The sequence below is a fragment of the Curvibacter lanceolatus ATCC 14669 genome (assembly GCF_000381265.1).
In the GTDB taxonomy this organism is placed as follows: domain Bacteria; phylum Pseudomonadota; class Gammaproteobacteria; order Burkholderiales; family Burkholderiaceae_C; genus Curvibacter; species Curvibacter lanceolatus.
Window position 1 is genome coordinate 114,953 of record NZ_KB906261.1, and the last position, 55,356, is coordinate 170,308.

Genomic DNA, 55,356 nt, shown 5'->3' on the forward strand with positions numbered 1-55,356 from the left:
GAGCCCAGATAGGCTTCTTGCACGCGCTGATTGGCGCGCACGGCTTCAGGGGTGTCAAAGGCGATCACCTCGCCATACACCACCACGGCGATCTTGTCGGCCAGGCCGAACACCACCCCCATGTCGTGCTCCACGGTCAGCAGGGTCTTGCCCACCGTCACCTCACGGATCAGGCTGATGAAGCGCTTGGTCTCGCTGCGGCTCATGCCGGCCGTGGGCTCGTCGAGCAGGATCACGTTGGCGCCGCCGCCGATGGTGATGCCGATCTCCAGGGCGCGCTGCTCGGCGTAGGTGAGGTTCATGGCCAGCACGTCACGCTTCTTGTCGAGGTGAATCTGGCGCATCAGTTCCTCGGCGCGCTCGTTGGCGTCGTGCAGGCCCGACAGAAAGCGCAGGAAGGTGTACTTGTAGCCCAGGCTCCAGAGCACCCCGCAGCGCAGGTTCTCGAACACGCTCAGCTTGGGGAAGATGTTCGTGATCTGGAAGCTGCGCGACAGGCCGCGGCGGTTGATCTCATAAGGCGGCAGCCCGTTGATGCGCTGCCCGTTGAGCACCACATCACCACTGGTGGGGGCAAAGCGGCCGCTGATGAGGTTGAACAGGGTGGACTTGCCGGCCCCGTTCGGCCCGATGATGGCCACCCGCTCGCCGTGGGCCACCTTGAGGTTGGCACCACGGATGATTTCGGAGCGACCGAAGCTCTTGCGCAGGTCGTTGAGCTCCAAGGCGTATTCAGAAGTGGCGGTCATGGCTCAGTGGGCCTCCGTGCGCTTGATTTCTTTTTCGATTTCTTCCTGGATGTGGTGCCAGCGGGCCACAAAGCGGCGCCGCACCAGCTCGAACAGACCCAGGCCCACGGCCAGCACGGCCCCGGCGCACAACCAGCTGGCGGTGGCTTCGGCATTCACGCGCAGGTGCAGGAACTCCATCTCGGGGCCCAGGGCCGCGTTGAGCTGCAGGTGGTAGAGCATCTCGATCATCGAAGCCGCCCCCAACACCACCACCAAGCCAGTCAGGGCCATGCCCAGGTAGCAGCTCAGCAGGGGTTTGAGTCGGCCGAATCGGGCCAGGCGCACGTTCAGCATCACCAGGCTGGCAATGCCGCCGGGCGCATACATCACCATGAACAGGAACACCAGCCCCAGGTACAGCAGCCAGGCCTTGCTCAGCTCGGACAGCAGCACCGAGGCGAACACCAGCAACACCGCGCCGATGATGGGCCCGAAGAAGAAGGTGGCCCCGCCCAGGAAGGTGAACAGCAGATAGCCGCCCGACCGGATCACGCTGAGGCTGTCGGCCCCGGTGACGATCTCGAAGTTGATGGTGGCCAGACCGCCGCCCACGCCGGCAAAGAAGCCCGCGATGATGAAGGCGAAGTAGCGCACGCGCTGGGTGTTGTAGCCGATGAACTCGACCCGCTCGGGGTTGTCGCGCACCGCGTTCAGGATGCGCCCCAGCGGGGTGCCCGTGAAGGCGAACATCGCTGCCGTGCAGACAAAGCAGTAGAACGCGATCAGGTAGTAGACCTGGATCTGCGGCCCGAAGCTGATGCCCATGAAGCTCTGGCCATACACCCGGTTGGTGGTGATGCCGCCTTCGCCGCCAAAGAAGTCGGGCAGCATCAGGGCCATGGAGGCCACCAGCTCACCCACGCCCATGGTGATCATGGCGAAGGTGGTGCCCGATTTCTTGGTGGTCACCCAGCCGAGCAAGGCGGCAAAACCCATGCCTGCCAAGCCGCCCACGATGGGGATCAGCGACACCGGGATGCTCATGCCCTTGCCGGCCATGTTCATGGCGTGGATGGCAATGAACGAACCCAGCCCGGTGTAGACCGCGTGGCCGAAGCTCAGCATGCCGCCTTGGCCGAGCAGCATGTTGTAGCTCAGGCAGATGATGATCAGGTAGCCGATCTGCGACAGCATGGTCAGCGCCAGGCTGCTCTTGAACAGCAGCGGGGCCACGATCAGAGCCAGCGCGAACAGCGCCCAGATCACGATGCGCCCCAGGTTCAGGGGCTTGAAGCCGTAGCTTTGGATGTTGTTGGAGCTCATGGATCAATCCTCCCGTTTGCCCAGCAGGCCCTTGGGCCGGAAGATCAGCATCAGCACCAGCAGCAGGTAGGGCAGGATGGGCGCCACTTGCGAGATGGTGAGCTTGAGCACGGAATACAGGGCCGAGCTTTCGCTGACCTGCACGCCCAGGCCGGCCAGCGCGGTGAGCATCGAATAGTCCAGCGCCACCGCAAAGGTCTGCAGCACGCCGATCAGCAGCGAGGCTAGGAAGGCCCCCGCCAGCGAGCCCATGCCGCCCACCACCACCACCACGAAGATGATGGAGCCCACCGAGCCGGCCATGGCCGGTTCGGTGACATAGGTGTTGCCGCCGATCACGCCCGCCAGCCCGGCCAGGGCCGCACCGCCGCCGAACACCAGCATGAAGACACGTGGCACGTTGTGGCCCAGGGCCTCGGCCATCTCGGGATGGGTCAGTGCGGCCTGGATCACCAGCCCGATGCGGGTGCGGGTCAGCAGCAGCCAGACCGAGGCCAGCATCAGCAGCGCCACCAGCATGATGAAGCTGCGTGACTTGGGGAACTGGGTGCCGTACAGGGTGAACAGCGGGCCCTGCAGCTGCTCAGGCAGGCCATAAGGCACGGTGGAGCGGCCCCAGACCAGTTGCACCACTTCGAGGATCAGGTAGGACAGGCCGAAGGTGACCAGCAGTTCAGGCACGTGACCGAACTTGTGCACCCGGCGCAGGCTGTAACGCTCGAACAGCGAGCCCAGCGCGCCCACGGCGAGCGGCGCCACGAACAGCGCCGGCCAGAAGCCGATGGCCTTCGAGATGGTGTAGGCGAAGTACGCCCCCAGCATGTAGAAGCTCGTGTGGGCGAAGTTCAGAACGCCCATCATGCTGAAAATGAGCGTCAGCCCAGAGCTCAGCATGAACAGCAGCAGCCCGTAGCTGATGCCGTTGAGCATGGAGATGGTGAAAAACTCAAGATTCATTGAAAGTCTTTTGCATCAGGGTCAAAAAAAAGGCCCGAGCGGCGTCGGGCCTCGCAAGATCTAAGAACGTGTTAACGATCTCCCATGGGCCCATGCGAGATCGTCAACACGTTCTGGGCCTCAGGGTCGCTTCATTTCACACGATGTGGGCGTGCTGGCCACATAGGGTTCGTAGAACTTCAGGGGCACCAGGGTGTAGCCGGTGTTTTCAGGCGAGTAAGGGTACTTTCCGCCGGCCTTCTCCCAGCGGGTGATGTAGAGGCCCTGCTGCAGTTGGTGGTCGGTCTTGCGCAGTTCGACCTCGCCGTTGAAGCTCTTGAACTTCATGCCTTCCAGGGTGGCGGCCACCTTGACCGGGTCGGTCGACTTGGATTTGGCAAAGGCCTCGGTGAGGGCCACGAACACGGTGTAGATGTCGGTGGTGTAAAGGTCGTCGTTGAACTTGGCCTTGAACTGGTCAGCCAGCTTCTGGATCTCGCCGCCCATGTTGTAGTGGGCGTAGCTCACCTGGTAGATCTTGCCGGCCGAGGCGGCGCCCATCGCGGTCGGCGTGCCCGAGGTGACCGCGTAGTAGGTCAGGAACTTGACGTTGTTCAGGCCCGAATCGTTGGCGGCCTTGATCAGCAAGGCCAGGTCGGAGCCCCAGTTGCCGGTGATCACGGTGTCGGCGCCCGACTGCTTGATCTTGGCGATGTAGGGCGAGAAATCACGCACCTGGGCCAGCGGGTGCAGGTCGTCGCCGACGATCTGGATGTCGGGGCGCTTGCGGCTCAGGTTGGCCTTGGCGAACTTCGAGACCTGTTGGCCGTGCGAGTAGTTCTGGTTGATCAGGTACACCTTCTTGATGTCGGCCTGGTCCTTCATCCAGGTGGTCAGGGCCTCCATCTTCATCGAGGTGTCGGCATCAAAGCGGTACTGCCAGTAGCTGCACTTGCTGTTGGTCAGGTCGGGGTCGACCGCTGCGTAGTTGAGGTACAGCACCTCTTTGCCCGGGTTGCGGGCATTGTGCTTTTCCAGCGCATCGATGATGGCCAGGGCCGGGCCCGAGCCGTTGCCCTGGGTCACATAGCGGGCACCCTGGTCGATGGCCGAGCGCAGGGCGCTGGTGGTTTCCTGGGGGCTGAGCTTGTTGTCGATGCCGATGATCTCGAACTTCACGCCGGCTGCATTCTTCTTGTTGAACTCTTCGGCCAGGAACTGAAAGCTCTTGAGCTGGTTGGTGCCCACGGCTGCCATCAGGCCCGACAGGGGATCAAGCCAGGCGATCTTGACGGTTTCACCCTGTTGGGCAAAGGCGCCGCCGGCCAGGGCCAGCAGGGTCGAGGCCACCACGGTCTTCATCACGAATTTCATGCTTTGTCTCCGTTCTGTTTGGAATGTTTTCAGCGTAATGTCTTTGTGCAGTGCAGCGCTCAGGGAATGCCCCTAGCATCTATCACGCAGGCGACTGAACCATTCGGCCAGCCACCTGCGCCGCTCAAATAGCCCCTCTCACAGGCCGGGCAATTTGTAGCCTTTGAGCTGGTCGCGCAGCCGGGTTTTCAGCATCTTGCCGGTGGCACCGATGGGGATGGCCTCGACAAAAATGACGTCGTCCGGGATCTGCCATTTCGCCGTCTTGCCCTCGTAGAAGGCCAGCAATTCCTCGCGCGTCACCTCGGCGCCGGGCTTCTTGACCACGGCCACCACCGGGCGCTCGTCCCACTTGGGGTGGGGCATGCCGATGCAGGCCGCCATGGCGATGGCCGGGTGGCCCATGGCGATGTTCTCGATGTCGATCGAGCTGATCCATTCACCGCCCGACTTGATCACGTCCTTGCTGCGGTCGGTGATCTGCATGAAACCATCGGCATCGATGGTGGCCACGTCGCCCGTGGGGAACCAGCCCCGGCCCTGCTTGTCCTTGATCAGCGGGCTGGCGCCTTCGCTGCGGTAGTACTCGCCCAAAATCCAGGGCCCCTTGACCAGCAGGTCGCCATAGGCGCGGCCGTCCCAGGGCAGCTCTTCGCCATCCCCGTCGACAATCTTCATGTCGACCCCGAAGATCGCTCGCCCCTGCTTCATGCGGATCTTCATCTGCTCGTCCTTGGGCAAGCCCAGGTGCTTGTTTTTGAGCGTGCACAGCGTGCCCAGGGGCGACATCTCGGTCATGCCCCAGGCGTGCAGCACTTCCACACCGTACGCGTCCTGGAAGGCGTTGATCATGGCCGGCGGGCAGGCCGAGCCGCCGATCACGGTGCGGTTGAGCTTGCTGAAGCGCAGGCCGCCGGGCTTCATGTGGCCCAACAGCATCTGCCACACCGTGGGCACGCCCGCGGCAAAGGTGACGCCCTCGGCCTCGATCAGTTCGTAGACCGACTTGCCGTCCAGCGCCGGGCCCGGGAACACCAGCTTGCAACCGGTGAGGGCCGCCGAATACGGCAGCCCCCAGGCATTCACGTGGAACATGGGCACCACGGGCAACACTGAATCACGGGCCGACAGGCACATCACATCAGGCAGCGAGGCCGCGTAGGCGTGCAGCACGCTGGAGCGGTGGCTGTACAGGGCCGCCTTGGGGTTGCCGGTGGTGCCGCTGGTGTAGCACATGCTCGAGGCGGTGTTCTCGTCGAACTCGGGCCAGTGGTAGTCGCTGCTCTGGGCGCCGATCCAGGCCTCGTAGCTGACCAGGCCGGGCACGCCAGTGTCGGCGGGCAGCTTGTCGGCATCGCACAGCGCCACCCACAGCTTGATGCCGGGGCAGCGGGCATGCACGGCCTGCACCAGGGGCAGGAAGGTGGTGTCGAAGCACATCACCTGGTCGTCGGCATGGTTGATGATCCAGGCGATCTGGTCGGGGTGCAGGCGGGGGTTGACCGTGTGCAGCACGCGGCCCGAGCCGCTCACGCCGTAGTACAGCTCCAGGTGGCGGTAACCGTTCCAGGCCAGGGTGGCCACGCGGTCACTGAACTGCAGGCCCAGCTTTTCGACCGCATTGGCCACCTGGCGCGAGCGCGTCGCAAGGTCCTTGTAGGTGTAGCGGTGGATGTCACCCTCGACCCGGCGCGACACGATTTCGCCATCGCCATGGTGGCGATCCGCGAACTCGAGCAGGGTGGAAATCAAGAGGGGTTGGCTCTGCATGAGACCGAGCATGTTGGCTCCTTAAGTTGCTTCTATCGTTCAAGTTAAACCATCGGGACTGCGCACTGTTGACATGAGTCAACGCTGGCACCAGTGCCATTCACAGCCACCTCAGAATGATTCTGGCACTGCCATGGCGGCCCACCGTGCACGCATGTCCCTTCGGTTACTGCGCGCACTGTCAGGCCACACCGCCGCGGGCACAAACCGTGTCGTGCCATTGACAGGCCGCTAGGGCAAACCCGAATGACGGCACGACAAATCCACCGGTCCCCATAGGGCCCACAATTGCGCCATGCTTCACGGTATCGACCTCATGGCCCGGCAGTTTCTGGCCGCCCAACCCTGGTATGACGGCCTGCCCACGGCCGAGCAGGAGGCGCTGCAGGCCTCCATCCACACCTTTCTGGCGCGCAAGGGCGAGGTGCTGCTGCCGCAGGGGGAGCGGGTCAATGGCTGGTATGCCGTGCTGTCGGGGCTGGTGTTGCTGGAAAGCGAGTCGCAGGGCCAGCGCCGCTCGGCTTTCATCGGCATGCCCGACGGCGAGTGGTTTGGCGAAGGCTCGGCGCTCAAGAACGAGCCGCGGCGCTACAACGTGGTGGCCCTGCGCGACACCTGGCTGCTGTGCCTGCCGCAAGAGCGTTTTCAGCACCTGCACGCCACCAGCCTGGGCTTCAACCAGTACCTGGCCCAGCACCTGAACATGCGCCTGGGCCAGGCCATGACCCTGATCGAAACCGGCCGCATGCGCAGCCCGGAGTACCGGGTGGCCTTGCACCTGAGCCGCCTGTTCTGGCGCAGCACCCGCCAGCTGTACGTCACCCAGGAGGAATTGGGCAAGCTGGTCGGCCTATCGCGCCAGACCGTGAACCGGGTGCTGCGCGAGCTGGCCACGCGCGGCATCATCGCCATGGACCATGGGCGGGTGCTGATCCGCTGCGACGCGGCCCTGGGGCGCTATCTGGCCGGTGCAGAGGACATTGCAGACACGTCCGCCCTGCCCCCGCAGCCCACGGTTTGAGCCATGCCCCTGCAACGCACAGGCGTTTGCCCCTGCAGGACAATGCTGCGATGACCGACTCAGCCTCTGTGACCGCCTCGGCGGACACCGCCCACGACTGGTCCAGCCGCTTCACCGCCCTGGGCTCCGCCTTCTTCACCCACCTGAACCCCAGCCCCCTGCCCGCACCGGTGTGGGTGGGGCGCAGCGAAGCCGCCGCCCGCAGCCTGGGCCTGCCCCCCAGCTGGCTGGATTCGGACGAGGCCCTGCAGGTGCTCACCGGCAACCAGTTGCTCGATGGCATGAAGCCGCTGGCCAGCGTCTACAGCGGCCACCAGTTCGGCGTCTGGGCCGGGCAGCTGGGCGACGGCCGCGCCATCCTGCTGGGCCAGACCCCCTCGGGCGACGAGTTGCAGCTCAAGGGCAGCGGCCGCACGCCCTACTCCCGCATGGGCGACGGGCGGGCCGTGCTGCGCTCCAGCATCCGTGAATTCCTGTGCAGCGAGGCCATGCACGGCCTGGGCATCCCCACCTCGCGCGCCCTGAGCGTGACCGGCTCGCCCGCCCCGGTGCGGCGCGAAACCATCGAAACCGCCGCCGTGGTGGCCCGCACGGCGCCCAGCTTCATCCGGTTCGGCCATTTCGAGCACTTTGCGGCCCGCGATGACCAGATCGCCCTGCGCAGCCTGGCCGACCACGTCATCGACCGTTTCATGCCCGAATGCCGCGAGCACCCCCGCTGGCCCGGCAAGCCCTACGCCGCCCTCCTGGAGCAGGTGAGCGAACGCACGGCCCGCCTGATGGCGCAGTGGCAGTCGGTGGGCTTTTGCCACGGTGTGATGAATACCGACAACATGAGCATCCTGGGCCTGACCATCGACTACGGGCCCTTCCAGTTCCTGGACACCTTCGACCCCGAGCACATCTGCAACCACAGCGACAGCCAGGGCCGTTACGCGCACCAGCGCCAACCCAACATCGCCTACTGGAACCTGTTTTGCCTGGCCCAGGCCCTGCTGCCGCTGATCGGCGAGCAGGACGAGGCCTTGGCGGCGCTTGAATCGTACAAAACGGTGTTCCCGGCCGCCTTCGAGGCCCGGCTGCGCGACAAGCTGGGCTGGCACCAGGCCCAACCGGGTGACGGCGAACGCATCGACGCGACGCTGCGCCTGCTGGCCCAGCAGCGCATCGACTTCACGATCTTCTGGCGGCGCCTGAGCGGAGCCGCCGCCAGCGCCGACTACGCACCGGTGCGTGATCTGTTCCTGGACCGGCGCGCCTTTGACGACTGGCTGCCGGGCTACCTGGCACGGGCCCAGGCCGAAGGGGGTGCCCCCGATGCGGCCCTGATGCTGCGCAGCAACCCCAAGTTCGTGCTGCGCAACCACCTGGGCCAGCAAGCCATCGACCGGGCGCAGGCGGGCGACATGTCCGAGGTGAGCACCTTGCTGCGCCTGCTGGAGCGCCCGTTTGACGAACACCCCGGCCACGAGGCCTATGCCGACTTCCCGCCCGATTGGGCTTCTTCCATCTCCATCAGCTGTTCATCATGACCCTCATCCAAAAAACCGATGCCGAATGGCAGGCCGAGCTGGCCGCCAAGGGTGCCGAACCGGGCGCCTTCCAGATCACCCGCCGGGCGGCCACGGAACGGCCCTTCACGGGCAAGTACGAGAGCCACTGGGCCCCCGGCACCTACCACTGCATGTGCTGTGGCCAGAAGCTGTTCGACTCGGATACCAAGTTCGACGCGGGCTGCGGCTGGCCCAGCTTCTGGCAGTCGGCCCTGCCCGGCGCCATCCGTGAAATCGTGGACCGCAGCCACGGCATGGTCCGCACCGAGACAGTTTGTGCACAATGCGGGGCTCACCTGGGCCATGTCTTTGAAGACGGCCCGGCCCCGACCGGTCTGAGGTATTGCATGAACTCGGCCTCGCTCAACTTCGAACCCAAAGCATGAAGCTGCTTCTCGACTTTTTCCCGATCCTGCTGTTTTTTGCAGCTTTCAAGTTCGCTGGCATCTATGCGGCCACGGCCATCGCCATCGTGGCCACCGTCCTGCAGATCGGCTACCTGCGCTACAAGACCGGCAAGGTCGAACCCATGCAGTGGATCAGCCTGGGCGTGATCGTGCTGTTCGGTGGCGCCACGCTGATCTCGCACAACGACACCTTCATCAAGTGGAAGCCCACCGTTCTGTACTGGCTGATGGGCTCGGCCCTGCTGATCGGGCAGTTGGTGTTCAAGAAGAACCTGCTCAAAAGCCTGATGGGTGCCCAGATGGACCTGCCCGAAGACGCCTGGCGCCTCACACAATGGAGCTGGGTGGGCTTTTTCGCCGTGATGGGTTGCCTGAACCTGTGGGTGGCCTTCAACTATGACACCGACACCTGGGTCAATTTCAAGCTGTTCGGCGGCATGGGCCTGATGTTTGTGTTTGTGATCGCGCAAGCCCTGGTGCTGTCGCGCTACATGAAGACCGACGACGCCAAGGACCCCTCATGACCGAACAGGCCGTCACCGCCCAGGCCATTGCCGACACCTTGCGTGTGGCCTTGCAGACCCACACCCTCGAAGTACTGGATGAAAGCGCAGCCCATGCCGGCCATGCGGGCGCCAACGGCAGCGGCTCCGGCACCCATTTCAGGGTGCGCATCGGCTCGCCTTTGTTTACGGGCCGTTCACGCGTGGCCCAGCACAGGCTTGTGTATGATTCGCTGCGAGTTTTCATGGACCAGGGCCTGCATGCTCTGGCCATCGAAGTGCTTTAAACGCCTTATTTGCTTTAACGCCCACCAGGCTTGTCTATCCATCAGGCCCCAAGGCCCCAACATCTCCGGATTTTCTGAGGAACAAGGATGAAGAAACTGTCTCTGGGCAGCATTGCTGCTGCTGCCATTGCCGTCACGCTGGCCCTACCGGTCTCGGCACAAAACATTGCCATCGTGAATGGCAAGGCAGTGCCCAAGGCCCGCGCTGAAGCCCTGGCCCAGCAAGTGGCCCGCTCCGGCCGCCCGGTCACCCCTGAACTGGAAGGCCAGATCAAGGACGAAGTGATTGCCCGCGAAATCTTCATGCAGGAAGCCCAGAAGCTGGGGCTGGACGCCACCGAAGACTTCAAGACCCAACTCGAGCTGGCCCGCCAGACCATCCTGATCCGCGAACTGTTCGCAGACTTCCAGAAGAAGAACCCCGTCACCGACGAGGAAATCAAGGCGGAATACGACAAGTTCGCCGCGGCCAACGGTGGCAAGGAATACAAGGCCCGCCACATCCTGGTCGAGAAGGAAAGCGAAGCCAAGGACATCATCGCCCGCCTGAAGAAGGGTGCCAAGTTCGAAGACATCGCCAAGAAGCAATCCAAGGACCCGGGTTCGGGCGCCAAGGGTGGCGACCTCGACTGGGCCAACCCCGGCAGCTACGTGAAGGAATTCACCGAAGCCCTGGTCAAGCTCAACAAGGGCCAGACCACCGACACCCCGGTGCAAAGCCAGTTCGGCTGGCACGTGATCCGCCTGGACGACGTGCGCCAGGCTCAACTGCCCAAGCTGGACGAAGTCAAGCCGCAGATCGCCCAGCAACTGCAGCAGCAACGCCTGGCCAAGTTCCAGGAAGACCTGCGCGCCAAGGCCAAGGTCGAGTAAGACCCCGGTCGCCCTCCCCAAAAAAGCGGCTCAGGCCGCTTTTTTGTTGCCCGTTCGTGCCTTGATCACTGGCCAAAGGCCCAGCGCCAGGCCATCAGCGCGCCCAGCAGCACGGGCTGGTGCAGCATGTACCAACTCAGGCTGATGCGGCCCAAGGGGGCCAGCCGACGCCCCCACAGCGGCAGGGGCCGGGTCAGCCAGGCAGGTTGCACCCGCATCAGCCATTGGCCGGCCGCCAGGCCCCACCACATCACGCCCAGCCAGGGCAGCACCGGCACATAGTCTTCCGTCACCGGCTTGTGGCCGATCAGGCCCAGCCAGTTGAAGGCGGGCCCATCGAGCACCGACAAGGCAGGCCAGGCCTGGTGCAGCATCGGCGCGGCCCAGGCCGCTGCCAGGGCCAGGGCGCCGGCGGGCCACAGCCAGCGCCCCCAGCCGGCGCTGAGCCGGGCCAGGATCAGCATCACGGCCAGGCCGTGCAGCACGCCGAAGTAGATGAAGCTGTTGGGAAACATCAGGTACGAACCCGCGCTGACCGCCAGGGCGCAGCCCGCCACCTGGGCCCAGCGCCGCCAGAACCGGGGCCAGCCCTGCCCCTGGGCCAGGGCCACCGATTGCCCCAGGCCGGCGCACAGCAGGAACAGGCTGACGATCAGGGTGCGCTGCACGGTCCAGAACGGGTCCTGAAAGAAGTTCTGGTGCAGCCAGCCCAGGTGGTTGAGGTCGAAGCAGAAGTGATAGGCCGTCATCCACAGCATGGCCAGCGCCCGCAGGGCGTCAATTGAGTCGAAACGTGCCGAAATCTTGCTCATGTGCCCGAGTGTAGAGGGGTGGATGCGGGCTCCCGTGCGGCACAAGCCGTGCGGGCCCGCTAAAATCCGCCCTCCTCCTGTCCAGCCTGACCGGCCGCCGCCGGTGCGCCCACCCCATGTCTTTGCTCAACCACCAAATCGAGCTTCTGGCCCCGGCACGCGATGCCGAGATCGGCATCGAAGCCATCAACCATGGCGCCGACGCCGTCTACATCGGTGGCCCCGGTTTTGGTGCCCGGGCCTCGGCCGGCAACGACATCCGTGACATCGAACGCCTGTGCAAGCATGCCCACCGCTTTGGCAGCCGCATCTTCATCACGCTCAACACCATCTTGCGCGATGACGAGCTGGAGCCTGCGCGCCAGATGGCCTGGGATGTCTACAACGCCGGTGCCGACGTGCTGATCGTGCAGGACATGGGCCTGCTGGAGATCGACCTGCCCCCGATCCAGCTGCACGCCAGCACCCAGACCGACATCCGCAGTGTGGAGAAGGCGCGCTTCATGCAGGACGTGGGCTTTTCGCAGATCGTGCTGGCCCGCGAGCTGACGCTGGAGCAGATCCGCGACATCCACCAGGGCCTGGACCCGAACCGCTGCCAGCTGGAGTTTTTTGTGCACGGCGCCCTGTGCGTGGCCTACAGCGGCCAGTGCTACATCAGCCATGCCCACACCGGGCGCAGCGCCAACCGGGGCGACTGCTCGCAGGCCTGCCGCCTGCCCTACCAGGTGACCGACAGCCAGGGCCGCTTTGTGGCGCACGACAAGCATGTGCTGTCGATGAAGGACAACAACCAGTCCGACAACCTGGAGGCCTTGATCGACGCCGGCGTGCGCAGCTTCAAGATCGAGGGCCGGTACAAGGACATGGCCTATGTGAAGAACATCACCGCGCACTACCGGCGCCTGATCGACGAGGTGATCGAGTCGCGTGAAGGCTCTTATGACCCGGCGCGCCCGCCGCTGGCCCGAGCCTCCAGCGGGCGCACCCGCTTCACCTTCACCCCCGACCCCAACCAGAACTTCAACCGCGAGTTCACCGACTACTTCGTCAACGGCCGCCAGGACGACATCGGCGCCTTCGACACCCCCAAGAACCCCGGCCAGGCCATCGGCTGGGTGACCCAGGTGGGCCCCAACTGGATCGAACTGGAAACCAGCAGCCCCGCCACGGTGCTGCACAACGGCGACGGCCTGTGCTACTACGACCTGCAAAAAGAGCTGGTCGGTGTGGCCATCAACCGGGCCGAGCCGGCCTCGGCCGGCAAGGTGGGGCATTGGCGTGTCTTCCCCAAAGACCCCATGGAGGGTTTCAAGGACCTGCGCCGCGGCACTGAGATCAACCGCAACCGCGACATGGACTGGGTGCGCCTGCTGGAGAAGAAGTCCAGCGAACGCCGCATCGGGGTCTGGGCCGCCCTGCAAGACACCCCAGACGGCTTCGAGCTGCAACTCACCGATGAGGATGGTCACCAGGGCAGCGCCCGGCTGCAGCACCCGCATGAGCCGGCCCGCGACGCGCAGCGCAACGAGGCCAGCCTGCGCGAGCACCTGGGCAAGTTCGGCGCCACGGTGTTCGAGCCCATCGACGTGAGCGTGGCCTTGAGCCAGCCCTGGTTTGTGCCAGCCTCGGTGCTCAACCCCCTGCGCCGCGACGCCATTGCGGCCCTGGAGGCCGCCCGCGCCGCCGCCTACCAGCGCCCCCAGCGGGGCCAGGCGGTGCAGCCACCGGTGAACTACCCCGAAGACACCCTCAGCTACCTGGCCAATGTCTTCAACGACCGGGCCCGGGCCTTTTACGCGCGGCACGGCGTGAAGGTGATCGCCGCCGCCTACGAGAGCCATGAAGAGGAAGGCGAGGTGTCGCTGATGATCACCAAGCACTGCGTGCGCTTCTCGATGAGCCTGTGCCCCAAGCAGGCCAAGGGCGTGACCGGCGTGCAGGGCACGGTGCGGGCCGAGCCCCTCACCCTGATCAACGGCAAAGAGAAACTCACCCTGCGCTTTGACTGCAAACCCTGCGAGATGCACGTGGTGGGCAAGATCAAACGCTCGGTGCTGAACCAGGCCAAGGCCGAGCCGCTGACCTTCTACCGCACGCGGCCCGAAGCCAAGCCCCTGCACTGAGCCCGCTCGGGCGCCGGCAAATCCTGACCTGCGTCAAGAGAGGCCGCCACGAAGCCCCCCACCCGGGGCCATGGACATCCAGTTGTCTGCTGCCAGAGGTATATTGATTTCGCAGGGTTGCCGCACCGTGGCAGCCGGTTGTTGAAAGGAATCCTCATGCACATCCTCGTGCCCATCGACGGAACCGATTTGTCTCTGGACGCCGTCCGCTTTGCCATTCGAATGGCCCACGACGGCCTGCAGGCCCATCTGCTGCTGGCCAATGTGCAATCCCCGGCGACCTTGTACGAACTGGTCAAGGCACCCAACCCCGAGGTGATCGAGCAGATCAGCACCGCCGCCGGCAGCCATGCCCTGGAAAAGGCCCAGGCCTTGCTGCATGCGGCCGGTGTGCCCCACCACACCGAGGTGGTGACCGGCGACCCGGTGCCGGCCCTGCTCGATCTGATCGAGCTCAAGCGCTGCGCCATGGTGGTGATGGGCGGGCATGGCAAGAGCCTGCTGCGCACCGTGCTGGAGGGTTCGGTGTCGCACGACCTGCTGCAGGCTTCGCCCGTGCCGGTGCTGATCGTCAAGCCCCCACAGGAAGACTGAGACCGCCACGCGGCCTTCAGTCGCCCTGCTGCAAGGCCTGCAGGCCCGCGTCGTCCAGCAGCCGGTAGCGCCGCCCGAGCCGGTCCAGGGGCTCGAGAATGCCATCGCGGACCAGGGCGCTGACCTCGCGGCTGACCGTCTCCAGCTTCAAGTCCAGCATGGCGCCCATGTCTTCGCGCCGGAACAGCAGCACCTCGTCAGGCTGCTCAACGGACTGCATTTTGCGCACCAAGTGGCTGACACGCTGGCGGGCCGAGCCGAAATTGAGTTCGGCCAACCAATCGTCCGCCGCTTTCAGGGCCCCTTGCCATTTGCCCATCAGGGCACCATGCAGGCGTGGGCTGTGGGTGGCCAGGCCTTGCAAGACCGTCAGCGGTATCCGGCACACAAGCACATCCGAGAGCGCCACGGCTTCGCTGTCGTAACGGCGTGTTACCAAGGCTTCCAGACCGGCGACATCGCCGGGCCGCACCACACGCACGATGCGCTGGCGCCCGTCGGCCGTGAGGCGAACCAGTTTCAACAGCCCTTTGCGCAGGGTGAGAACGCCCTGGGCACCCTGCCCCTCCGAATACAAGGACTCACCCGCCTTGTATTCGAGGTCATCGATCGGGGCATGGATCTGAGCGAAGTCGCGCTCATCGAGTTCGGCAAACAGTGCCATGTCGCGCACGGCGCAGGCACGGCAGTCGGAGGTGCCACGCCAGGCGGATTCGGTTTTGATGGGGATCATGGGCAGCACGCGCGAAAAATGCGTCGTCAAGCCCTGGATTGTCGCAGTTGAACCGCCCGACACAGGCATTGTGTGGCGGGCGACTTCATCCAGCCCGTGTAGCCTGGCCAAAGGCCAGGGGTTCAATGCTGGGGATCGGCGCTCCGGCTGCCGTGAATCAACTGCAGCCTGCGCGTTGCGTCAGCCGCATGGACCGGGTTGTCCATCGCGGATTGCTGAGGGGCCCACAAACCCTGCTCGGCCTGGCAGGCCTTCAGTTCCTGGCGGGTCACGGCGGCCAGCGCAAAACCGGCGACCAGCGCCAGGATGCTGATCGGGGTGAGCGCGGACGCACTTTGGTTGCTGAGGCCCATCGCATGGCCAGCCAAGTGGCCCCAGGCAGCCGCCAAGCCCAATACGATCAGAACACGTGCAATCTGCCATTGACGGTGGGCTTGGCTGGATCGCAAGGGTGGAACAATTTGTTTCATATTTTCTCCCTTGCGCGGATGATAAATCGAAACCGGCAACATCCATCCACCCCGGATGCCAATTGCAGCTTTGATCTCAGCCGTTGCGGCCTGCGAACAACAGACTCAACCGTGGCCTTCATCCCGCGGACGGCTGCGTTGCTGCTTCACCAGCCCACGCTGGTTTTTCTCCTGCAAGCGCCGAAGCCGTGAGCCCCGGGTGGGCTTGGTCGGGCGCCGTGTTTTGGGGGGAACAGCCACCGAGTCGATCAGTGCCTGCAAACGCTGCAGGGCCTCCAGGCGGTTCTGCTCCTGGCTGCGCTGGGTCTGGGCCTTGATCACCACCACCCCTTCGGCAGTGATGCGGTGGTCGCGCAGCCCCAGCAGCCGCTCCTTCAGATCGTCGGGCAGGGACGCATCCGGAATGCTGTAGCGCAGGTGCACCGCGCTGGACACCTTGTTGACGTTCTGCCCCCCCGCGCCCTGGGCCCGGATGGCTGTGAACTCCACCTCGTCTTCGCGCACCAGCGAGCCCGGGGCTGGCTGGACCGGGCCTGGGGTGTCGTCTTCTGCGCCCACGTTCGCGCCCACGCTCAGCGCGGTCGGTACAGCTTGAACAGCTGCTCAGGCCCGACGCTGAAGTAATCGGCCGGGCCACCGCCGCGCAGCACGGGGCCGGCTGCGGCGGTGTCAAAGACGCCGTCGCGCAGCAGCCTGCGTTCGATGTGCACCGCCACCACCTCGCCCAGCACCAGCCAGGTGGGCACGGCCTCATGGGCGGCGGTCTGGAGCTGGATCAGCTGGGTCAGGCGGCATTCGAAGTTGACCGGGCTTTCACCCACGCGCGGGGGCTTCACGATGCGCGAGGGCAGCGGCGTCAGCCCGGTGAGTTCGAACTCGCTGACCTCGGGCGGCACCGCGGCGCAGCTCTGGTTCATGGGCTCGACCAGCGGCCGGTTCACCAGGTTCCAGACAAATTCGCCGGTCTGCTCGATGTTGCGCACCGTGTCCTTGTAGCCAATGCTGGCAAAGCCCACGATGGGCGGCACGTAATTGAAGGCGTTGAAAAAGCTGTAAGGCGCCAGGTTCAGCGCCCCGTCTGCCGAGCAGGTGGAGATCCAGCCGATGGGGCGCGGCCCCACGATGGCGTTGAAAGGGTCGTGCGGCAGGCCATGGCCCTGGGCCGGTTCGTAAACATGGCGGTCTTCAGTCATGGCGGTCTTTCGTGCAAGGTGTCAGAGACGGGGCCCAGGCATCAAGCCGGCTGGAACTGCAGCGCCTTGTACTCCAGGAACTCCTCGAAGCCGTAGATGCCGTTCTCACGCCCATTGCCCGATTGCTTGTAACCCCCGAACGGGGCCTGGGGGTTGAAAGGCCCCCCGTTGATGTCGATCTGCCCGGTGCGGATGCGCCGGGCCACGGCCACGGCATGGGCTTCGTCAGCACTCCAGACGCCGCCGCCCAGGCCATAGAGGGTGTCGTTGGCAATGCGGATGGCTTCTTCTTCATCGCGGTAGGTGATGATGACCAGCACCGGGCCGAAGATCTCCTCACGGGCCAGGGTGTCCTCAGGCTTCACCCGCAGGATGGTGGGTTGAACGAAATACCCCTTGTCGAAGGCTGGCCGTTCCGGCCCGCCGGCCACCAGTTCAGCCCCCTCGCGCAGGCCTTGCTCGATGAAGCCCAGCACCCGGTCGCGCTGGGCCGCGCTGATCAAAGGGCCCAGCTTGCTGGCTTCGTCCAGGCTGGGGCCGATGGCAAAACGGGCGATCGCCGCCTGGGCCAGCGCCTTGACCTCGTCGTAACGGTCTTCGGGTACCAGCAGCCGGGTGTGGGCCGAGCAGGTCTGGCCGCTGTTGAGCAGGCAGGCCGACACGCTGCCCTTGATGGCGGCCGGAAAATCGGCATCGGGCAGCACCACGCTGGCCGACTTGCCCCCCAGCTCCAGCGCCACGCGCTTGACGCTGTGGGCCGCCAGCTCGGCCACCCGCTTGCCGGCCCGGGTGGAGCCGGTGAAGCTCACCATGTCGACCTCAGGGTGGCTGGCCAGCACCTCGCCCACCACCGGGCCGGCACCGTTCACCAGGTTGAACACCCCGGGCGGGAAGCCCGCCTCATGGAGGATCTCGGCCAGAATCATGGCGTTCACGGGGGCAATTTCGCTGGGCTTGAGCACCACCGTGCAGCCGGCCGCCAGGGCCGCCGCCACCTTGAGCGTGATCTGGTTGAGCGGGAAGTTCCAGGGCGTGATACAGGCCACCACGCCGATGGGCTCGCGCAGCACGCGCGAGTTGCCCACCTGCTGCTCCCACGCGAAACCCCGGGCCACCTTGGCGAAATGGCCCCAGCCCCAGGTGGGGCCGCCCACCTGGATGGCACGGGCCAGCTTGAGCGGCATGCCCACTTCGCGGGCGATGGTCAGGGCCAGTTCGTCGGTGCGGGCCTTGAGGCCGGCAGACACCTTGTCGAGCAGCGCAGCCCGGGTCTCCACCGGCGTGGCAGACCAGGCCTCAAACGCCGCACGGGCCGCAAGCACCGCATTGGCGGCCTCATCGGCGTCGCCTGCGGGCACGCAGGCAAACACCTCTTCGGTGCTGGAGTCGTGCACGGGAAAGCGGTCGGCGCTGTGCGCGGCCACCCATTGGCCGTTGATGTAATGCGATGCGTAGTTCTTCAACCTGGTCTCCTTGGCGCAGGACAGGCCCTGCAGCGAGCGGCGATTATGCAGCGCCCTGCCCGACCCGGTCGGTCGCCCTTGTCACCGAGGTGCTGGCCGGGCCTGGTGACCCGATTTCAGCGCAGGTGGCCCCAGAACAGCAGGGCGTCGCGCTCGTCCACCGACAGTGACACGGGTGCCCCCACCGGCAGCAACACCTTGGTGGGCACATGACCGTGCGGCAGGCCGGTCAGAACCGGCACCTTGAGCTGGCTGCGCAGCCATTGCACCACCGAGTCCAGCTTGAAGCCCTTGTCGTGGGCGGTGAGCTTGTATTCGTTGAACTGGCCCAGCACGATGGCCTTCTGACGGGCCAGCAGGCCGGCGTGCAGCCACTGCGTGAGCAAGCGCTCCAGGCGATAAGGGTGTTCGCCGATGTCCTCGAAGAACAGCACCCCGCCCTTGATGTCAGGCAGGTAGGGGGTGCCGATCAGGCTGGACAGCACCGCCAGGTTGCCGCCCCACAGCGTGCCCTGCTTGACCGTGAAGGGCTTTTGCACCGGCGCCGCGGCTGCGGCGGCCGTGCCCTTGCGCGGGCGTGGCAGCTCCCAGCCGGCACCCTCGCCATGGCCGCTGAACAGGTCGTCCAGGCAGGCCAGCATGATGTCGTCGGGCTCTTCTTCGGTGCCCAGATCGGCCCCCAGGGCCGGCCCGGCCCAGGTGATGGCGCCCGTCTTGGCCAGAACGGCGTTCTGGAAGGCGGTGAAATCGCTGATACCGACAAACTCGGTGCCACGCTCGATGGCCTTGGCGATCGCTTTGTAGGGCAGCTGGGGCAGCAGACGCGTCAAGCCATAGCCGCCGCGCGAGATCAGAGCGATGTCGGCCCCGCTGGCGGCCGCCCGGCTGATGGCGGCCAGGCGGGTTTCGTCATCGCCGGCGAAGCGGGTGTGGCTGGCCAGCGCGTCGGGGTCGATCTCCACCTCATGCCCCATGGCACGCAGCCGGGCCACACCACGGCGGAAGGCCGCCTTGTCGCGCACCGCGCTCGAAGGCGAGAAGATGTAGATGTGCTTGGGGCCGTGGTCGTGGCCGCAGGCGGCGTGGTCGTGATCGTCGTGGTCTGACAAAGTGCTTGTCCGCCGGCTGGGGGCCGCGGCTCCGTGGTTGGGCGGTGGCCTGCAGCCACCGGGGTTCATGGCCTGAAGTATTCCACAGCCCGGCGGGCCACCGGCTCGCCGTGCTCTTGGACGAAATGCCCGGCCTCGGGCAGCACCCAGGGCTCCGGGCAGTCACGTATCTGTTGGCGCAGGCGCTGCATCACCGGCAGGCCCAGCACCGGGTCGGCCGCCCCCACCACCAGCAGGCTGCGGCCTGCCCATTGTTGCTGCCAGAAATCGCGCGCCTGGCGCGACAAGGCGGCCCCGGCGGAGTCCGGGTGCTCGGGCACCATGGGCGGAAAGGCCTGCAGCGCGGCGCGGTGGCCACGATCGGGAAACGGGGCGTTGTAAGCCGCGCACTCCGCTGCGCTGAGGCTGGGCACGGCACGCGCCATCAGGCGCCCCACATCGAACAAGGGCTTGCTGCGGCACATCTCGCGCCAGGCCAAAAAGCCTTTGGAAAGGGGCTCTTCGCCAGTGGCCAGCAGCGTGTTCATGGCCAGCAGACCCTGGTAGCGCTCGGGCTCGGCCATGGGCAGGGTCAAGCCCAGGATGCCGCCCCAGTCCTGCACCACCAGCACCACGCGTTGCAAATCCAGGCGCTGCACCAGCTCCAGCAGCACCTGCCGATGCCATTCGAAGCCGTGGGCCGCCGGCTTCTTGGGCTTGTCGCTGCGCCCAAAGCCCGGCATGTCGGGGGCCACCACGCGGTGGCCGGCCGCCAGCCACACGGGCAGCATGTGGCGGTACAGGTAGCTCCAGCCCGGGTTGCCATGCAGGCACAGCCAGGTGATGGGCGCCTGCACCGGCCCTTCGTCGAGGTAATGCAGGCGCAGGCCGGCCAGGGCGGGCAGATCGCTCAGGTAACGGGGTGCCCAGGGGTAGCCCGGCAGCTCGGCAAAGGCGCTGTCGGGTGTGCGCACGGCATCGTCGCGCAAGGGGTGGGCGGCCTTGGCCTGCTCGCGCTGGGCCGTGCGCCGGGCCTGAAAGAAATGCTGCAGCGCCACACTGCAATCGTGTTCGGCCACGCCGCCCTGCACCGTGGTCTGGTGGTTGAGCCGGGCCTGGGCAAACAGGTTGAGCACCGAGCCGGCCGCCCCGGTCTTGGGTTCGGCCGCACCGAACACCACGCGGGCCAGGCGGGCCTGCAGCAAGGCCCCGCTGCACATGGCGCAGGGCTCCAGCGTGACGTACAGACTGCAGCCGTCGAGCCGGTAATTGCCCAGGGCTGCACCGGCCTCGCGCAGCGCCACGATCTCGGCGTGGGCACTGGGGTCGTGGCGGGCAATGGTCTGGTTGTGGCCCCGGCCGATCACCCGCCCGTCCTTGACCACCACCGCGCCCACCGGCACCTCGCCGGCGGCCGCGGCCAGCCGGGCCTCGGCCAGGGCCAGTTGCATGAAGGCGTGGTCGATGGCGGACTGTGGGTCAGGCAGCACCGGGTCGATGGTGGTGGTCGTGGTGGTCGTCATGGGGCGCTCAAGGCTCCTCCGGCATGGGCCGGGGCTTTTGCATCAGGGCGTCGACCGCTTCCTTGGTCTGCTGGGGCAACTGGTTCAGGGGCACAGCTGCCGGTGGGGCCCCGGCTGCACCGGGCAGCGCTGGCCGCACCAAGGGGGGCGTGGCCACGGCTGTGCCCAGTTGCCGCTTCACCAGCAGGCCCGTGATGACCAGGGCCAGCACCAATCCGATCAAACCGATTCCACCGCGCATCACACACCCTCCTGTGGGACCAGGCCCAGACGTTGCATCCAATCGGCCAGCCCCCGCGCGCCGTCGTTGTCCGCGCTGCGGTAGGCCTGAACCATGGCGGCATGCGATTCGGGCCGGTGCTGGTTGAGCTTGAGCTTGCACTGCAACGCCTCAATGCTGAGCTCAAAGGCCACGATGCCGCGCAGCATGCCCTGGCGCCAATCGGCCTCCAGCCCATGCCATTGCGCGGCGTAGGCCGGCTCATGATCGGCAATCAGCTGCTTGAGCAAGGCGTCTTTGGCCTCGGGCTCGTCCAGCAGCCGGGCCTGCACGGTGGCGTGCACGGCCAGGTAGTTCCAGGTGGGCACCCGGGCCAGATCGGGGTAAACGGCAGGCGACAGGTAGGCCTGCGGCCCCATGAAGGTGACCACCGCGCGCGGGCGCTGCTGCAGGTAGCGCCAATGCGGGTTGGCCCGGGCACAGTGGCCCAGCAACAGCGCATCACCCTCTGCATCACCCCCTGCCCCGCCCTCGGCCACCAGATGCAGCGGCAGATGGGTGACATAGGGCAGGCCGTCATCGTCGTTCGAGATCAGACTGGCCAGCGGGTGCTCGCGCATCAGCGCACGGGCCAGCGCCGGGTCCGAACTGGCGAATTGCGGGGGCAGGTACATGAGAAGAACCTCTTGGCGTCAGAGCGTGACAAGTGCGCTATTGTGAAACTGATTTCGCCCTTCTCATGCCCTGGAGCCGCGTCAAGCCATGTCAAACCCCGACAAGCCACATCAGGCCATCACTGCGCCGGCTGCGCGCTGCCCCCCAGGGCAAGGTACAGGGTGACCTGGTTCTTGAGCTGCGACAGCTGGTTCTGTGCCCAGGCGGTCTCGGCGGTGCGCCGGGTTTCCTGGGCATCGAGCCACAGGCTCAGGGCCACCGAGCCCTGGCGGTAGCGCACCTCGTACAACTGCTCGCTGCGCCGGCTGGCCGCCAGCGAGCCGGCCAACAGCTCCCCTTGCTGGGCCAGGGCGCTGCGGGTGCCCAGCGCGTTCTCGACATCGCCCAGGGCCGAGTAAAGCGTCTGGCGGTAGCTGACGACCGCACTCTCGTACTGGGTGCGGGCGATGGCGTTGTTCAGCTTCATCATGTTGACCTGCAGAAACGGCAGGCTCACGCCCGCGCCCAGCAAGGCATAGGGGTTGGACAGCACCTGCCCCAGGGCCAGGCTGCTGCTGCCCAGGGCCCCGGTGAGGGTGAGCGCCGGGTAGTAGCTGGCGGCCACGGCATCGGCGCTGGCCAGGGTCTCACGCAGGCGCAGTTCGGCCGCACGCAGGTCGGGGCGGCGGGCCAGCAGCTGCGCCGGCAGGCCGGGCGCCACCTCGGGCATGGCCTGCAACGGCAGGCGCTGCGGCTCGGCACCCAGCCAGGGCTGGAGTGCGGTGTCGCCCGGAGCCACATCGAACAGCAGGGCCAGGGTGGTGCGGGCGCTCAGGCGCTGCTGTTGCAGGTCGGCCAGGGTGGCGCGCTGGCTCAGCACCGTGCGTTCGGCCTCGCTGGCCTCCAGGGCCGACACCGCACCAGCCCGGTATTGGGCCTGCACCAGGTCGCGGGTTTTCTCGGCATAGGCCACGCTTTGCTCGCCGGTGCCGATGCGCTGGTTCAGGTAGGCCAGTTGCCAGTAGGCCTGCAGCACGCTGCCGATCAGGCTCAGGCGGGTGGCCTGGCGGTCCTGCTCGGTGGCGAGCGACTCCCAGCGCGACACATCGCTCAGGCTGCCCAGGCGGTTCCACAGGTCGGCCTCGTAGCTCACCGAAACGCTGGCCCCGCTGCTGCGGGTGCTGGCCCCGCCTTCCAGCGGCTTCTGGGCCTGGGTGCTGACACTGCCGCTGAGGGTGGGCCAGCGGTTGCGTTCGGCCAGTTCGGCCTGCAGGCGCGCCTTGCGCACCTTGAGGGCGGCCACGGCCAGGTCGTTGTTGCGGCTCAGGGCCGCCTCGACCAGAGCGCTGAGTTGCGGGTCGCCAAAGGCACCCCACCAGGCGTCGGGCACATCGGCAGGAGCCGTCACCACCGCGCCCTTGTTCGACCAGGTGCCGGGCACCGCCAGCTGCGGGGCCTGGTAGGGGGTGCGCACCGAGGTGCAGGCCCCGAGCGACAAGGCCAGCGCGCACGCCAGGGCCAGTGCCGGTGGGCGCCCGGGTCGACGCTGGCCTGGTGTCATTGGCTTTGAAATAGAAAAGTCCATCATGAAGTTGTGACGCCATAGCGCCTTGTGTCCGGGGGCGTCCATCTCGGTTCCGTGCGGGGTCAATCTCGGGCCAGGGCCTCGACAGGGTTGAGACGGGCCGCGCTGCGCGCCGGCAGGAAGCCGAACACCACCCCGATCAAGGTGGAGCACAAAAAGGCCGCCCCCATCGCCGAGGTGGAAAACGCCAGCGTGAAATTGTTGCTGAAGTGCTTGAACAGGGCCCCGAAGCCCAGGGCCAGTGAAATGCCCAGCACGCCGCCCAGCAGGCAGACCAGCACCGCCTCGATCAGGAACTGTTGCTGGATGTCGCTTTGCCGGGCCCCCACCGCCATGCGCACGCCGATCTCGCCGGTGCGCTCGGTGACGCTCACCAGCATGATGTTCATCACACCGATGCCGCCCACCACCAGCGAGATGACCGCGATCGACGACACCAGCAGCGTGAGCGTGCGGGTGGTGCTTTCGATGGTCTGGCGGATGCTGTCGGTGTTGAGCACATAGAAGTCCACCCGCCCGTGGCGGCGCTCCATCAACTGGTTGATGCCCTGTTCGGCCGCCGCCATCGAGGTGCTGTCGTCCACCCGCACCGTGATGCTGCGCAGGTAGCCCTGGCCGATCAGGCGACGCATGGCCGTGGTGTAGGGCACAAAGACGTTGAGGGTCTCCATGCTGGGGCCGAAGCCCCCGTCCTTCTTGGCCGTCACGCCCACCACATAGACCGGCATGCTGCCCAGCAACAGCACCTGCCCCACCGGGTTGGTGTTGGGGAACAGCTTTTTGCGCGCGTTCTCATCGATCACGGCCACCTGCGCATAGGCCTGCACGGCGGCATCGCTGAAGGCCGTGCCGCCCGCCATTTGAAGGCCTTTGACGCGGAAATACTGCTCGCCCACACCCGTGACCTGCACCGAAGCATCGATGTTGGCGTAGCGCGCCGTGACCGAGGCCTGCACATTGGGGGTGACGCTGTCGACATAGCTCTGCTCTTTGAGCGCATCGGCATCCGCCGGGCTCAGGGTCTGGATGCGGGCCGCGCGCGGGTCGCCAAAGCCCGTGCCCGAGTACACGTCGATGGTGTTGGTGCCGATGGAGCTGATGTTGGCCAGCACCTTCTGGCGCGAGCCCTCGCCCAAGGCCACCACCGACACCACCGAGGCAATGCCGATGATGATGCCCAGCATGGTCAGCAGGGTGCGCAGGCGGTGGGCATTCATGGCCAGCAAGGCCATGCGGAAGGCCTCGCCCAGGCGATCGGCCCAGGCTCCGAAAGCGGCCCAGACGCCTTGGCGCACGTGTTGGGCCGGGCTCAGCATCTGGGCGACGGGGTCCTTGCCCGCGGCCTCTGGGGCCTCGGAGGCCCCGTGGGTGGGCGTGTTCGGGCGGTCGGACACGACCTCGCCATCGCGCAGCTCGACGATGCGCTGGGCGTGGCTGGCCACCTGCATGTCGTGCGTGACCAGGATGATGGTGTGGCCCAGCGCATGCAGTTCGGCCAGGATCTTCATCACCTCGGCGCCCGACTGCGTGTCCAGCGCGCCGGTGGGCTCGTCGGCCAGGATGACGCTGCCGCCATTCATCAGCGCGCGGGCGATCGACACCCGCTGTTGCTGGCCACCCGACAGCTTGCCCGGCACGTGCGAGGTGCGCCCGGCCAGGCCCAGCCGCTCCAGCAGGGCGAGAGCACGGGCCCGGCGCTCACGGGCGCCCGAGCCGGCGTAGATGGCGGGCACCTCCACGTTGCCGGCGGCCGACAGGTCGCCCAACAGGTGGTAGCGCTGGAAGATGAAGCCGAAATGCTCGCGCCGCAGCGCAGCCAGCTCATCGGCGTGCAGGCTGCCCACTTCGCGGCCGTTGATCTGGTAGCTGCCTCGGCTGGGCTGGTCCAGGCAGCCGATCAGGTTCATCAGTGTGGACTTGCCGGAGCCCGACTGGCCCACGATGGCGATCATCTCGCCCGCAGCCACATCGAGCCGGATGTCTTTCAGCACGGCCAGCGGGCTGTCACCGACCTGGAACTCGCGCCACACGCCCTGCAATGACAGCAGGGGCTGTGGGGAGGCTGAAGCCGAGGCAGAGACTGCGCTGCCCGGTGTTGGGTGCGCGCTCATGTCAGAACCCACCGGGTGGCGGGCGCATGCTGCGCTGCTCGCCTGTGGCCGAAGGGGCCCCGGCGGCGCTGCCCAGCACCACCTTTTCGCCCTCCGTCAGGCCGTCCAGGATCTCCACCGTGACATTGTTGTTGATGCCCACATGCACCGTGCGAGCCTGCACCTGCCCATCGCCGCCCAGCACGCTGACCCGGTAGCTGCCGTCGCGCTGGCGGGCGCTGAGCGCGCCCACGGGCACGGTCAGGGCGTTCTTGGCCTGGCCGCGCACGATGTAGACCATGGCGGTCATCGAGATGCGCAGCTTGTTGTCGGGGTTGGGCACGTCGAACAGGCCGTTGTAGTAGATGGCCGTGGCGCTGCTGGTGGAGGTGCTGCTGGAACTGCTGCTCGAAGAGCTGCTGGTGGTCGAGGTGCTGATGCTGTCGGTGGCCGGCTCGATGGTGCGCAAGGTGGCGTCGTAGCGCTTCTGGGGTTCGCCCAGGATGGTGAAATACACCCGCTGGCCCGGCTTGACGGAGGTGACATCGGCCTCGGAGATCGAGGCCTTGACGGTCATGGTGTCGACCTTGGCCACGATGATGATGGTGGGGGTGGACTGGTTGGCGTTGACGGTGGTGCCCTCTTCCGTCACCAGGGCCACCACCTGCCCGTCGATGGGCGACACGATGCGGGTGTAGCCCAGGTTGACGCGAGCGGTGTCCACGGCCACCTTGGCCTGGTCCACCTGGGCGCGCAGCGCCTCCACGCTGGCCCGGCTGGTCTTTTCAGTGGCCAGCGCGGCCTCCAGGTCGGCTTGCGAGCTGGCCTCCGAGGCGCGCATCTGCTGCTGCCGCTTCAAGGCCAGTTCGGCCTGTGTCAGGGTGGCCTCGGCCGAGCGCAACTGCGCCTGCACATTGGCCAGGGCCGCCTCGTTGTTGCGCAAGGTGTTCTGCTGGGTGAGCGAGTCGATCTCGGCCACCAGGTCGCCCTTGTGAACGACGTCACCCAAGGCCACTTTCAGCGACTTGACCTGGCCCGACACCTGGGCGCCCACGCTGACCTGCTTGAAGGCCTTGAGCGTGCCGTTGGCCAGCACGGTGTCTTCGATGTCGGCCCGGGCGACCGGGGCCGTGATGTAGGCGGGGGCAGGTGGCGGCGCGAAAAAGGTCTTCTTGCCCACCACCAGGGCGATGGCCAATACCCCGACCGCGATCCCTGGGCGGATCAGGCGTTTGAATTCAAAGTTCATGAAAAATCTGAGGCTTGCAAGCCACACAGTTTGCCAGCCCGGCATGACACCACGGCTTGCGCATCGTCACAGGAAGGTAAAGCGAGTGCCCTGAGTCTCTCCCCAGCATGGCTCCGTCACAACCCGAACAGGGCCCGCAGTGCGGCATCGTCCAGCCCGTCGACCGCCACCCGCTTGGTGCGCCCGCTGGTGCCCAGCTCGATGGTGACGGCCGATTTGGACACCCCGCAGCGCTGGGCCACAAAAGCGATCAGCGCCTTGTTGGCCTCGCCGTCCACCGGCGGCGCCTTGAGCTGGATCTTGGGCTTGCCGTCATGGGTGCCCATCAGCTGGGTTTGTTTGGCGCCGGGTTGGCAGTAGAGAACGATCTTGGCCATGCAGATTGGAAGCAAACGGCCCGGATGGGCCTGGCAGCATCATAGAGGGCGTGCTGCGGCCACCCGCAGCACGGTGGCCTGCCCGCCGCCGGGGCATTGCAGATTCAGTAAGATGCCCAGCCGCAAGGGCCTCACCCATGAAGGCCCACAGCGCAGCCATGTCCCCCACCCCTCCATTTCCGATCCGCACCGAATGCCCGCCCGGCGCCTGCGTCTGCGGGCGCGACGACCTGCTGCAGAACCCCAGCGGCGACCTGCGCGTGCTGCTTCTGACCCGCGAGGAGGAAAAGCGCCTGCTGCAGCGGCTGGAAAACCTGGGCAGCCTCAGCGATCTGCGCCGCATCGAGGAGCGCCTGGAGCAGCAGCTCGGCATCCGCCTGACCATCAGCACCAGCCCCAACGAAGTGCGCACCCTGCGCGGCATCACCATCCTGGTCCACGAGCAGCCCGGCCTGTGCAAGAAAACCCGCCAGGCCATCCCCGCCGCCATCAAGAAAAGCCTGGAGCAGCGGCCTGAGATTGCGTTCGAGTTGCTGGATGAGGGGGGATTGTTTGGGGCGGGGTGATACGGCCACCTTGCAAAACGCCCTCCCCCAAACACAGAAAGCCCGCGTTCAAGCGGGCTTTCTGGTTTCTGGTCATGGGCTGCGTGCTATGACCTAGGCAGGATCACTCCCACTCGATCGTCGCTGGCGGCTTGGAGCTCACGTCGTAGGTGACGCGGTTGATGCCGCGCACCTCGTTGATGATGCGGCTGGAGACCTTCTTGAGCAGCGCGTAGGGCAGCTCGGCCCAGTCGGCGGTCATGAAGTCGCTGGTCTGTACGGCACGCAGGGCTACCACGTAGTCGTAGGTGCGGCCGTCGCCCATCACGCCCACGCTCTTGACCGGCAGGAAGACGGTGAAGGCCTGGCTGGTCAGGTCGTACCAGGTCTTGCCGGTGGCCTCGTCGCGGAAGTTGCGCAGCTCTTCGATGAAGATCGCGTCGGCGCGGCGCAGCAGGTCGGCGTATTCCTTCTTGACCTCGCCCAGGATGCGCACCCCCAGGCCGGGGCCCGGGAAGGGGTGGCGGTAGACCATGTCGTGGGGCAGGCCCAGGGCCACGCCCAGTTCACGCACTTCGTCCTTGAACAGCTCGCGCAGGGGCTCGAGCAGTTTCAGGCCCAATTGCTCGGGCAGGCCACCCACGTTGTGGTGGCTCTTGATGGTGACGGCCTTCTTGCTCTTGGCACCGCCCGACTCGATCACGTCGGGGTAGATGGTGCCCTGGGCCAGGAAGGTGGCGCCCTTGTGGCCGCCATTGCCGGCCTTGAGCTTGGCGGCTTCGGATTTGAAGACCTCGACAAACTCGCGGCCGATGATCTTGCGCTTGGCTTCGGGCTCGCTGACGCCGGCCAGTTGCCCCAGGAACAGGTCGGAGGCATCCACGCGGATCACCTTGGCGTGGAGCTTGCCTTCAAACATCTCCATCACCATGTCGCCCTCGTTCAGGCGCAGCAGACCGTGGTCGACGAACACACAGGTCAGTTGGTCGCCGATGGCGCGGTGGATCAGCGCGGCAGCCACGCTGGAGTCCACACCGCCCGACAGGCCCAGGATCACCTCTTCGTCGCCCACCTGCTGGCGGATCTTTTCGACCGCCTCGCTGATGTAGTCGCCCATGATCCAGTCAGGGGAGACGCCGCAGATGCCCAGCACGAAACGCTGCAGCAGCGCCGGGCCCTGCTTGGTGTGCGTGACTTCGGGGTGGAACTGCACGGCGTAGAAGCGGCGGTCTTCGTCGGCCATGCCGGCGATGGGGCAGCTGTCGGTGCTGGCCATGAGCTTGAAGCCCGGGGGCAGCTCGGTGACCTTGTCGCCGTGGCTCATCCACACGTCGAGCATGCCGTGGCCTTCGTCAGTGACGAAGTCCTGGATGCCTTCGAGCAGACGGGTGTGGCCCCGGGCGCGCACGGCGGCAAAGCCGAATTCGCGCTTGTGGCCGCCTTCCACCTTGCCACCCAGTTGGTGCGCCATGGCTTGCATGCCATAGCAGATGCCCAACACCGGAATCCCCAGCTCGAACACGGCCTGCGGGGCCTTGTCGGTGGTTTCTTCATAGACGCTGGCATGGCTGCCGGACAGGATCACGCCTTTGAGCTGGCCATCGGCCGCGTATTGGCGAATCCATTCGTCAGACACGTCGCAGGGATGAACCTCGCAGAACACATGGGCTTCGCGCACGCGACGTGCGATCAGCTGGGTGACCTGGGAGCCGAAGTCGAGGATGAGGATTTTCTGGTGTTGCATCGCAGGGGCTTCGCTTACTCGGCGCGGTAGTTGGGCGCTTCTTTGGTGATCTGCACGTCGTGCACGTGGCTTTCGCGGATGCCGGCCGAGGTGATTTCGACGAATTCGGCACGCTCATGCATCTCGGCGATGGTGCCGCAGCCGCAGTAGCCCATGGAGGCACGGATGCCGCCCGCCATCTGGTACACGATGGAGACCATCGAGCCCTTGTAGGGCACGCGGCCTTCGATGCCTTCAGGCACCAGCTTGTCGGCATTCGGATTGCCGGTGCTGGACTCCTGGAAGTAGCGGTCGGCACTGCCTTGCTGCATGGCGCCGATGCTGCCCATGCCGCGGTAGCTCTTGTAGCTGCGGCCCTGGAACAGGATCACTTCGCCCGGGGCTTCTTCGGTACCTGCAAACATGCCGCCCATCATCACGGTGGAGGCGCCTGCGGCCAAAGCCTTGGCGATGTCACCGCTGTAGCGGATGCCGCCGTCACCGATCAGGGGCACACCGGTGCCCTTCAGGGCGCTGGCCACGTTGTCGATGGCCATGATCTGGGGCACGCCCACACCGGCCACGATGCGGGTGGTGCAGATCGAGCCCGGGCCGATACCGACCTTGACAGCGTCGGCACCGGCTTCCACCAGGGCCAGCGCCGCAGCGCCGGTGGCGATGTTGCCGCCGATGACTTCGATCTGGGGGTAGTTCTGCTTGACCCAGCGCACGCGCTCGATCACGCCCTTGCTGTGACCGTGGGCGGTGTCGACCACGATGGCATCGACGCCGGCCCTGACCAGGGCTTCGACGCGCTCTTCGGTGCCCTCACCCACGCCGACAGCCGCACCCACGCGCAGACGGCCCGAGGGGTCGCGTGCGGCGTTGGGGAAGCTGGTCTGCTTGGTGATGTCCTTGACGGTGATCAGGCCCTTGAGCTCGAAGGCCTCGTTGACGACCATCAGCCGCTCCAGGCGGTGCTTGTTCAGCAGGGCTTTGGCCTCTTCGGCGGTGGCGCCTTCCTTGACCGTGATGAGCTTTTCGCGCGGCGTCATGATCTGCGAGACCTTGACGTCGTAGCGGGTTTCGAAACGCAGGTCACGCCCGGTCACGATGCCCACCACCTTGCCACCGTCGCACACCGGGAAACCCGAGATGCCCAGTTGCTCGGACAGTTGCATCACCTGAAGCACGGTGTGCTCAGGGGTGATGACCACCGGATCGCGCAGCACGCCGGATTCGTAGCGCTTGACCTTGGCCACCTGGGCGGCCTGCTCTTGCGCAGTGAGGTTCTTGTGGACGATCCCGATGCCCCCTTCCTGGGCGATCGCAATCGCCAGGCGGGCTTCCGTCACCGTGTCCATGGCGGCAGACACCAAGGGCAGGTTCAGGGTGATGTTTCGGGTGAATTTCGTGGCGAGGGAAGTGTCCTTTGGCAGGACTTGGGAGTACGCTGGCACCAACAACACGTCGTCGAAGGTGAGCGCTTTTCCGAGAAGGCGCATGTCAAAGCTCCAAAAGAAGGATTGTAGCCGTGTCGGCGCCTCCTTACCGGCTGACCCCATGGAACATGCCTTTGGCCGGGTTGTGGCGGCAGGATAAACTCAGACCATGAGACCACTTTCGCTGCTGTTTTCTGCCGCCCTGTTGTTGGCGGGAACCCCTGCTTTTGCCCAATGGATGTGGCTGGACAAGGACGGCCGCAAGGTGTTCAGCGACCGGGCGCCGCCGCCCGAGGTGCCGGCCAAGAGCATCCTGAAGCAGCCCGGCATGCCCGCACGGTCTGCCAGCGATGCCGCAGGGGCCAGCGATGGCGCAGCCGGCGCGCGCAGCGACGCCCCGGATGCCGCCAAGGCCGCCCCTGGCAAGAGCGGCCTGGACAAGGCCGTGGAAGAGCGCAAGCGCCAGGCCGAAGCGGCAGACAACGAAAAGAAGAAGGCCGAAGAGGCCCGCATCGCCAGCCAAAAGGCCGACAACTGCGCCCGCGCCCGCCAGAACATGGCAACTCTTCAATCGGGTATCCGCCTGGCTCAGGTGAACGAGAACGGCGAGCGCGTCATTCTGGACGACAGCGCCCGCAACGCCGAACTGGGGCGCGCGCAGGCCACGATCGATTCAGACTGCCGCTGAGGGGCGTCAGGCTCCGTATCCCGCTGCCGCCCCGGGCCTGCGCCGGGCAAACAAACCGGTGCCCCGCGCACCTTGCTTGGCAAAACGCTCGCGGCGAGCCACCTTGGGGTCGACCACCAGGGCACGGCACAGCTCGATGCGGTCGCCCTCCCGCAGGGCCTGCTCCCAACCTACCCGCCGCCCCCAGACGCTGACGGTGTAGCGGTTCAGATCGACGCCCTCACCGGGCTCCAGCCACCCCGTGGCACGCAGCGCCTGCATGACGGTCGCAGGGCTCGGCAGACAAACCACCTGCTCACGCACCTGACGCGGCGCCGGGGCCATGGCCACTGTGAGGGAAAGCGCTTTGACGGACTCAGCCATACACCTGCTCGGCACGTTTGACGAAGGCATCCACCAGGCTGCCGGCAATCTTGTCGAAGACCGGCCCCACGAGCGCGCCCAAGGCCTTGTTGGAGAAGCCATAGCTCAGCACCAGCTCAACCCGGCAGGCCCGCTGGGTGCCGTCGCCCACGGGCAGGAACTGCCAGGTACCCTCGAGATTGGAAAAAGGCCCTTTCACCAGCTTCATGCCCACCTCGCGGCCTTCGATGTGGGTGTTTTCGGTGACAAAGGTCTGGCGGATGCCGCTGAAGGCGATGCCCACCTCGGCCGTCATGCCCCCCTCTTGCTGGGCCAAGACCTGGGCGTGGTCGCACCAGGGCAGGAATTGCGGGTATTGCGCTACGTCGGTGACGAGCTTGAACATTTCCTGCGGGGTGTACCAGATCAGGACGGACTTGTTGACGGTTTTCATGAATTTGCGGGCCAGCCCGCAACTCGGCGCCCCACAAGCACCGGGGCGCCTAAAATCTTGGGTTCAGGCGAAACGGATTGTAGTGAGTGGCAGCCGCCCTTCGGCAGCAAGCCGCGGCGACAGCAGGGTCAGGATGGCCCGGCTCTTTCAATCTCTTGTTGCCGCCCCATCTGGACACCATGGCGAAAAAACCCGAAACCTCTACCCGCATTGCCGACAACAAGAAGGCCGCATTCAATTATTTCTTCGAAGAGCGCTTCGAGGCGGGCATGGTGCTGGAAGGCTGGGAGGTCAAGGCCGCCCGCGAAGGCAAGGTCCAGCTCACCGATGGCTATGTCGTGATCCGCGACGGCGAGTTGTACGTGCTGGGCTGCATGATCAATCCGCTGAAATCGGCCTCCACCCACGTCAGCCCGGACTCCATCCGCACCAAGAAGCTGCTGATGAAGAAGGACGAGATCAAACGCCTGATCGGCAAGGTGGAGCAAAAGGGCTACACCCTGGTGCCGATCAACCTGCACTGGAAGAACGGCAAGATCAAATGCGAAGTGGCCCTGGCCAAGGGCAAGGCCGAGCACGACAAGCGCGACACCATCAAAGACCGTGAAGGCAAGCGCGAGGTCGAGCGGGCCATGAAGAGCCGCAACCGCTGAGGCTGAAACTATTTTTCAGCGGCATGGAATATTCCGGGCTTGCCGCGTGTTCACCCCACTGCAGACCCCCTGCACACCCAGGAGAACACCATGAACGCCCTGAATTTTTCCCGTTCGGCGCTTGCCGCCAGCCTGTTGACCGCCGCCCTGCTGGGTGGTTGCGCCTCGATGAGCGCCCCGCCCCCGCCCGCCACCGTGTCGGGCGATGCCCTGGTGGGCCCCACCGGCATGACGCTGTATGTGTTTGACCGCGACGCGGCCGGCTCGGGCAAATCGGTCTGCAACGGCGCCTGTGCCACCAACTGGCCGCCCCTGAAGGCCAGTGCCACCGACAAGGCACGTGGCGACTACAGCGTGATCACCCGTGACGACGGCCAGTTGCAGTGGGCCTTCAAGGGCAAGCCGCTGTACCACTGGGCCAAGGACAGCAAGCCCGGCGACCGCACGGGCGATGGGTTCAACCAGGTCTGGCACACGGCACGGCCCTGAGCACCCCACACCATGAACGCCACGGCGCTCAGCGAGCACATCCCCCGCCTGCGGCGCTATGCGCGCTCGCTGACCGGTGACCGCTGGGCCGCCGACGATCTGGTGCAGGACACGCTGGAGCGGGCCTGCAGCAAGTGGCGGCTGTGGCTGCCCGGCACCGACCTGCGGGCCTGGCTGTTCACGCTGATGCACAACGTGTTCATCAACCAGTTGCGCCGGCCGGCCCTGCACATCGTGACTGACAGCCCCGGGCCGGACCACCCGCTGGACACCGCCCTGGACCGGGTGGCCGCCCCCGACTCCGGCCACGAACAGGCCCTGGACCTGCAGCGCTGCCTGCTGCGCTTGCCGCCCGAACAACGTGAAGCCCTGCTGCTGATCAGCCTGGAAGACCTCAGCTACGAGCAGGTGGCCCACATCACCGGCGTGCCCGTGGGCACCGTGATGTCGCGCTTGTCCAGGGGCCGGGCGCGCCTGCGGGAATTGCTGGAAGCCCCGGCACAGGCCCAGCCCCAGGCCTCGGCACAGCCCTCAGCGCAAGACTCGGCTGGCAAGGTGCGCCCCCTTGCCCAGCGTCGGCCCCATTGAGGCGCCCCTTTTGCCCACCGCTGCCATGTCAGACACCCCCTCCTCCCCCCCCCAAGGCAAGCCACCCGCCCTGCCGCCCGATGACGTGTTGCAGGCCCTGATCGACCAGCGCCTGTCGATGGCGGAAACGGAGTCCGCCTGGCAAGCCTTGGCCCAGCATCCAGCCCGAGCAGCCGAGGTGCGGGCCCAACAGGCCGATCGGCTGGCCTTGCAGGCATTGCATACCGAGGTGCTTGAAGAGGCGCCGCCCACCGTGTTGCAAGCCACGCTGGCCCGTGCCGCCCGGCGGCAGCAAAGTTGGCGCAGCGCGGGCCGCTGGGCTGGCATGGCCGCTGCCGTGCTGTTGACGTTTGGTGCCGGCTGGTGGGGTCGGGGGCTGCAACATGCCGGCGGCAGCCACGAGTTGGCGCTGGACCGGCCGCCCGGCCGCCAGTTCTCGGCCCAGGCCAGTGTGGCCCACGCCGTCTACGCCCCAGAACAGAAACACCCGGTGGAGGTGGATGCCAGCCAGCAGCAGCACCTGGTGCAGTGGCTGTCCAAGCGCCTGGGCCGCCCGCTCAAGCTGCCCGACCTGCAGGCCAAGGGCTACGCCCTGGTGGGCGGCCGGCTGCTGCCCGGCGACACCGGCGCGCGCGCCCAGTTCATGTACCAGGATGCGCAAGGACAGCGGCTCACGCTGTACCTGGGCGCCCTGCCCCCCTCACCAGCCCAGACGCCCGGCGCGGGCCAGCCTGCGGCGGCCCCTGCCCCGCTGGCAGGGTTCAGCTTCAGTCAGGAGGGGCCCGTTCCCTCGTTCTACTGGGTGGAAGGCGACTTTGGCTACGCCTTGCAGGCGGATCTGCCGCGCCAGGCCTTGCTGGACCTGGCGCTGGCCGTCTACAAACAGCTCTGAACGCGAGGCGCGGGGCCTGCGCTTCAGAGCCTTGGCTCTGCCCTTCAGCTCAACCCTTCAGCTCACGCAGCGGGTGTTCGGACGCCGACCAGGGGCTGCTGAAGAACTGTGCCACCAAGGTGGCCGGCACCTCTTCGACCCGGCCCGGGTTCCAGCGCGGCTGGTGGTCCTTGTCCACAGCCAGTGCGCGGATGCCCTCCACGGTTTCACTTTGGCCCGGGCGCAGGTGAAAGCAGCGGTGCACCATGTCGCGCTCCATCCGCAGGTCTTGGGCCAGGTCCAGGCTGCGGGCGCGCCGGATCTGCTCCAGCACCACGTGCAGCATCAGGGGCGAACGCTTGCGCAAGGTGGCCGCCGTGTGGCGGGCCCAGTCGTCCCCCGAAGCCTCAAGCGAGGCCAAGATGGCCGTTGCATCCGGCAGGGCGAAATGCTGGTCCACCGCGGCGCGATGGGCCTGCTCGGCCACAGGGGGCTGCGCCCATTGGTCGCGCAAGAAGGCTTGCAGCGCCTCGGTCGTCTCCCAGGGGCCGCTGGCCAGGGCCTCCCACAGCCCGGCCTGGCGATCGGCCGGCAGGAAGTGATCCGCCAGCCCATAGGCCAGGGCGTCTGCGGCGCCGATGGTGTCGCCTGTCAGGGCCAGCCATTCACCCACGCGCCCCGGGCAGCGCGACAGGAAGTAGCCGCCCCCCACGTCGGGGAACAGGCCGATGTTGGTCTCGGGCATGGCCATCTTGGTGCGCTCGGTCACGATGCGCACGCTGCCGCCCTGGCTGATGCCCATGCCGCCGCCCATGACGATGCCGTCCATGAAGGCGATGTAGGGCTTGGGATAGGCATGGATCAGGTGGTTGAGTGCGTATTCTTCGGTGAAGAAGGCCTCCAGATCCGGATCGCCCGTGCTGCCCGCCTGGTGCAGAAAGCGGATGTCGCCGCCAGCACAAAAGGCACCGAAAACGCCCTCTTTGTTGCTGCCACGGATGGCCACGGCCAGCACGGCCGGGTCTTGCGCCCAGGCCTGCAGGGCCACCGTCAGATCGCGCACCATGCCCAGGGACAGCGCATTCAGCGCCCGCGGGCGGTTCAGCGTGATCAGGCCCATGCGGCCACGCACCTCGGTCACCACGTCGCCATTGAAAATACTCATGCGTTTTGCTCCTTCCAACCTAATAGTTCGTTGAATACCAGGGCCCCGATCACCAGGGCCCCGCCGGCCAGCACCTGGGGTGCGGGCCGCTCTCCGGCCCCCAGCCAGGCCAGCAGAATGCCGAAAATCACCTCCAGCAGGGCCAGCAAGGCCACCTCGGGCGCCTTCAGCACCCGGGCGCAGCGCACCGCCAGCACACAGGGAATGGCCAGCTGAACCACCCCCAGCAGGGCCAGCCACCCCAGGTCCGCACCACTGGCGCGGAACGGAAACGCCAGCGGCAAGGTGGTCAGCACGGAAATCAAGGCGCCAATCAGCACGGAGGGCACCAGATCGATGGTGTGGCCCTGGGCCTGCGAGCGCTGCACCACGGTCCAGTTGATCGAACCCGCCAGCGGCACGCACAGGGCGACCAGGGTGCCCACCAAGGGGGCGTGACCCAGCTGGCTGCCATACATCCAGGCGATGCCCAGGCCCGCCACCACGATGGCCAGCCAGGTCCGGGTGGCGATGCGGTGGCCCAGAAACACCCGGGCGATCAAGGCCGTGAACAGCGGCCCCAGGGCCATGGTGACCAGCACATTGGCCACCGTGGTCAGCATGATGGCCACCATGAAGGCGGCGAACATCACGCTCCAGCACACCCCCGACACCCACAGCGCGCGACCGCCATGGCGCATGTTGGCGTACACGGCGCGCCCTTGCACCAAGGGCAGGATCAGCAGCAGGGCCAACACATTGAACAGGCTGCGCCAGAAGGTGACTTCAAAACGCTGGGCATGTTCGAGTTGACGCGTCACGACGCCGGCAATCGACCACATGAGGGTCACGGCCACCATCAGGATGACCGCTCGGGAATGGGAAAGTCGCATCACAAAGAAAGAAAAGCCGGGCCCCTCAGGGGGCCCGGACAAGGGGGCTGGCCCCTTCGCAAAGGGCCAAATCGAACATTTTGCACGATCATGGACCCAGTGCGCCGAACGCCCGGGCCAGCCTGGCAGCGTGCACCCCGGCATGGTGCCGGGGGGTGATCACGGCCAGGGCCACTGAGCAGCAGAGCTCAGTCGCGCAGCTCCAGGGCGCGGTTCAGGCTCAGGGCCGCCAGGGTGCCGATGGCGCCCGACAGCAGGTAGATGCCCACATAGGCCAGCCCGAAGTGGGCCGACAAGCCCAAGGCCACCAGCGGCGCGAATCCAGCGCCGACCAGCCAGGCCAGATCAGAGGTCAGAGCGGCCCCGGTGTAACGGAACTTGGCCGGGAAGTTGGCCGTCACGGCGCCGGCCGCCTGCCCATAAGAAAGGCCCAGCAACAGGAAGCCGGTGACGATGAAGGCATCCTGCCCCGACTGCCCACCGCCCATGAGGGCGGGAGCCGCCGCGCTGAACAGCGCAATCAGGGCGGCCAGCGTGCCCAGCGTGGTGCGGCGGCCAAAGCGGTCAGCAATCAGGCCCGACATCACCACCCCCCCGGCGGCGAGCACCGAGCCGAACATCTGCACCATGAGGAAGTCGCTGATGGAGCGGTTGGAGTACAGCGTGATCCACGACAGCGGAAACACCGTGACCAGGTGGAACAGCGCGTAGCTGGCCAGGGCGGCCAGGGCGCCGATGATGAGGTTGCGGCCTTGCGAGCGCACCAGTTCGGTCACCCGGGTGGGTTGCAGCTCACGCTCTTCCAGCAGGCGGGAGTATTCGTCCGTCGAGACCAGGCGCAGGCGGGCAAACAGGGCCACCACGTTGATGGCAAAGGCCACATAGAAAGGGTAACGCCAGCCCCACTCCAGAAAGTCAGACGACTCCAGATTGCCCAGCAGGAAGGAAAACAGGCCGGCGGCGACGAAGAAGCCCAAGGGCGCCCCCAATTGACCCAACATCGCATACCAGCCCCGGCGCTCGGCGGGCGCGTTCAGAGCCAGCAGCGAGGGCAGACCATCCCAAGAGCCCCCCAGGGCAATGCCCTGGGCGATCCGGAACGCTGACAGCAGCACGATGGACGCTGCACCCAATTGCGCATAGGAAGGCAAAAAGGCCATGCCTGCCGTGGAGATTCCCAACAGGAACAGGGCCAGGGTCAGTTTGGCCTCGCGCCCCATGTGGCGCTGGATGGTCATGAACAGCACCGAGCCCAGGGGTCGGGCCACAAAGGCGAAGGAGAACACCACGAAGGAGTACAGCGTGCCTTCCAGCCGCCCTTCGAAGGGAAAGAAGACGCTGGGAAAGACCAGCACCGACGCGATGGCATAGACGAAGAAGTCGAAATACTCGGACGCTCGCCCGACAATCACGCCGACGGCGATCTCGCCGGGGGCGATGGGGCTGCCGTGGGCGCCATGGCCCTCACGGCGGGCTGCGTCCTGAGACGGCAGGTTTGCGTCGGCGCCAAGGCCGAGGGTATGAGTCATGCTGGACACCATAGTTTGCCTCTCAAATAGTTGTGCCATCCGCCCAGGAAGGCCCGGAGCGAACCCCCGCCGACATTTGACCTGGGACAAAACGTCCAATCGCCAAACACGGCAGGCAGCGCTAGATTACCGCACCATCCCTCCATAGCACATACTGCTTTTCCCTGGCATGACCCTCCTCAAGCCCCTTCGGGGATTGCTGCCGCTGGCTGCAGTTCTCTTGACCGGTTGCAATACCGTGGTGATGAACCCTTCGGGCGACATCGCATCCCAGCAGGCCCACCTGATCGTGGTGTCCACTTTGTTGATGCTGCTGATCATCGTTCCGGTGATCGTGCTGACATTGGTGTTTGCCTGGCGCTACCGCCAGAGCAACAAGAGTGCAACCTACGAACCGGACTGGGACCACTCCACTCAGCTGGAGCTGGTGATCTGGGGCGCCCCGCTGCTGATCATCATCGCGCTGGGCCTGCTGACCTGGATCAGCACCCACACGCTGGATCCGTACCGCCCGCTGCACCGCCTGGATGCTCAGCGTGAGATGCCCTCCGACATCAAGCCCCTGACGGTGGAAGTGGTGGCGCTGGACTGGAAGTGGCTGTTCATCTACCCCGAGCAAGGCATTGCCACCGTGAACGAACTGGCGGCCCCGGTGGATGTGCCAATCCAGTTCAAGATCACGGCCTCGACGGTGATGAACTCGTTCTACATCCCGGCGCTGGCTGGCCAGATCTACGCCATGCCGGGCATGCAGACCCAGTTGCACGCCGTGATCAACCAGGCTGGCGAATTTGAAGGTTTCTCGGCCAACTACAGCGGCGCCGGCTTTTCGGGCATGCGCTTCAAGTTCCATGGCCTGAGCGGCGCCGACTTCGAAAAATGGGTGCAGACCAACAAGAGCGCGGGCAGCACCCTGGGCCGCGCCGAGTACCTGAAGCTGGAGCAGCCCAGCGAACGCGACCCGGTGCAGCGCTTTGCCAGCGTGGCGCCTGATCTGTACAACGCCATCCTGAACCGCTGTGTGGACAGCAGCAAGATGTGCATGAACGAGATGATGGCCATTGACGCCGCCGGCGGCATGGGCACCAACAACTTCAGCGTGGCCACCCGGGGCGAAGCCCAGGGCTGGAAGCAGCGCGGCGCACGTTACGTGAAAGCCGAACTGTGCACCCCCAATGACCGCAGCAACCTGGATGGGGCCATCACCGCCCCCACCGGCCTGTGACACGAGCTGCCACTGATGCCTGCGGCCTGGCCGCACACGGCTCCCCTACCCTTTCCCCGCGAGACTGACCATGCTCGAACATCTTGACCTGACGAAGCTTATCTTTGGCCGTCTCTCCTGGGACGCCATCCCGTTCCACGAACCCATTCTGCTGGGCACCTTCATCATGGTGGCGCTCGGTGGCCTGGCCGTGCTGGCCCTGCTGACCAAGTTCCGCCTGTGGGGCCCGCTGTGGCGCGACTGGATCACCAGCATCGACCACAAGCGCATCGGCATCATGTACATGATCCTGGGCATCGTCATGCTGCTGCGTGGCTTTGCCGACGCGCTGATGATGCGCGCGCAGCAGGCCCTGTCGTTTGGTGACGCCACCGGCTTCCTGCCGCCGCACCACTACGACCAGGTGTTCACGGCGCACGGCGTGATCATGATCTTCTTCGTCGCCATGCCTTTCGTGACCGGCCTGATGAACTACATCGTGCCCATGCAGATCGGTGCGCGCGACGTGTCCTTCCCCTTCCTGAACAACTTCAGCTTCTGGATGACCACCTTCGGCGCCGTGCTGGTGATGGCCTCGCTGTTCGTGGGCGAGTTCGCCCGCACCGGCTGGCTGGCCTACCCGCCGCTGTCGGGCATCCTGGGCAGCCCGGACGTGGGGGTGGATTACTACATCTGGTCTCTGCAGATTGCGGGGGTGGGCACGCTGCTGTCAGGGGTCAACCTGATCGCCACCATCGTGAAGATGCGCGCGCCCGGCATGACCCTGATGAAGATGCCGGTGTTCACCTGGACCGCCCTGTGCACCAACGTGCTGATCGTGGCTGCCTTCCCGGTGCTGACCGCCGTGCTGGCCCTGCTGTCGCTGGACCGCTATGTCGGCACCAATTTCTTCAGCAACGACCTGGGCGGCAACGCCATGATGTACGTGAACCTGATCTGGATCTGGGGTCACCCTGAGGTCTACATCCTGGTGCTGCCTTGCTTCGGCGTGTACTCTGAAATCGTGTCGACCTTCTGCGGCAAGCGCCTGTTCGGCTACACCTCGATGGTCTATGCCACCGTGGTGATCACCATCCTGTCGTACCTGGTGTGGCTGCACCACTTCTTCACCATGGGTTCGGGGGCGAGCGTGAACTCGTTCTTCGGCATCACCACGATGATCATCTCGATCCCGACCGGGGCCAAGATCTTCAACTGGCTGTTCACCATGTACAAGGGCCGCATCCGCTTCGAGGTGCCCATGCTGTGGACCATCGGTTTCATGGTGACCTTCGTCATCGGTGGCATGACCGGCGTGCTGCTGGCCGTGCCCCCGGCTGACTTCGTGCTGCACAACTCGCTGTTCCTGATCGCCCACTTCCACAACGTGATCATTGGCGGCGTGGTGTTTGCCGTGTTTGCCGCCATCAACTTCTGGTTCCCCAAGGCCTTTGGCTACAAGCTGGACTCGTTCTGGGGCAAGTGCTCGTTCTGGTTCTGGCTGATCGGCTTCTACCTGGCCTTCATGCCGCTGTACGTGCTGGGTCTGATGGGCGTGACCCGTCGTCTGAGCCACTTCGAAGACCCGTCGCTGCAGATCTGGTTCCAGGTGGCCGCCTTGGGCGCCGTGCTGATCGCCCTGGGCATCGGCAGCTTCATCATCCAGCTGGTGGTGAGCTACCTGCGCCGCGACCAATTGCGCGACACCACGGGCGACCCGTGGAATGCCCGTACCCTGGAGTGGTCGACCTCGTCGCCACCGCCCGACTACAACTTTGCCTTCACCCCCGTGGTGCATGACAACGACGCCTGGGACGACATGAAGAAGAATGGCTACCAGCGTCCGCAACAAGGCTTTGTGGCCATCCACATGCCCAAGAACACGGCAGCCGGCTTCATCATCGCCGCACTGAGTGCCGCCATGGCGTTCGGACTGATCTGGCAGATGTGGCTGCTGGCTGGCCTGGGCTTTGTGGCCACGCTGGTCGCCATCATCGTCCACACCTTCAACTACAAGCGCGACTTCTACATCCCGGCCGACCAGGTCGGGCGTGTTGAAGCAGCCCGTACCCGTCAACTGGCCACCGCCCATGTCTAAGTCACACACCGCCTCTGCCGGCCTGGCCGGCGCATCGGCGGGCTCGAACCCGAGCTCGCGCTACTACGTGCTGGAGCACCACCCGGAGAACGGCACGCTGCTGGGCTTCTGGCTCTACCTGATGAGCGACTGCCTCATCTTTGCCTGCCTGTTTGCCACCTACGCGGTGCTGGGCCGCAGCTACGCGGCCGGCCCTTCGGGCGCCGAGCTGTTCGACCTGCCCCTGGTGGCGGTGAACACCTCGCTGCTGCTGCTGTCGTCCATCACCTATGGCTTTGCCATGCTGGAAATGCAGAAGAAGCGGCTCAACAGCACCATCGCCTGGTTGCTGGTCACGGGCGTGCTCGGTGCAGGCTTCATCAGCCTGGAACTGTATGAGTTCGCCCACCTGATCCATGAAGGCGCGGGCCCGCAGCGCAGCGCCTTCCTGTCGTCCTTCTTCACGCTCGTGGGCACCCACGGCCTGCACGTCAGCTTTGGCCTGGTGTGGCTGGTGACGCTGGTGTTCCAACTGAAGCGCCACGGCCTCAACGCCGCCAACCGCCGCCGTCTGCAATGCCTGTCGATGTTCTGGCACTTCTTGGACGTCGTCTGGATCGGCGTCTTCACCTTCGTGTACCTGATGGGAGTCCTGCCATGACCGCACACCACCACAACGACCACGCCGACCATGGCCACGATGACGAACATGGTCACGACCACGGTCATGATGAACACGGCGGCCATGACCATGGCAGCCTGAAGAGCTACGCCACTGGCTTCATCCTGTCGGTGATCCTGACCGCCATCCCCTTCTGGCTGGTGATGGGCAAGACCTTCGGCAGCTCCAGCACCACCGCCATGGTGATCCTGGGCTTTGCGGCCGTCCAGATCGTGGTGCACATGGTGTACTTCCTGCACATGAACACCCGCTCGGAAGGCGGCTGGACCATGCTGGCCCTGATCTTCACGACCATGCTGGTGGTGATCACCCTGGCCGGCTCGCTGTGGGTGATGTTCCACCTCAACCACAACATGATGCCGACCTCGGCACATGAGATGCGCAACCTGCCATGAGCCCGACGGCAGCGCCCCCCTCCCTGGCTGAACCACGGCGCCGCTCACGCGGGCTGCAGGTGGTGCTGATGCTGGCGGGGGTGCTGCTGATGGTCTTGTTTCTGGCTCTGGGCAGCTGGCAGGTGCAACGCCTGGGCTGGAAGCTGGACCTGATCGAGCGCGTCGAGCAACGCGTTCACGCCCCCGCCACCCCAGCCCCTGGCCCGGCGCAGTGGCCCCAGATCACCGCCCGCAGCGATGAATACCGCCACGTCAGCCTGCGCGGGCAATTTCTATATGACAAGACCAGCCTGGTGCAGGCCTCGACCGTGCGCGGTGCCGGCTTCTGGGTGCTAACCCCCTTGCGCACTGCGGGCGGCGAAGTGGTCTTCGTCAACCGCGGCTTTGTACCGCAGCGCGCCCCGGTGGCAGAAACCCCGGCCACAGAGGTTGAGGTGCAAGGACTGTTGCGCCTGAGCGAACCCGGCGGCGGCTTCCTGCGCCACAACGACCCGAGCGCGCAACGCTGGTACTCCCGCGATGTGCAGGCCCTGGCCCAGGCCCATGGCCTGAGCGCCGCAGCCCCCTATTTCATCGATGCCGACGCCAGCGCCGGCGATCTGGGACAATCCGGCGCCGGCGAGGATGCCAAGCCCGGACAGCCGCAACAACCCGTGGCTGGACTGACGGTGGTGAATTTCACCAACAACCACCTGGTGTATGCGCTGACCTGGTACGCCCTGGCCCTGATGGTGGCCGGTGCCATGGTCTACGCCTGGCGCCAAAAGCCCTACCCCATCTGACAGTCTGCCGCGCCCATGGTGTGGCGGGCCGTTTGAACCCGCCCCTGAAACCCTGAAGCGCCGCCCCATGAAAAGCACCGAGCAATCCCGGCTGGACCACCTGACCGGGCACCGCAACATGCTGCTGCTGATCCAGCTGCGCTGGTTTGCGGTGGCAGGCCAGATTGCCACCATCGCCGTCGCCAAGCTGATGCTGGACATCCATCTGCCCATGCCGCAGATGGTAGAGGTGCTGGCCTGCCTGATCGGCTTCAACATCGCCAGCCACCTGCGCTGGCATGAACAGCGCAATGTGGGCAACCACGAGCTGCTGCTGGCCCTGAGCGTGGACGTGGCGGCCCTCACGCTGCAGCTGTACCTGAGCGGGGGCACCACCAACCCCTTTGTCTTCTTGTACCTGCTGCAGATCGCGCTGTGTGCCATGCTGCTGGAGGCCTGGTCCACCTGGGCGATGGTGGTGGTGTGCACGCTGTGTGTGGCGGCCCTGGCCCTGCTGGCCCGGCCGCTGGACCTGCCGCTGGACCACGACCGGGGCCTGGCCAGCTTCTATGTGCTGGGCCTGCTGCTGTGCTTCATGCTCAACGCGGCCTTGCTGGTGGTCTTCATGACCCGCATCCAGGACAACCTGCGCCTGCGCGATGCCCGTCTGGCCAACCTGAGGCAGCAGGCAGCCGAACAGGAGCACATCATCCGCATGGGGCTGCTGGCCTCGGGCGCGGCCCATGAGCTGGGCACCCCCTTGTCCACACTGGCGGTGATCCTCGGAGACTGGCGGCGCATGCCCCTGTTTCGCCAGAACCCCGAGATGCTCGACGAGCTGACCGACATGCAAGGCGAACTGGCACGCTGCAAGGCCATCGTCACGGGCATCCTGATGTCGGCCGGCGAGGCCCGCGGCGAAGGGGCGGAGCGCAGCACCCTGCAGGCGTTTTTGGAGCAGGTGGTGACGCAATGGCGCGGCACACGCGAACTGGGGCAATTTGAATTTGAACTGAAGCTGAAAACCGACCTGCCCCTGGCGGCCGACACCACCCTGCGCCAGATGATCTGCAATGTGCTGGACAACGCCCAGGAGGCTTCGCCCGCCTGGGTGCGGATGAGCGCACACAGTGACGACGACTGGCTGACCCTGCAGGTGACAGACCGGGGGCCCGGCTTTGCGGCCGAGGTTCTGCGCCAGATCGGCAAACCTTACCAGTCCACCAAAGGGCGCCAGGGCGGCGGATTGGGGCTGTTTCTGGTCTTCAACGTGGCCCGCACGCTGGGCGGCACCGTACGGGCTGAAAATCGCCCTGACGGGGGCGCGGTTGTCACCCTGAGATTGCCCTTGCGGGCCATCACACTCGACGACAATAGCGGCCATGGAAGCTGAACGTCTGCTATTGATCGTCGAAGACGATGCCGCATTTGCGCGCACCCTGGGCCGATCGTTTGAGCGCCGTGGCTACCGCACCTTGCACGCCAGCACGCTGCAGGAAATGCAGGCCCTGCTGAAGGAGCACCAGCCGGCCTACGCAGTAATCGACCTCAAGCTCAACGGCGATGCCACTGGCCTGGCCTGTGTGCAGCAATTGCACCAACAGGTGCCCGAGGCCTTGATCGTGGTGCTGACCGGTTTTGCCAGCATCGCCACCGCAGTGGAAGCCATCAAGCTGGGCGCCTGCCACTACCTGGCAAAGCCCTCCAACACCGACGACATCGAGGCCGCTTTCGGCCATGTGGCCGGCAGCACCGAGGTGGAGCTGACCAATCGCTCCACTTCGATCAAGACCCTGGAGTGGGAACGCATTCACGAAACCCTGGCCGAGACGGGCTTCAACATCTCCGAAACAGCTCGCCGCCTAGGCATGCACCGCCGCACCCTGGCCCGCAAGCTGGAGAAACAGCGGGTCAAGTAAGCAGCGGCGAAGCCATCGCTTCTGGACGGCTGAGTCCGCCCAAAAAACAAAAGGGGCCCAAGGCCCCTTTTTCTCCTCTGCACCCGCCTGCATTACATGAACGCAGGCCAGGCAGAGATGATCCATCTCAAGAACGGCTGGCGCGCTTGCGGTCCTGTTCCTTCAGGTGGCGCTTGCGCAGACGCACCGACTTGGGTGTGATTTCGACCAACTCGTCGTCCTCGATGAATTCAACGCCGTATTCCAGCGTCAGTTCGATCGGGGGCGTGATCTTGATGGCGTCTTCCTTGCCGCTCACGCGGAAGTTGGTCAGCTGCTTGGTGCGGGTGGCGTTGACCACCAGATCGTTGTCACGGCTGTGGATGCCGACGATCATGCCTTCGTACACCGGATCGTTGGCCTTCACGAACATGCGGCCACGGTCGTCCAGCTTGCCCAGGGCGTAGGTGAAGATTTCACCGTCGTCCATGGAAATCAGCACGCCGTTCTTGCGGCCGCCGATCTCACCCTTGTGGGGTTCGTAGCTGTCGAAGATGTTGCTGATCAGGCCAGAGCCACGGGTCAGGTTCAGGAATTCGTTGGTGAAACCGATCAGGCCACGGGCCGGGATGCGGTACTCCAGACGGACGCGACCACGGCCATCGGGTTCCATGTTGACCAGCTCGCCCTTGCGCTCGCCCAGGGCTTGCATCACGCCACCTTGGTGGCCTTCTTCGATGTCGGCTGTCACCAGCTCGATCGGCTCGTAGCGCACGCCGTCGATGTCGCGGAACACCACGCGCGGCTTGGAAACGGCCATTTCGTAGCCTTCACGGCGCATGTTTTCCAGCAGGATGGTCAAGTGCAGTTCGCCGCGACCCATGACTTCGAAGATACCTTCTTCGTCAGTTTCCTTCACGCGCAGGGCCACGTTGTGTTGCAGTTCCTTTTGCAGGCGGTCCCAGATCTGACGGCTGGTCACAAACTTGCCTTCACGGCCGGCCAGCGGCGAGGTGTTGACGCAGAAGTTCATGGTCAGGGTTGGCTCGTCAACCTTCAGCATGGGCAGCGGAGCCGGGTTGTTCACGTCGGTCACGGTGACGCCGATACCGATGTCGGCGATGCCGTTGATCAGCACGATTTCACCCGGGCCGGCTTCGGTGGACTGGACGCGGTCCAGGCCTTGGAAGGTCAGCACCTGGTTGACACGGCCCTTGATGGCCTTGCCATCCGGACCTTCCATGACCAGCACGTCGCTCATGGGCTTGAGCGTGCCTTGGCTGATGCGGCCCACGCCGATGCGGCCCACGAAGGTGGAGAAGTCCAGTGCCGAGATTTGCAGCTGCAGCGGTGCGCTCGGGTCACCCTTTTGCGACGGAACGTGCTTCAGGATGGTGTTGAACAGGGCCGACATGTCGGGGCCCCACTGTTCGCCGGGAGCACCTTCTTCCAGCGAGGTCCAGCCGTTGATGCCCGAGGCATAGACGACAGGGAAGTCCAGTTGTTCGTCGGTCGCGCCCAGCTTGTCGAACAGGTCGAAAGCAGCGTTGACAACCTTGTCCGGGTTGGCACCGGGCTTGTCGACCTTGTTGACCACCAGGATCGGGCGCAGGCCCAGGGCCAGGGCCTTCTTGGTCACGAAACGGGTTTGCGGCATCGGGCCTTCTTGGGCGTCGATCAGCAGCACCACACCGTCCACCATCGACAGAGCGCGTTCAACTTCACCACCGAAGTCCGCGTGGCCCGGGGTGTCGACGATGTTGATGTGGGTGCCTTCCCAGCTCACAGCGCAGTTCTTGGCCAGAATCGTGATGCCACGTTCTTTTTCGATGGCGTTGTTGTCCATCACGGTGTCCACGATCTTCTCGTGTTCCGCGAAGGTGCCCGACTGACGCAGCAGTTGGTCAACCATGGTGGTTTTGCCATGGTCAACGTGGGCAATGATGGCGATGTTTCGAATTTGTTTGCTCATTTCGTTTCCTCAGTACGGTCGCCTTCGCTTCCGTGGGTTCGTTCCATGTTTTCAAGAATCTGTTGGATCTCGATGGGGCTCAACAGCCGCTCCGGGATCAGCTCACCGGCCAACGTGTGGCCCACCCCCAGCAAAGCGGGCGGCTCATCACCGAACACCGCCACGGCCTTGGCATCGGCCCAGGCGCCTCGGCGGCGCATGCCGCTCAGAAATCGCCCCGCATTCTGACTGTCCAGCGTGACGCGGGTGTGATGCGTCAGCAAGGTCTGTACCGGCATCAGGCTGGCCAGGCGTTCCCCCTCAGGCAGGGCTTCCAACGCTTCCAGGCTGACACATCGGCTTTGGTCGAAATCACCGGTCACGGTGCGACGCAAGGACACAAGGTAAGCCCCGCAGCCCAACGCCTGACCAATGTCTTCGCCCAGGGTGCGGATGTACGTGCCCTTGCTGCAGCGGACTTCGATGCGCAGGGCAGGAAAGCCCTGCTCTGCCGAAACGTCTGTCAGTTGCAGCTCAAAAATGGTCACATCACGCGCCGGGCGCTCAACATCGATGCCCTCGCGGGCATATTCGTACAAGGCCTTGCCGTCTTTCTTCAAGGCGCTGTGCATGGGCGGCACCTGACGGATCGGCCCCAGAAAGCGCTCACGGACCACAGCCAGAGACTCGGGGCTGAGGCAGGCAGGATCCACCTCACGAGTCTCGATGATGTCGCCCTCACGGTCGCCCGTGCTGCTTCGCTGGCCCAGCCGGGCCACAGCCACATAGGTCTTGTCGGCATCCAGGTGGAGCTGGCTGAACTTGGTGGCGGCACCAAAGCACAGCGGCAGCACCCCAGTCGCCAAAGGATCGAGCGTGCCGGTGTGGCCCGCTTTTTCGGCGCGCAGCAGCCATTTGGCCTTCTGCAAAGCATTGTTGCTCGAGAGTCCGAGCGGTTTGTCGAGCAACAACACCCCATGCACAGGGCGCCGTTGCACCCTTGTGCGTGGCGCGTTCATGGGCTCAGTCGTCTTTCGCGCGAGAAGAGACCGCCTTGGCAATCAAGGCGTTCATGTCGGCCGCACGCTCGGTGGTGCGGTCGAAGTGGAAATGAAGCGTCGGCACAGTGTGAATGTGCAGACGCTTGAACAGGCCGTTGCGCAGGAAGCCGGCGGCCTGGTTCAGCGCTTCCTCGGTTTCTTTCGGGTCCCCGATCAGGAGACTGAAATACACCTTGGCGTGCGCATAGTCGGGCGTCACCTCCACAGACTGGAGGGTGACCATGCCGACGCGCGGATCTTTGAGTTCGCGCGCGATCAGCTCGGTCAGATCACGCTGGATCTGATCGGCCACCTTGAAGCTGCGGTTGGGGGTGCTGGATGCCTTGCGTACCATCGTCTTGCTCGGGTCGTCGCCTCACGCTCACAGCGTGCGGGCGATTTCCTTGATCTCGAAGAACTCCAGCTGGTCGCCCACGGAGATGTCGTTGTAGTTCTTGAGCTTGATACCGCACTCGAAGCCTTCCTTGACTTCGCGGACATCGTCCTTGACGCGCTTGAGGGACTCGAGCTCGCCGGTGTAGATGACCACGTTGTCGCGCAGCAGACGGAAGCGTGCCGAGCGGTTGACCATGCCGGAGGTGACCATACAGCCAGCCACGGTGCCGATCTTGGAGGCAACGAACACGGTGCGGATTTCGGCCGTACCGATGACTTCTTCCTTCTTGTCCGGCGTCAGCATGCCCGACATCGCAGCCTTCAACTCATCGACGGCGTCGTAAATGATGTTGTAGTAATGGATGTCGACCGAGTTGCCTTCAGCCGTCTTGCGGGCACCGGCATCGGCACGCACGTTGAAGCCGATCACGATGGCCTTCGAAGCGATGGCCAGGTTGATGTCGGATTCGCTGATCGCGCCCACAGCGGCGTAGACCAGTTGCACCTTGACTTCGTCGGTGGACAGCTTGAGCAGCGAGGCAGCCAGAGCTTCCTGCGAACCCTGCACGTCGGCCTTGATGATGATCGGCAAGGTCTTGACTTCGCCAGCCGACATGTCGGAGAACATGTTCTCCAGCTTGGCGGCCTGTTGCTTGGCCAGCTTGGTGTTGCGGAACTTGCCAGCACGGTAGGTGGCGATTTCACGGGCACGGCGTTCATCCGTGAGCACCATGAATTCATCACCGGCCTGGGGCACTTCGGTCAGACCCTGGATTTCCACCGGGATCGACGGGCCAGCCGACTTGATGGTGCGACCCGCTTCGTCGAGCATGGCACGCACACGGCCGTAGGTCTGGCCTGCCAGCACCACGTCGCCAGTCTTGAGCGTACCGGACTGAACCAGCACGGTCGCCACCGGGCCGCGGCCCTTGTCGAGCTTGGCTTCGATCACCAGGCCCTTGGCGTTGGCGTCGACCGGGGCCTTGAGCTCCAGCACTTCAGCCTGCAGCAGCACCTGTTCGAGCAGTTCGTCGATGCCCGTGCCCATCTTGGCCGACACTGGCACAAAGGGAGACTCGCCGCCGAACTCTTCAGGCACGACCTCTTCGGCCACCAGCTCGCTCTTCACGCGCTCCAGGTTGGCGTCGGGCTTGTCGATCTTGTTGATGGCCACCACGATGGGCACACCCGCAGCCTTGGCGTGCTTGATGGCTTCCTTGGTCTGCGGCATCACGCCGTCGTCGGCCGCCACCACCAGGATGACGATGTCGGTGGCTTGGGCGCCACGGGCACGCATGGCCGTGAAGGCCTCGTGACCCGGGGTATCCAGGAAGGACACCATGCCGCGCGGGGTTTCCACGTGGTAGGCACCAATGTGCTGGGTGATGCCACCGGCTTCGCCAGAGGCCACCTTGGTGCGGCGGATGTAATCCAGCAGCGAGGTCTTGCCGTGGTCGACGTGACCCATCACGGTCACGACCGGGGCACGAGGCAGTTGCTCGGCGTCCTGGGCTGCCACGTCTTCGTCGGTGAAGGCTTCCGGGTCATCCAGTGCGGCCACGATGGCCTTGTGACCCATTTCCTCGACCACGATCATCGCGGTGTCCTGGTCCAACGGCTGGTTGATGGTGACCATCTGACCCAGCTTCATCAGGTGCTTGATCACCTCGGAGGCCTTGACCGCCATCTTGTGGGCCAATTCGGCCACGGTGATGGTTTCGGGCACGTGCACTTCGATCACACGTGCTTCGGCCGGTGCCTGTTGCTGCTGGTCTTCACGGTGGTCGCGGTCGTTGCCACGGCGGCCACGCGGACCACTGCGCCAACTGTTGCGGCCCACGCCACCACTGCTGTCGCCGCGGGTCTTGATTTCCTTCTTCTTGGCCGGATCGCCCGCCCAGCTGGAGGACAGCTTGGCCGACTTGACTTCCTTGTTGCCACCAGGACCTGCTGCAGGTGCCGGAGCATTGGCTGTGCGGGTGCCTGCACCTGCTCCCGGGGTACCGGCAGGCTTGTGCAGAGTGCCCTTGACGCCAGCCTTGGCATCGCCAGGCTTGACCACGGGCTTCGGCTCTTCGGGCTTCTTGGCCACGAGAACCTTCTTGGGGGTGGCCATCATCGAGCGGATGGCAGCAGCCTCGGCCTCGGCCTTGCGGCGACGTTCGCTCAGGTCGGCGGCGCGGGTGGCCTCTTCCTGGGCTCGGGCACGGGACTCGGACTCGGCCTTTTCACGTGCAGCAGCAGCAGCGGCACGCACGGCAGCAGCGGCTTCGGCCTGCTCCTTGCTGGCCACTTCCTTTTCAGCCATGGCCTGGGCCCGGCGGGCTTCTTCCTGGGCTGCGTAGGCGGCGGCGCGTTCTTCGGCTTCGCGCTCACGGCGCTCCAGCTCTTCGCGCTCACGGCGCTTGGCCGCCAACTCGGTTTCCTGGTCACGGATCTGCTCGGCCTGGCGGCGGGCTTCTTCCTCACGGCGGCTCAAGTCGGCGTTGTGGGCCGTTTCAGCAGCGGTGGGCGGCACGTCCTGCTCGACCACGGCGGCAGATTCAGGGCGCACGTCTTCCTCGCGCTGGATGAAGGTGCGCTTCTTGCGCACTTCCACCTGAATGGTGCGGGCCTTGCCAGTGGCATCGGCTTGCTTGATTTCGCTGGTCGACTTCTTCACGAGCGTGATCTTCTTGCGGTCCACGGCAGTCGTGCCGTGGCTAGCTTGCAGAAAACTCAACAGCTGCTGCTTGTCGGACTCGGTCAGATTGTCGGAAGAGGAGCGCTTGGAAACGCCCGCCGTGCGAAGCTGCTCGAGCAGGGTTTCAGGGGACTTCTTGAGCTCGTTAGCGAACTCGGCGACAGTGGTACTGGACATATTTGGTTCTTGCCTCCATGACCATTACTCTTGACCCGCGAACCAATGTTCGCGTGCCTTCATGATCAAAGCCGTGGCTTCTTCAGGGGTCTGGCCGGTGATGTCGGTGAGTTCATCCACCGCCAGATCCGCCAGTTCGTCGCGGGTATGGACCCCGCCAGCTGCCAGCTTGCCGATCAGTTCGGGGCTGAGGCCCTCGAGATCACGCAAGTCCTGGGAAACTTCGTCAACGCTCTCTTCCCGAGCGATTTCCATGGTCAGCAGAGCATCCTTGGCCCGCGAACGCAGTTCGTTCACCGTGTCTTCGTCGAAGCTTTCGATCTCCAGCATTTCCTGGATCGGCACATAGGCCACTTCTTCGAGGCTGGTGAAGCCTTCGGAAATCAGGATCTCGGCGATTTCCTCGTCGACATCGAGCTTTTCCATGAACAACTGGCGCGTGGCCTGTGTTTCATTGGCTTGCTTCTGAGCCGATTCGGCCGCATCCATGATGTTGATCTTCCAACCCGTCAGGTCAGAGGCCAAGCGCACGTTCTGGCCGCCGCGGCCGATGGCGATGGCGAGGTTCTCTTCGTCCACCACCACGTCCATGGCGTGCTTTTCTTCGTCCACCACGATGGACTGCACGTTGGCCGGGGCCAGGGCACCGATCACGAACTGGGCCGGGTCTTCGCTCCACAACACAATGTCGACACGCTCACCAGCCAACTCGTTGGTGACTCCGTTAACGCGGGTACCACGCACGCCGACACAGGTGCCGATCGGGTCCACGCGCTTGTCGTGCGACAACACGGCGATCTTGGCGCGGGAGCCGGCATCACGGGCACAGGACTTGATTTCGAGCAGACCTTGCTCGATTTCAGGCACTTCCTGGCGGAACAACTCGATCATGAACTCAGGCGCGGAACGCGACAGCACGATCGGAGCCCCACGCAAGGTCAGATCGACTTCCATGATCATGGCGCGGACGCGGTCGCCGTTGCGAAGGTTTTCCTTGGGGATCATCTCGCCACGACGTAGACGGCCTTCGACACGGCCCGACTCGACGATGATGTCGCCCTTGTCCATGCGCTTGACCGTGCCGACAAAGATCTTGTCGCCGCGCGACATGAAATCGTTGAGCAGCATCTCGCGCTCGGCGTCACGGATCTTCTGCAGAATGACCTGCTTGGCCGCCATGGCGCCAATGCGGCCGATGGGCACCGAAGGAACGGACTCTTCGATGTACTCGTCGAGCTCGATGTCCGCAATCTGTTCCTTGGCTTCAAACAGCAGGATTTCCTGGTCAGGCAGTTGCAGACCGGCTTCATCGGGCACCACGTGCCAGCGGCGGAAGGTCTCGTAATTGCCCGTGTCGCGGTCAATCGCCACGCGAATGTCCACCTCGCCCTCGTAGAGCTTCTTGGTAGCCTGGGCCAGTGCCGATTCGACGGCACCAAAGACCACATCACGCTCCACATTCTTTTCGCGCGAGATGGCTTCGACCAACATCAACAATTCGCGATTCATGTCACGACTCTCCTATCCAAAACGATGCAATGGGGGTGTTGGCAGATCGCTCGGCCAACCACCCGTTCAAGCAGACGGCGCTTCCTGAGAAGAAGCGCGCCCTTTGAAATCGACAATGGGGGCCAGACGGGCTTCGCGAAGCTCATCCAGCGTGAAACCAAGCACCTGCAAGGGCGCAGGCACGCGCTTCTTGCTGATCTTCTGCCCGGGCTTGACGGCCGGCTCATCACGCCAGACGATTTGCCATTGGGCCGGTGCTTCGGCAGATTCGACACGTTCAAGCGTGCCGCGAAATTTCTTGCGATTGGCGCTGACCAGGCCGCCGGCTGCGGCGCCCATCGGGCTTTTCAGGGTGATGTCGATGATCTCGCCCGCAAAACGCACGAAGTCCTGTTCGTTGCGCAAAGGCCGGTCCAGGCCGGGGGAGGAGACCTCGAGACGCCGATAGTCCACATCTTCGACTTCAAGAGCGAATTGCAGTTGGCGAGTGACTTTTTCGCAATCTTCGACCGTGACATAGACGGGCGGCTGAGATGCGGCTTCGGGTGACCAGGGCAGATCGATGGTGATGCGTAGCAAGCCCGATGCGGAGCGCTCGATCTCCACGAGGTCATAACCCAGTCCAGTTACGGTTTGTTCGACGGTTTGCTGTAGCGCCACGTTGATCCGGATGCAACCTGTTAAGAGGTGGTAAGTGGCGCCCAGAGCCCGGTTGACACCAGGGCGCAAGCACCACACCAAAAACGATTAACCAAAAAAAACGGGCGGTAATTACCCGCCCGTTTGGTCGTGAAGCCCTTATTGTAACGTCTAAAGTGTTGATTTGCAAAGGTTTCGGCTTTAGTTTTTGCATCAGGTGGGATCGGCGCACGCCGTGTCGGGCCCCAGCACCCCACGAACCCGATGCCACAAGGCCTTGGCCTCCGCATCCACCCTGGGAACCCGCCCCGGCTCAGCCTGAAAACCACTCAGTAAACGAGCCAGCACCTCGGGCTGAGGGGGCATAGCGCCAAAATGATGCACATCGGCACCGCAGGCGATCAGCAAGGTGGGAAAGGTCTCCACATCCACATCACCCATGACGTCCGCCTCGTCCTCAATATCAACCCAATGAAAGGCCGCCTCCGGGTGGCGCGACGCCAGCACACGAAACCCCGCCGAGTATTCCTTGCAGACCCCACACCAGCCGGCACACAGACAAACCACAAACCACTCTGACATCAGCACCCCCAGTCTGGCCGGCATGGTAGCGCAAACCCTTGCCTGCCTCAGATCAGGCTTCGCTTTTCAATGCGCGGATGCACCATCACGAAGAACATCCAGGGGCACGATCGGTGGCGCAGAGTTCCCCCAGGCATTGCGCACATAGGACAACACGGCCGCCACCTCATCGTCACGCAAGACCAGGCGGAAAGGCGGCATGCCATGCGGCCGGGGGTTGTCCGCGGTACTGGGTGCATACCCACCCTCCAGCACCATGCGAACGAGATTGCCGGTTTGCACCATGAGCACAGACCGATTGCCCGCCAGCGGGGGATAGGCTCCCAGCACCCCCTGCCCTTGTTCGCCATGACAGGATGAGCAATGCCGCTCGTAGAGTTGAGCCCCCACCCCCGACGGTCCGGCCGAAGCCGCCGCACCCCGCGCACCCTCCGCCACTGCAGCACGACCTGGAGCATCAGAAGATGAGGCCAGGTAGAACGCCATGGCACGCAAGTCTTCCAGACTGAGGTATTGCGTACTTTGCGAGACCACCTCAGCCATGGGTCCGGTCACGACAGCCGCCGCCCCAACACCCGATTTGAGCACCCTCACCCACTCCTCTCGGCTCGCAGCATCCAACCCGGCCTGACCGAGATCCTTGAGGGATGGCGCATACCAACCCTGCCCAGGCAGGTGATACCCTCCAAATTCAGCACCCGGCCGATAGCCCCCAAGGGCGTCACGCGGGGTGTGGCAGGCAGCGCAATGCCCCAGCCCTTGCACCAAGTAGGCACCCCGATTCCACGATGGGCTTTGATCGGGCGCATCCTGCCAGACTGCGGGACGGAAATACAAGCCGCGCCAGAATGCCAGCGCCCATTGCGTGCGATACGGCCAGGCCAGTTCTTGGGCCGTATTTTCACGAGCGACTGGCGGGACTGTTCTCAAGAATGCCCACAAGGCTTTCGCATCCTCAGGCGTGACACGGCTGTATTCGACATACGGAAATGCGGGATTCAACAACCGTCCGTCGCGGGAGCGGCCATGGTGCAGGGCTTGCCAGA

General features: G+C 65.1%; 55 protein-coding genes (2 of these 55 only partly in view). 21 read left to right on the top strand and 34 right to left on the bottom strand.

Annotation, left to right across the window (positions count from 1 at the left end):
• The 5 genes from F624_RS0116910 to F624_RS0116930 form a co-directional block, all read right to left on the bottom strand.
• Window positions 1-749, bottom strand: the 5' portion of a protein-coding gene (locus F624_RS0116910) for an ABC transporter ATP-binding protein (protein ID WP_019575513.1). The gene continues 34 nt to the left of window position 1, outside the view; the window shows 749 of its 783 coding nt (coding positions 1-749); its start codon is at window positions 747-749; its stop codon lies beyond the left edge, outside the window.
• 3 nt (window positions 750-752) lie between these two features.
• The gene (locus tag F624_RS0116915) at window positions 753-2,054 is read right to left on the bottom strand and encodes a branched-chain amino acid ABC transporter permease (RefSeq protein WP_019575514.1); all 1,302 of its coding nucleotides are present in this window, start codon (window positions 2,052-2,054) and stop codon (window positions 753-755) included.
• Window positions 2,055-2,057: 3 nt separating this feature from the next.
• Window positions 2,058-3,011 carry a branched-chain amino acid ABC transporter permease gene (locus F624_RS0116920; RefSeq protein ID WP_019575515.1) on the bottom strand — a complete coding sequence of 318 codons (954 nt, stop codon included), beginning with the start codon at window positions 3,009-3,011 and terminating at the stop codon, window positions 2,058-2,060.
• Window positions 3,012-3,131: 120 nt separating this feature from the next.
• Window positions 3,132-4,364 carry a branched-chain amino acid ABC transporter substrate-binding protein gene (locus F624_RS0116925; protein ID WP_019575516.1) on the bottom strand — a complete coding sequence of 411 codons (1,233 nt, stop codon included), beginning with the start codon at window positions 4,362-4,364 and terminating at the stop codon, window positions 3,132-3,134.
• Window positions 4,365-4,502: 138 nt separating this feature from the next.
• Window positions 4,503-6,146, bottom strand: coding sequence for a 3-(methylthio)propionyl-CoA ligase (locus tag F624_RS0116930; protein WP_019575517.1), 1,644 nt, complete (start codon window positions 6,144-6,146; stop codon window positions 4,503-4,505).
• 283 nt (window positions 6,147-6,429) lie between these two features.
• On the opposite strand from F624_RS0116930, the gene F624_RS0116935 reads away from it, so the two are divergent.
• The 6 genes from F624_RS0116935 to F624_RS0116960 all read left to right on the top strand — a co-directional run bounded on the left by F624_RS0116935 (window position 6,430) and on the right by F624_RS0116960 (window position 10,778).
• Window positions 6,430-7,155, top strand: a complete 726-nt coding sequence (locus tag F624_RS0116935) for a Crp/Fnr family transcriptional regulator (protein ID WP_051107439.1) — start codon at window positions 6,430-6,432, stop codon at window positions 7,153-7,155.
• Window positions 7,156-7,205: 50 nt separating this feature from the next.
• Window positions 7,206-8,687 (top strand): protein adenylyltransferase SelO, encoded by a 1,482-nt coding sequence (locus F624_RS0116940; protein WP_031255317.1) that lies wholly within the window; start codon window positions 7,206-7,208, stop codon window positions 8,685-8,687.
• On the top strand, window positions 8,684-9,094 hold the full coding sequence (msrB, locus tag F624_RS0116945; protein ID WP_019575520.1) for a peptide-methionine (R)-S-oxide reductase MsrB: 411 nt from the start codon (window positions 8,684-8,686) through the stop codon (window positions 9,092-9,094). The genes F624_RS0116940 and msrB overlap by 4 nt, the downstream gene beginning before the upstream one ends.
• Window positions 9,091-9,639, top strand: a complete 549-nt coding sequence (locus F624_RS0116950; protein WP_019575521.1) for a septation protein A — start codon at window positions 9,091-9,093, stop codon at window positions 9,637-9,639. The genes msrB and F624_RS0116950 overlap by 4 nt, the downstream gene beginning before the upstream one ends.
• Window positions 9,636-9,905: a BolA family protein gene (locus F624_RS0116955; RefSeq protein WP_019575522.1), complete on the top strand. Its 270-nt coding sequence runs from the start codon at window positions 9,636-9,638 to the stop codon at window positions 9,903-9,905. Before F624_RS0116950 ends, F624_RS0116955 begins: the two co-directional genes overlap by 4 nt.
• A gap of 87 nt (window positions 9,906-9,992) precedes the next feature.
• Window positions 9,993-10,778, top strand: coding sequence for a peptidylprolyl isomerase (locus F624_RS0116960; RefSeq protein WP_019575523.1), 786 nt, complete (start codon window positions 9,993-9,995; stop codon window positions 10,776-10,778).
• A gap of 65 nt (window positions 10,779-10,843) precedes the next feature.
• On the opposite strand, the gene F624_RS0116965 is transcribed toward F624_RS0116960, so the two are convergent.
• A complete protein-coding gene (locus F624_RS0116965; protein ID WP_019575524.1) occupies window positions 10,844-11,590 on the bottom strand; it encodes an acetyltransferase domain-containing protein in 747 nt (248 codons plus the stop codon).
• Window positions 11,591-11,706: 116 nt separating this feature from the next.
• Between F624_RS0116965 and F624_RS0116970 the strand changes: the two genes are divergently transcribed.
• Window positions 11,707-13,716 carry a peptidase U32 family protein gene (locus tag F624_RS0116970; protein WP_019575525.1) on the top strand — a complete coding sequence of 670 codons (2,010 nt, stop codon included), beginning with the start codon at window positions 11,707-11,709 and terminating at the stop codon, window positions 13,714-13,716.
• A gap of 156 nt (window positions 13,717-13,872) precedes the next feature.
• Window positions 13,873-14,310 (top strand): universal stress protein, encoded by a 438-nt coding sequence (locus tag F624_RS0116975; RefSeq protein WP_019575526.1) that lies wholly within the window; start codon window positions 13,873-13,875, stop codon window positions 14,308-14,310.
• A 16-nt stretch (window positions 14,311-14,326) separates the two neighbouring features.
• On the opposite strand, the gene F624_RS0116980 is transcribed toward F624_RS0116975, so the two are convergent.
• The 13 genes from F624_RS0116980 to F624_RS0117040 all read right to left on the bottom strand — a co-directional run bounded on the left by F624_RS0116980 (window position 14,327) and on the right by F624_RS0117040 (window position 26,955).
• Window positions 14,327-15,043: a Crp/Fnr family transcriptional regulator gene (locus tag F624_RS0116980; RefSeq protein WP_031255319.1), complete on the bottom strand. Its 717-nt coding sequence runs from the start codon at window positions 15,041-15,043 to the stop codon at window positions 14,327-14,329.
• 122 nt (window positions 15,044-15,165) lie between these two features.
• Window positions 15,166-15,555, bottom strand: coding sequence for a hypothetical protein (locus tag F624_RS0116985; protein ID WP_157443501.1), 390 nt, complete (start codon window positions 15,553-15,555; stop codon window positions 15,166-15,168).
• 63 nt (window positions 15,556-15,618) lie between these two features.
• On the bottom strand, window positions 15,619-16,071 hold the full coding sequence (gene arfB / locus F624_RS0116990; protein ID WP_019575529.1) for an alternative ribosome rescue aminoacyl-tRNA hydrolase ArfB: 453 nt from the start codon (window positions 16,069-16,071) through the stop codon (window positions 15,619-15,621).
• Window positions 16,072-16,085: 14 nt separating this feature from the next.
• Entirely contained in the window at window positions 16,086-16,706 is a 621-nt protein-coding gene (locus tag F624_RS0116995; protein WP_019575530.1) for a flavin reductase family protein, read from the bottom strand.
• 41 nt (window positions 16,707-16,747) lie between these two features.
• Window positions 16,748-18,169, bottom strand: coding sequence for an aldehyde dehydrogenase family protein (locus tag F624_RS0117000; protein ID WP_019575531.1), 1,422 nt, complete (start codon window positions 18,167-18,169; stop codon window positions 16,748-16,750).
• 116 nt (window positions 18,170-18,285) lie between these two features.
• Window positions 18,286-19,278, bottom strand: coding sequence for an LD-carboxypeptidase (locus F624_RS0117005; protein ID WP_019575532.1), 993 nt, complete (start codon window positions 19,276-19,278; stop codon window positions 18,286-18,288).
• Between the two features lie 65 nt (window positions 19,279-19,343).
• Window positions 19,344-20,780: a tRNA adenosine(34) deaminase TadA gene (tadA, locus tag F624_RS0117010; protein WP_019575533.1), complete on the bottom strand. Its 1,437-nt coding sequence runs from the start codon at window positions 20,778-20,780 to the stop codon at window positions 19,344-19,346.
• 7 nt (window positions 20,781-20,787) lie between these two features.
• Window positions 20,788-21,021 (bottom strand): hypothetical protein, encoded by a 234-nt coding sequence (locus tag F624_RS0117015; protein WP_031255325.1) that lies wholly within the window; start codon window positions 21,019-21,021, stop codon window positions 20,788-20,790.
• Complete coding sequence (locus F624_RS0117020) at window positions 21,021-21,674, bottom strand: FMN-binding negative transcriptional regulator (protein ID WP_019575535.1); 654 nt, start codon at window positions 21,672-21,674, stop codon at window positions 21,021-21,023. The genes F624_RS0117015 and F624_RS0117020 overlap by 1 nt, the downstream gene beginning before the upstream one ends.
• A gap of 119 nt (window positions 21,675-21,793) precedes the next feature.
• Window positions 21,794-23,215 (bottom strand): efflux transporter outer membrane subunit, encoded by a 1,422-nt coding sequence (locus F624_RS0117025; protein ID WP_019575536.1) that lies wholly within the window; start codon window positions 23,213-23,215, stop codon window positions 21,794-21,796.
• Window positions 23,216-23,301: 86 nt separating this feature from the next.
• Complete coding sequence (locus F624_RS0117030) at window positions 23,302-25,350, bottom strand: MacB family efflux pump subunit (RefSeq protein ID WP_051107440.1); 2,049 nt, start codon at window positions 25,348-25,350, stop codon at window positions 23,302-23,304.
• A 1-nt stretch (window position 25,351) separates the two neighbouring features.
• Window positions 25,352-26,578: an efflux RND transporter periplasmic adaptor subunit gene (locus F624_RS0117035; RefSeq protein WP_019575538.1), complete on the bottom strand. Its 1,227-nt coding sequence runs from the start codon at window positions 26,576-26,578 to the stop codon at window positions 25,352-25,354.
• Window positions 26,579-26,694: 116 nt separating this feature from the next.
• The gene (locus F624_RS0117040; RefSeq protein WP_019575539.1) at window positions 26,695-26,955 is read right to left on the bottom strand and encodes a DUF167 domain-containing protein; all 261 of its coding nucleotides are present in this window, start codon (window positions 26,953-26,955) and stop codon (window positions 26,695-26,697) included.
• Between the two features lie 158 nt (window positions 26,956-27,113).
• On the opposite strand from F624_RS0117040, the gene F624_RS0117045 reads away from it, so the two are divergent.
• Window positions 27,114-27,521, top strand: a complete 408-nt coding sequence (locus F624_RS0117045) for a hypothetical protein (protein WP_031255329.1) — start codon at window positions 27,114-27,116, stop codon at window positions 27,519-27,521.
• A 103-nt stretch (window positions 27,522-27,624) separates the two neighbouring features.
• On the opposite strand, the gene guaA is transcribed toward F624_RS0117045, so the two are convergent.
• Both guaA and guaB read right to left on the bottom strand, forming a co-directional pair.
• Window positions 27,625-29,244: a glutamine-hydrolyzing GMP synthase gene (gene guaA / locus F624_RS0117050; protein ID WP_019575541.1), complete on the bottom strand. Its 1,620-nt coding sequence runs from the start codon at window positions 29,242-29,244 to the stop codon at window positions 27,625-27,627.
• Window positions 29,245-29,258: 14 nt separating this feature from the next.
• A complete protein-coding gene (guaB, locus tag F624_RS0117055; protein WP_019575542.1) occupies window positions 29,259-30,728 on the bottom strand; it encodes an IMP dehydrogenase in 1,470 nt (489 codons plus the stop codon).
• Between the two features lie 106 nt (window positions 30,729-30,834).
• Between guaB and F624_RS0117060 the strand changes: the two genes are divergently transcribed.
• Complete coding sequence (locus F624_RS0117060) at window positions 30,835-31,353, top strand: DUF4124 domain-containing protein (RefSeq protein ID WP_031255332.1); 519 nt, start codon at window positions 30,835-30,837, stop codon at window positions 31,351-31,353.
• Between the two features lie 6 nt (window positions 31,354-31,359).
• On the opposite strand, the gene F624_RS0117065 is transcribed toward F624_RS0117060, so the two are convergent.
• Together F624_RS0117065 and F624_RS0117070 are read right to left on the bottom strand one after the other, a co-directional pair.
• Complete coding sequence (locus tag F624_RS0117065; protein WP_031255333.1) at window positions 31,360-31,716, bottom strand: RnfH family protein; 357 nt, start codon at window positions 31,714-31,716, stop codon at window positions 31,360-31,362.
• The gene (locus F624_RS0117070) at window positions 31,709-32,149 is read right to left on the bottom strand and encodes a type II toxin-antitoxin system RatA family toxin (protein ID WP_019575545.1); all 441 of its coding nucleotides are present in this window, start codon (window positions 32,147-32,149) and stop codon (window positions 31,709-31,711) included. The genes F624_RS0117065 and F624_RS0117070 overlap by 8 nt, the downstream gene beginning before the upstream one ends.
• 179 nt (window positions 32,150-32,328) lie before the next feature.
• On the opposite strand from F624_RS0117070, the gene smpB reads away from it, so the two are divergent.
• The 4 genes from smpB (at window position 32,329) to F624_RS0117090 (ending at window position 34,771) form a co-directional block, all read left to right on the top strand.
• Window positions 32,329-32,802 (top strand): SsrA-binding protein SmpB, encoded by a 474-nt coding sequence (smpB, locus tag F624_RS0117075; protein ID WP_027474452.1) that lies wholly within the window; start codon window positions 32,329-32,331, stop codon window positions 32,800-32,802.
• A 90-nt stretch (window positions 32,803-32,892) separates the two neighbouring features.
• The gene (locus F624_RS0117080) at window positions 32,893-33,291 is read left to right on the top strand and encodes a COG4315 family predicted lipoprotein (RefSeq protein ID WP_031255335.1); all 399 of its coding nucleotides are present in this window, start codon (window positions 32,893-32,895) and stop codon (window positions 33,289-33,291) included.
• 12 nt (window positions 33,292-33,303) lie between these two features.
• Complete coding sequence (locus F624_RS0117085; protein ID WP_019575548.1) at window positions 33,304-33,879, top strand: RNA polymerase sigma factor; 576 nt, start codon at window positions 33,304-33,306, stop codon at window positions 33,877-33,879.
• 25 nt (window positions 33,880-33,904) lie between these two features.
• On the top strand, window positions 33,905-34,771 hold the full coding sequence (locus tag F624_RS0117090) for an anti-sigma factor family protein (RefSeq protein WP_019575549.1): 867 nt from the start codon (window positions 33,905-33,907) through the stop codon (window positions 34,769-34,771).
• A gap of 49 nt (window positions 34,772-34,820) precedes the next feature.
• On the opposite strand, the gene F624_RS0117095 is transcribed toward F624_RS0117090, so the two are convergent.
• From F624_RS0117095 to F624_RS0117105, 3 genes are all read right to left on the bottom strand, one after another.
• Entirely contained in the window at window positions 34,821-35,915 is a 1,095-nt protein-coding gene (locus tag F624_RS0117095) for an enoyl-CoA hydratase/isomerase family protein (protein ID WP_019575550.1), read from the bottom strand.
• On the bottom strand, window positions 35,912-36,787 hold the full coding sequence (locus F624_RS0117100; protein ID WP_031255338.1) for a DMT family transporter: 876 nt from the start codon (window positions 36,785-36,787) through the stop codon (window positions 35,912-35,914). Before F624_RS0117100 ends, F624_RS0117095 begins: the two co-directional genes overlap by 4 nt.
• A gap of 188 nt (window positions 36,788-36,975) precedes the next feature.
• Window positions 36,976-38,316 (bottom strand): MFS transporter, encoded by a 1,341-nt coding sequence (locus tag F624_RS0117105; protein ID WP_051107445.1) that lies wholly within the window; start codon window positions 38,314-38,316, stop codon window positions 36,976-36,978.
• Window positions 38,317-38,485: 169 nt separating this feature from the next.
• Between F624_RS0117105 and cyoA the strand changes: the two genes are divergently transcribed.
• The 7 genes from cyoA to F624_RS0117140 all read left to right on the top strand — a co-directional run bounded on the left by cyoA (window position 38,486) and on the right by F624_RS0117140 (window position 45,354).
• Complete coding sequence (gene cyoA, locus F624_RS0117110; protein ID WP_051107441.1) at window positions 38,486-39,541, top strand: ubiquinol oxidase subunit II; 1,056 nt, start codon at window positions 38,486-38,488, stop codon at window positions 39,539-39,541.
• 70 nt (window positions 39,542-39,611) lie between these two features.
• A complete protein-coding gene (cyoB, locus tag F624_RS0117115) occupies window positions 39,612-41,618 on the top strand; it encodes a cytochrome o ubiquinol oxidase subunit I (RefSeq protein WP_019575554.1) in 2,007 nt (668 codons plus the stop codon).
• A complete protein-coding gene (gene cyoC / locus F624_RS0117120; RefSeq protein ID WP_019575555.1) occupies window positions 41,611-42,258 on the top strand; it encodes a cytochrome o ubiquinol oxidase subunit III in 648 nt (215 codons plus the stop codon). Before cyoB ends, cyoC begins: the two co-directional genes overlap by 8 nt.
• Complete coding sequence (cyoD, locus tag F624_RS0117125; protein ID WP_019575556.1) at window positions 42,255-42,674, top strand: cytochrome o ubiquinol oxidase subunit IV; 420 nt, start codon at window positions 42,255-42,257, stop codon at window positions 42,672-42,674. Before cyoC ends, cyoD begins: the two co-directional genes overlap by 4 nt.
• Window positions 42,671-43,456 (top strand): SURF1 family protein, encoded by a 786-nt coding sequence (locus F624_RS0117130; protein ID WP_019575557.1) that lies wholly within the window; start codon window positions 42,671-42,673, stop codon window positions 43,454-43,456. The genes cyoD and F624_RS0117130 overlap by 4 nt, the downstream gene beginning before the upstream one ends.
• Before the next feature lie 67 nt (window positions 43,457-43,523).
• Complete coding sequence (locus F624_RS0117135) at window positions 43,524-44,828, top strand: ATP-binding protein (protein ID WP_019575558.1); 1,305 nt, start codon at window positions 43,524-43,526, stop codon at window positions 44,826-44,828.
• The gene (locus F624_RS0117140; protein WP_019575559.1) at window positions 44,818-45,354 is read left to right on the top strand and encodes a response regulator transcription factor; all 537 of its coding nucleotides are present in this window, start codon (window positions 44,818-44,820) and stop codon (window positions 45,352-45,354) included. Before F624_RS0117135 ends, F624_RS0117140 begins: the two co-directional genes overlap by 11 nt.
• 127 nt (window positions 45,355-45,481) lie before the next feature.
• Here the strand turns inward: F624_RS0117140 and typA are convergent, their stop codons facing one another.
• From typA to F624_RS0117180, 8 genes are all read right to left on the bottom strand, one after another.
• Window positions 45,482-47,305: a translational GTPase TypA gene (gene typA / locus F624_RS0117145; RefSeq protein ID WP_019575560.1), complete on the bottom strand. Its 1,824-nt coding sequence runs from the start codon at window positions 47,303-47,305 to the stop codon at window positions 45,482-45,484.
• Window positions 47,302-48,303, bottom strand: a complete 1,002-nt coding sequence (gene truB / locus F624_RS0117150) for a tRNA pseudouridine(55) synthase TruB (protein WP_051107442.1) — start codon at window positions 48,301-48,303, stop codon at window positions 47,302-47,304. Before truB ends, typA begins: the two co-directional genes overlap by 4 nt.
• Before the next feature lie 4 nt (window positions 48,304-48,307).
• A complete protein-coding gene (gene rbfA, locus F624_RS0117155; RefSeq protein ID WP_019575562.1) occupies window positions 48,308-48,679 on the bottom strand; it encodes a 30S ribosome-binding factor RbfA in 372 nt (123 codons plus the stop codon).
• A 27-nt stretch (window positions 48,680-48,706) separates the two neighbouring features.
• Entirely contained in the window at window positions 48,707-51,580 is a 2,874-nt protein-coding gene (infB, locus tag F624_RS0117160; RefSeq protein ID WP_019575563.1) for a translation initiation factor IF-2, read from the bottom strand.
• A 24-nt stretch (window positions 51,581-51,604) separates the two neighbouring features.
• The gene (gene nusA, locus F624_RS0117165; protein WP_019575564.1) at window positions 51,605-53,089 is read right to left on the bottom strand and encodes a transcription termination factor NusA; all 1,485 of its coding nucleotides are present in this window, start codon (window positions 53,087-53,089) and stop codon (window positions 51,605-51,607) included.
• A gap of 66 nt (window positions 53,090-53,155) precedes the next feature.
• Window positions 53,156-53,749: a ribosome maturation factor RimP gene (gene rimP / locus F624_RS0117170; RefSeq protein WP_031255347.1), complete on the bottom strand. Its 594-nt coding sequence runs from the start codon at window positions 53,747-53,749 to the stop codon at window positions 53,156-53,158.
• A 192-nt stretch (window positions 53,750-53,941) separates the two neighbouring features.
• Window positions 53,942-54,334, bottom strand: a complete 393-nt coding sequence (locus F624_RS0117175) for a thioredoxin family protein (protein WP_019575566.1) — start codon at window positions 54,332-54,334, stop codon at window positions 53,942-53,944.
• 42 nt (window positions 54,335-54,376) lie between these two features.
• Window positions 54,377-55,356, bottom strand: partial view of a cytochrome c gene (locus F624_RS0117180; protein ID WP_245573662.1) — the 3' portion only. Its footprint extends 271 nt past the window's final position; the window shows 980 of its 1,251 coding nt (coding positions 272-1,251); the start codon falls outside the window, past its right edge; its stop codon occupies window positions 54,377-54,379.

What these genes read in the sequence shown, in the direction of transcription:
- F624_RS0116995 (WP_019575530.1), bottom strand. Translation starts at nt 16,706, where the DNA reads ATGACTGAAGACCGCCATGTTTACGAACCGGCCCAGGGCCATGGCCTG.
- smpB (WP_027474452.1), top strand. Translation starts at nt 32,329, where the DNA reads ATGGCGAAAAAACCCGAAACCTCTACCCGCATTGCCGACAACAAGAAG.
- msrB (WP_019575520.1), top strand. Translation starts at nt 8,684, where the DNA reads ATGACCCTCATCCAAAAAACCGATGCCGAATGGCAGGCCGAGCTGGCC.
- F624_RS0117130 (WP_019575557.1), top strand. Translation starts at nt 42,671, where the DNA reads ATGAGCCCGACGGCAGCGCCCCCCTCCCTGGCTGAACCACGGCGCCGC.
- F624_RS0117020 (WP_019575535.1), bottom strand. Translation starts at nt 21,674, where the DNA reads ATGTACCTGCCCCCGCAATTCGCCAGTTCGGACCCGGCGCTGGCCCGT.
- F624_RS0116940 (WP_031255317.1), top strand. Translation starts at nt 7,206, where the DNA reads ATGACCGACTCAGCCTCTGTGACCGCCTCGGCGGACACCGCCCACGAC.
- F624_RS0116915 (WP_019575514.1), bottom strand. Translation starts at nt 2,054, where the DNA reads ATGAGCTCCAACAACATCCAAAGCTACGGCTTCAAGCCCCTGAACCTG.
- guaB (WP_019575542.1), bottom strand. Translation starts at nt 30,728, where the DNA reads ATGCGCCTTCTCGGAAAAGCGCTCACCTTCGACGACGTGTTGTTGGTG.
- cyoA (WP_051107441.1), top strand. Translation starts at nt 38,486, where the DNA reads ATGACCCTCCTCAAGCCCCTTCGGGGATTGCTGCCGCTGGCTGCAGTT.
- tadA (WP_019575533.1), bottom strand. Translation starts at nt 20,780, where the DNA reads ATGACGACCACCACGACCACCACCATCGACCCGGTGCTGCCTGACCCA.
- F624_RS0117030 (WP_051107440.1), bottom strand. Translation starts at nt 25,350, where the DNA reads ATGAGCGCGCACCCAACACCGGGCAGCGCAGTCTCTGCCTCGGCTTCA.
- F624_RS0117085 (WP_019575548.1), top strand. Translation starts at nt 33,304, where the DNA reads ATGAACGCCACGGCGCTCAGCGAGCACATCCCCCGCCTGCGGCGCTAT.
- F624_RS0116925 (WP_019575516.1), bottom strand. Translation starts at nt 4,364, where the DNA reads ATGAAATTCGTGATGAAGACCGTGGTGGCCTCGACCCTGCTGGCCCTG.
- F624_RS0117035 (WP_019575538.1), bottom strand. Translation starts at nt 26,578, where the DNA reads ATGAACTTTGAATTCAAACGCCTGATCCGCCCAGGGATCGCGGTCGGG.
- F624_RS0117175 (WP_019575566.1), bottom strand. Translation starts at nt 54,334, where the DNA reads ATGCCGGCCAGACTGGGGGTGCTGATGTCAGAGTGGTTTGTGGTTTGT.
- nusA (WP_019575564.1), bottom strand. Translation starts at nt 53,089, where the DNA reads ATGAATCGCGAATTGTTGATGTTGGTCGAAGCCATCTCGCGCGAAAAG.
- F624_RS0117025 (WP_019575536.1), bottom strand. Translation starts at nt 23,215, where the DNA reads ATGACACCAGGCCAGCGTCGACCCGGGCGCCCACCGGCACTGGCCCTG.
- rbfA (WP_019575562.1), bottom strand. Translation starts at nt 48,679, where the DNA reads ATGGTACGCAAGGCATCCAGCACCCCCAACCGCAGCTTCAAGGTGGCC.
- F624_RS0117045 (WP_031255329.1), top strand. Translation starts at nt 27,114, where the DNA reads ATGTCCCCCACCCCTCCATTTCCGATCCGCACCGAATGCCCGCCCGGC.
- cyoC (WP_019575555.1), top strand. Translation starts at nt 41,611, where the DNA reads ATGTCTAAGTCACACACCGCCTCTGCCGGCCTGGCCGGCGCATCGGCG.
- F624_RS0117100 (WP_031255338.1), bottom strand. Translation starts at nt 36,787, where the DNA reads ATGCGACTTTCCCATTCCCGAGCGGTCATCCTGATGGTGGCCGTGACC.
- F624_RS0116980 (WP_031255319.1), bottom strand. Translation starts at nt 15,043, where the DNA reads ATGATCCCCATCAAAACCGAATCCGCCTGGCGTGGCACCTCCGACTGC.
- F624_RS0116920 (WP_019575515.1), bottom strand. Translation starts at nt 3,011, where the DNA reads ATGAATCTTGAGTTTTTCACCATCTCCATGCTCAACGGCATCAGCTAC.
- F624_RS0116965 (WP_019575524.1), bottom strand. Translation starts at nt 11,590, where the DNA reads ATGAGCAAGATTTCGGCACGTTTCGACTCAATTGACGCCCTGCGGGCG.
- cyoB (WP_019575554.1), top strand. Translation starts at nt 39,612, where the DNA reads ATGCTCGAACATCTTGACCTGACGAAGCTTATCTTTGGCCGTCTCTCC.
- truB (WP_051107442.1), bottom strand. Translation starts at nt 48,303, where the DNA reads ATGAACGCGCCACGCACAAGGGTGCAACGGCGCCCTGTGCATGGGGTG.
- cyoD (WP_019575556.1), top strand. Translation starts at nt 42,255, where the DNA reads ATGACCGCACACCACCACAACGACCACGCCGACCATGGCCACGATGAC.
- F624_RS0117040 (WP_019575539.1), bottom strand. Translation starts at nt 26,955, where the DNA reads ATGGCCAAGATCGTTCTCTACTGCCAACCCGGCGCCAAACAAACCCAG.
- guaA (WP_019575541.1), bottom strand. Translation starts at nt 29,244, where the DNA reads ATGCAACACCAGAAAATCCTCATCCTCGACTTCGGCTCCCAGGTCACC.
- F624_RS0116950 (WP_019575521.1), top strand. Translation starts at nt 9,091, where the DNA reads ATGAAGCTGCTTCTCGACTTTTTCCCGATCCTGCTGTTTTTTGCAGCT.
- F624_RS0117135 (WP_019575558.1), top strand. Translation starts at nt 43,524, where the DNA reads ATGAAAAGCACCGAGCAATCCCGGCTGGACCACCTGACCGGGCACCGC.
- F624_RS0117060 (WP_031255332.1), top strand. Translation starts at nt 30,835, where the DNA reads ATGAGACCACTTTCGCTGCTGTTTTCTGCCGCCCTGTTGTTGGCGGGA.
- F624_RS0116930 (WP_019575517.1), bottom strand. Translation starts at nt 6,146, where the DNA reads ATGCTCGGTCTCATGCAGAGCCAACCCCTCTTGATTTCCACCCTGCTC.
- F624_RS0117140 (WP_019575559.1), top strand. Translation starts at nt 44,818, where the DNA reads ATGGAAGCTGAACGTCTGCTATTGATCGTCGAAGACGATGCCGCATTT.
- infB (WP_019575563.1), bottom strand. Translation starts at nt 51,580, where the DNA reads ATGTCCAGTACCACTGTCGCCGAGTTCGCTAACGAGCTCAAGAAGTCC.
- F624_RS0117095 (WP_019575550.1), bottom strand. Translation starts at nt 35,915, where the DNA reads ATGAGTATTTTCAATGGCGACGTGGTGACCGAGGTGCGTGGCCGCATG.
- F624_RS0116935 (WP_051107439.1), top strand. Translation starts at nt 6,430, where the DNA reads ATGCTTCACGGTATCGACCTCATGGCCCGGCAGTTTCTGGCCGCCCAA.
- F624_RS0117090 (WP_019575549.1), top strand. Translation starts at nt 33,905, where the DNA reads ATGTCAGACACCCCCTCCTCCCCCCCCCAAGGCAAGCCACCCGCCCTG.
- F624_RS0117015 (WP_031255325.1), bottom strand. Translation starts at nt 21,021, where the DNA reads ATGCGCGGTGGAATCGGTTTGATCGGATTGGTGCTGGCCCTGGTCATC.
- F624_RS0117080 (WP_031255335.1), top strand. Translation starts at nt 32,893, where the DNA reads ATGAACGCCCTGAATTTTTCCCGTTCGGCGCTTGCCGCCAGCCTGTTG.
- F624_RS0116970 (WP_019575525.1), top strand. Translation starts at nt 11,707, where the DNA reads ATGTCTTTGCTCAACCACCAAATCGAGCTTCTGGCCCCGGCACGCGAT.
- F624_RS0117065 (WP_031255333.1), bottom strand. Translation starts at nt 31,716, where the DNA reads ATGGCTGAGTCCGTCAAAGCGCTTTCCCTCACAGTGGCCATGGCCCCG.
- typA (WP_019575560.1), bottom strand. Translation starts at nt 47,305, where the DNA reads ATGAGCAAACAAATTCGAAACATCGCCATCATTGCCCACGTTGACCAT.
- F624_RS0116960 (WP_019575523.1), top strand. Translation starts at nt 9,993, where the DNA reads ATGAAGAAACTGTCTCTGGGCAGCATTGCTGCTGCTGCCATTGCCGTC.
- F624_RS0116975 (WP_019575526.1), top strand. Translation starts at nt 13,873, where the DNA reads ATGCACATCCTCGTGCCCATCGACGGAACCGATTTGTCTCTGGACGCC.
- F624_RS0117070 (WP_019575545.1), bottom strand. Translation starts at nt 32,149, where the DNA reads ATGAAAACCGTCAACAAGTCCGTCCTGATCTGGTACACCCCGCAGGAA.
- F624_RS0117105 (WP_051107445.1), bottom strand. Translation starts at nt 38,316, where the DNA reads ATGACTCATACCCTCGGCCTTGGCGCCGACGCAAACCTGCCGTCTCAG.
- F624_RS0116955 (WP_019575522.1), top strand. Translation starts at nt 9,636, where the DNA reads ATGACCGAACAGGCCGTCACCGCCCAGGCCATTGCCGACACCTTGCGT.
- F624_RS0116985 (WP_157443501.1), bottom strand. Translation starts at nt 15,555, where the DNA reads ATGTTGCCGGTTTCGATTTATCATCCGCGCAAGGGAGAAAATATGAAA.